Annotated in this window: 53 protein-coding genes (2 of these 53 only partly in view); 29 read left to right on the top strand and 24 right to left on the bottom strand. The window is 68.2% G+C overall.

Annotated features, from left to right (window positions below; all coding sequences use genetic code 11):
* Positions 1 to 471: the 5' portion of a class I SAM-dependent DNA methyltransferase gene (locus tag AC07U0_RS05995; RefSeq protein WP_494719099.1), read on the bottom strand. The gene continues 156 nt to the left of window position 1, outside the view; only the first 471 of its 627 coding nucleotides appear in the window; it begins with the start codon at positions 469 to 471; the stop codon falls past the left edge of the window.
* 16 nt (positions 472 to 487) lie between these two features.
* Positions 488 to 1,429, bottom strand: a complete 942-nt coding sequence (locus tag AC07U0_RS05990) for an alpha/beta fold hydrolase (RefSeq protein WP_494719098.1) — start codon at positions 1,427 to 1,429, stop codon at positions 488 to 490.
* Positions 1,430 to 1,572: 143 nt separating this feature from the next.
* On the opposite strand from AC07U0_RS05990, the gene AC07U0_RS05985 reads away from it, so the two are divergent.
* Positions 1,573 to 2,694: a Rieske 2Fe-2S domain-containing protein gene (locus tag AC07U0_RS05985; protein WP_494719097.1), complete on the top strand. Its 1,122-nt coding sequence runs from the start codon at positions 1,573 to 1,575 to the stop codon at positions 2,692 to 2,694.
* A 19-nt stretch (positions 2,695 to 2,713) separates the two neighbouring features.
* On the opposite strand, the gene AC07U0_RS05980 is transcribed toward AC07U0_RS05985, so the two are convergent.
* Together AC07U0_RS05980 and AC07U0_RS05975 are read right to left on the bottom strand one after the other, a co-directional pair.
* Positions 2,714 to 3,379: a TetR/AcrR family transcriptional regulator gene (locus AC07U0_RS05980; RefSeq protein WP_494719096.1), complete on the bottom strand. Its 666-nt coding sequence runs from the start codon at positions 3,377 to 3,379 to the stop codon at positions 2,714 to 2,716.
* 242 nt (positions 3,380 to 3,621) lie between these two features.
* Positions 3,622 to 5,481, bottom strand: coding sequence for a cation:proton antiporter domain-containing protein (locus tag AC07U0_RS05975; protein ID WP_494719095.1), 1,860 nt, complete (start codon positions 5,479 to 5,481; stop codon positions 3,622 to 3,624).
* Positions 5,482 to 5,691: 210 nt separating this feature from the next.
* Between AC07U0_RS05975 and AC07U0_RS05970 the strand changes: the two genes are divergently transcribed.
* Positions 5,692 to 7,836, top strand: coding sequence for a M13 family metallopeptidase (locus tag AC07U0_RS05970; protein ID WP_494719094.1), 2,145 nt, complete (start codon positions 5,692 to 5,694; stop codon positions 7,834 to 7,836).
* 67 nt (positions 7,837 to 7,903) lie between these two features.
* Here AC07U0_RS05970 and AC07U0_RS05965 read toward each other — a convergent pair whose 3' ends face one another.
* Genes AC07U0_RS05965 through AC07U0_RS05955 form a run of 3 tightly spaced genes read right to left on the bottom strand, consistent with a single transcriptional unit; the run spans position 7,904 to position 9,391 of the window.
* Positions 7,904 to 8,500 carry a Smr/MutS family protein gene (locus AC07U0_RS05965; protein WP_494719093.1) on the bottom strand — a complete coding sequence of 199 codons (597 nt, stop codon included), beginning with the start codon at positions 8,498 to 8,500 and terminating at the stop codon, positions 7,904 to 7,906.
* Positions 8,501 to 8,503: 3 nt separating this feature from the next.
* Positions 8,504 to 8,746: a helix-turn-helix domain-containing protein gene (locus tag AC07U0_RS05960; protein WP_494719092.1), complete on the bottom strand. Its 243-nt coding sequence runs from the start codon at positions 8,744 to 8,746 to the stop codon at positions 8,504 to 8,506.
* Positions 8,747 to 8,764: 18 nt separating this feature from the next.
* On the bottom strand, positions 8,765 to 9,391 hold the full coding sequence (locus AC07U0_RS05955; RefSeq protein ID WP_494719091.1) for a DUF2975 domain-containing protein: 627 nt from the start codon (positions 9,389 to 9,391) through the stop codon (positions 8,765 to 8,767).
* Positions 9,392 to 9,913: 522 nt separating this feature from the next.
* Between AC07U0_RS05955 and rdgB the strand changes: the two genes are divergently transcribed.
* From rdgB to AC07U0_RS05905, 10 genes are all read left to right on the top strand, one after another.
* Positions 9,914 to 10,516 carry an RdgB/HAM1 family non-canonical purine NTP pyrophosphatase gene (gene rdgB, locus AC07U0_RS05950; RefSeq protein WP_494719090.1) on the top strand — a complete coding sequence of 201 codons (603 nt, stop codon included), beginning with the start codon at positions 9,914 to 9,916 and terminating at the stop codon, positions 10,514 to 10,516.
* Complete coding sequence (gene hemW, locus AC07U0_RS05945) at positions 10,509 to 11,657, top strand: radical SAM family heme chaperone HemW (protein WP_494719089.1); 1,149 nt, start codon at positions 10,509 to 10,511, stop codon at positions 11,655 to 11,657. The genes rdgB and hemW overlap by 8 nt, the downstream gene beginning before the upstream one ends.
* Before the next feature lie 42 nt (positions 11,658 to 11,699).
* Positions 11,700 to 12,575, top strand: coding sequence for a 16S rRNA (cytidine(1402)-2'-O)-methyltransferase (gene rsmI, locus AC07U0_RS05940; RefSeq protein WP_494719088.1), 876 nt, complete (start codon positions 11,700 to 11,702; stop codon positions 12,573 to 12,575).
* Positions 12,572 to 12,994, top strand: coding sequence for a YraN family protein (locus tag AC07U0_RS05935; protein WP_494719087.1), 423 nt, complete (start codon positions 12,572 to 12,574; stop codon positions 12,992 to 12,994). Before rsmI ends, AC07U0_RS05935 begins: the two co-directional genes overlap by 4 nt.
* Before the next feature lie 50 nt (positions 12,995 to 13,044).
* Positions 13,045 to 13,860: a SirB1 family protein gene (locus tag AC07U0_RS05930; protein ID WP_494719086.1), complete on the top strand. Its 816-nt coding sequence runs from the start codon at positions 13,045 to 13,047 to the stop codon at positions 13,858 to 13,860.
* Positions 13,861 to 14,061: 201 nt separating this feature from the next.
* Positions 14,062 to 15,198, top strand: a complete 1,137-nt coding sequence (locus tag AC07U0_RS05925) for an FAD-dependent oxidoreductase (RefSeq protein WP_494719085.1) — start codon at positions 14,062 to 14,064, stop codon at positions 15,196 to 15,198.
* Positions 15,199 to 15,290: 92 nt separating this feature from the next.
* Complete coding sequence (gshB, locus tag AC07U0_RS05920) at positions 15,291 to 16,235, top strand: glutathione synthase (protein WP_494719084.1); 945 nt, start codon at positions 15,291 to 15,293, stop codon at positions 16,233 to 16,235.
* Positions 16,236 to 16,299: 64 nt separating this feature from the next.
* Positions 16,300 to 17,910 (top strand): YifB family Mg chelatase-like AAA ATPase, encoded by a 1,611-nt coding sequence (locus AC07U0_RS05915; RefSeq protein ID WP_494719083.1) that lies wholly within the window; start codon positions 16,300 to 16,302, stop codon positions 17,908 to 17,910.
* Between the two features lie 129 nt (positions 17,911 to 18,039).
* Complete coding sequence (locus AC07U0_RS05910) at positions 18,040 to 19,647, top strand: response regulator (RefSeq protein WP_494719082.1); 1,608 nt, start codon at positions 18,040 to 18,042, stop codon at positions 19,645 to 19,647.
* 31 nt (positions 19,648 to 19,678) lie between these two features.
* Entirely contained in the window at positions 19,679 to 21,430 is a 1,752-nt protein-coding gene (locus AC07U0_RS05905; protein ID WP_494719081.1) for an AmpG family muropeptide MFS transporter, read from the top strand.
* Positions 21,431 to 21,462: 32 nt separating this feature from the next.
* On the opposite strand, the gene AC07U0_RS05900 is transcribed toward AC07U0_RS05905, so the two are convergent.
* From AC07U0_RS05900 to AC07U0_RS05890, 3 genes are all read right to left on the bottom strand, one after another.
* Positions 21,463 to 23,742 (bottom strand): NADP-dependent malic enzyme, encoded by a 2,280-nt coding sequence (locus AC07U0_RS05900; protein ID WP_494719080.1) that lies wholly within the window; start codon positions 23,740 to 23,742, stop codon positions 21,463 to 21,465.
* Positions 23,743 to 23,850: 108 nt separating this feature from the next.
* On the bottom strand, positions 23,851 to 24,735 hold the full coding sequence (locus AC07U0_RS05895; protein WP_494719079.1) for an alpha/beta fold hydrolase: 885 nt from the start codon (positions 24,733 to 24,735) through the stop codon (positions 23,851 to 23,853).
* A gap of 143 nt (positions 24,736 to 24,878) precedes the next feature.
* On the bottom strand, positions 24,879 to 25,436 hold the full coding sequence (locus AC07U0_RS05890) for a D-glycero-alpha-D-manno-heptose-1,7-bisphosphate 7-phosphatase (RefSeq protein WP_494719078.1): 558 nt from the start codon (positions 25,434 to 25,436) through the stop codon (positions 24,879 to 24,881).
* Positions 25,437 to 25,647: 211 nt separating this feature from the next.
* Between AC07U0_RS05890 and AC07U0_RS05885 the strand changes: the two genes are divergently transcribed.
* From AC07U0_RS05885 to AC07U0_RS05875, 3 genes are all read left to right on the top strand, one after another.
* On the top strand, positions 25,648 to 26,805 hold the full coding sequence (locus tag AC07U0_RS05885) for a DegT/DnrJ/EryC1/StrS family aminotransferase (protein WP_494719077.1): 1,158 nt from the start codon (positions 25,648 to 25,650) through the stop codon (positions 26,803 to 26,805).
* Between the two features lie 8 nt (positions 26,806 to 26,813).
* Positions 26,814 to 27,752 (top strand): Gfo/Idh/MocA family protein, encoded by a 939-nt coding sequence (locus AC07U0_RS05880; RefSeq protein WP_494719076.1) that lies wholly within the window; start codon positions 26,814 to 26,816, stop codon positions 27,750 to 27,752.
* 68 nt (positions 27,753 to 27,820) lie between these two features.
* Positions 27,821 to 28,276, top strand: a complete 456-nt coding sequence (locus AC07U0_RS05875) for a hypothetical protein (RefSeq protein ID WP_494719075.1) — start codon at positions 27,821 to 27,823, stop codon at positions 28,274 to 28,276.
* 9 nt (positions 28,277 to 28,285) lie between these two features.
* Here the strand turns inward: AC07U0_RS05875 and AC07U0_RS05870 are convergent, their stop codons facing one another.
* The 3 genes from AC07U0_RS05870 to AC07U0_RS05860 form a co-directional block, all read right to left on the bottom strand.
* Positions 28,286 to 29,962, bottom strand: a complete 1,677-nt coding sequence (locus AC07U0_RS05870) for a sensor histidine kinase (protein WP_494719074.1) — start codon at positions 29,960 to 29,962, stop codon at positions 28,286 to 28,288.
* Positions 29,963 to 30,072: 110 nt separating this feature from the next.
* Entirely contained in the window at positions 30,073 to 30,540 is a 468-nt protein-coding gene (locus tag AC07U0_RS05865) for a MaoC family dehydratase (protein WP_494719073.1), read from the bottom strand.
* Between the two features lie 63 nt (positions 30,541 to 30,603).
* Positions 30,604 to 31,608, bottom strand: coding sequence for a threonine ammonia-lyase (locus tag AC07U0_RS05860; protein WP_494719072.1), 1,005 nt, complete (start codon positions 31,606 to 31,608; stop codon positions 30,604 to 30,606).
* A gap of 94 nt (positions 31,609 to 31,702) precedes the next feature.
* Between AC07U0_RS05860 and glpK the strand changes: the two genes are divergently transcribed.
* Positions 31,703 to 33,196 carry a glycerol kinase GlpK gene (gene glpK, locus AC07U0_RS05855; protein ID WP_494719071.1) on the top strand — a complete coding sequence of 498 codons (1,494 nt, stop codon included), beginning with the start codon at positions 31,703 to 31,705 and terminating at the stop codon, positions 33,194 to 33,196.
* Positions 33,197 to 33,235: 39 nt separating this feature from the next.
* Entirely contained in the window at positions 33,236 to 34,324 is a 1,089-nt protein-coding gene (locus tag AC07U0_RS05850) for a phosphotransferase family protein (RefSeq protein WP_494719070.1), read from the top strand.
* A gap of 90 nt (positions 34,325 to 34,414) precedes the next feature.
* Here the strand turns inward: AC07U0_RS05850 and AC07U0_RS05845 are convergent, their stop codons facing one another.
* The 5 genes from AC07U0_RS05845 to timA all read right to left on the bottom strand — a co-directional run bounded on the left by AC07U0_RS05845 (position 34,415) and on the right by timA (position 39,627).
* Positions 34,415 to 36,148, bottom strand: a complete 1,734-nt coding sequence (locus tag AC07U0_RS05845) for a CHAT domain-containing protein (protein WP_494719069.1) — start codon at positions 36,146 to 36,148, stop codon at positions 34,415 to 34,417.
* An 8-nt stretch (positions 36,149 to 36,156) separates the two neighbouring features.
* Positions 36,157 to 36,846, bottom strand: coding sequence for a hypothetical protein (locus AC07U0_RS05840; RefSeq protein ID WP_494719068.1), 690 nt, complete (start codon positions 36,844 to 36,846; stop codon positions 36,157 to 36,159).
* A gap of 120 nt (positions 36,847 to 36,966) precedes the next feature.
* Entirely contained in the window at positions 36,967 to 37,743 is a 777-nt protein-coding gene (locus tag AC07U0_RS05835) for a DUF1223 domain-containing protein (protein ID WP_494719067.1), read from the bottom strand.
* A gap of 67 nt (positions 37,744 to 37,810) precedes the next feature.
* Positions 37,811 to 38,992: an MltA domain-containing protein gene (locus tag AC07U0_RS05830; RefSeq protein ID WP_494719066.1), complete on the bottom strand. Its 1,182-nt coding sequence runs from the start codon at positions 38,990 to 38,992 to the stop codon at positions 37,811 to 37,813.
* Positions 38,992 to 39,627, bottom strand: a complete 636-nt coding sequence (gene timA, locus AC07U0_RS05825; RefSeq protein ID WP_494719065.1) for a TIM44-related membrane protein TimA — start codon at positions 39,625 to 39,627, stop codon at positions 38,992 to 38,994. Before timA ends, AC07U0_RS05830 begins: the two co-directional genes overlap by 1 nt.
* A gap of 230 nt (positions 39,628 to 39,857) precedes the next feature.
* On the opposite strand from timA, the gene secB reads away from it, so the two are divergent.
* Positions 39,858 to 40,367, top strand: coding sequence for a protein-export chaperone SecB (secB, locus tag AC07U0_RS05820; RefSeq protein WP_494719064.1), 510 nt, complete (start codon positions 39,858 to 39,860; stop codon positions 40,365 to 40,367).
* Between the two features lie 33 nt (positions 40,368 to 40,400).
* Here secB and dnaQ read toward each other — a convergent pair whose 3' ends face one another.
* The 5 genes from dnaQ to AC07U0_RS05795 form a co-directional block, all read right to left on the bottom strand.
* Positions 40,401 to 41,138: a DNA polymerase III subunit epsilon gene (dnaQ, locus tag AC07U0_RS05815; RefSeq protein ID WP_494719063.1), complete on the bottom strand. Its 738-nt coding sequence runs from the start codon at positions 41,136 to 41,138 to the stop codon at positions 40,401 to 40,403.
* A gap of 102 nt (positions 41,139 to 41,240) precedes the next feature.
* A complete protein-coding gene (gene coaE / locus AC07U0_RS05810) occupies positions 41,241 to 41,852 on the bottom strand; it encodes a dephospho-CoA kinase (protein ID WP_494719062.1) in 612 nt (203 codons plus the stop codon).
* On the bottom strand, positions 41,849 to 42,676 hold the full coding sequence (locus AC07U0_RS05805; RefSeq protein WP_494719061.1) for a shikimate dehydrogenase family protein: 828 nt from the start codon (positions 42,674 to 42,676) through the stop codon (positions 41,849 to 41,851). Before AC07U0_RS05805 ends, coaE begins: the two co-directional genes overlap by 4 nt.
* Positions 42,673 to 43,269 (bottom strand): Maf family protein, encoded by a 597-nt coding sequence (locus AC07U0_RS05800; RefSeq protein WP_494719060.1) that lies wholly within the window; start codon positions 43,267 to 43,269, stop codon positions 42,673 to 42,675. The genes AC07U0_RS05805 and AC07U0_RS05800 overlap by 4 nt, the downstream gene beginning before the upstream one ends.
* Positions 43,269 to 44,150 carry a pyruvate, water dikinase regulatory protein gene (locus AC07U0_RS05795; protein ID WP_494719059.1) on the bottom strand — a complete coding sequence of 294 codons (882 nt, stop codon included), beginning with the start codon at positions 44,148 to 44,150 and terminating at the stop codon, positions 43,269 to 43,271. Before AC07U0_RS05795 ends, AC07U0_RS05800 begins: the two co-directional genes overlap by 1 nt.
* Before the next feature lie 508 nt (positions 44,151 to 44,658).
* Between AC07U0_RS05795 and hemE the strand changes: the two genes are divergently transcribed.
* The 11 genes from hemE to AC07U0_RS05740 all read left to right on the top strand — a co-directional run bounded on the left by hemE (position 44,659) and on the right by AC07U0_RS05740 (position 55,187).
* The gene (gene hemE / locus AC07U0_RS05790; RefSeq protein ID WP_494719058.1) at positions 44,659 to 45,705 is read left to right on the top strand and encodes a uroporphyrinogen decarboxylase; all 1,047 of its coding nucleotides are present in this window, start codon (positions 44,659 to 44,661) and stop codon (positions 45,703 to 45,705) included.
* On the top strand, positions 45,705 to 46,775 hold the full coding sequence (hemH, locus tag AC07U0_RS05785) for a ferrochelatase (RefSeq protein WP_494719057.1): 1,071 nt from the start codon (positions 45,705 to 45,707) through the stop codon (positions 46,773 to 46,775). The genes hemE and hemH overlap by 1 nt, the downstream gene beginning before the upstream one ends.
* A complete protein-coding gene (locus tag AC07U0_RS05780) occupies positions 46,772 to 47,239 on the top strand; it encodes a CopD family protein (RefSeq protein WP_494719056.1) in 468 nt (155 codons plus the stop codon). The genes hemH and AC07U0_RS05780 overlap by 4 nt, the downstream gene beginning before the upstream one ends.
* 270 nt (positions 47,240 to 47,509) lie before the next feature.
* On the top strand, positions 47,510 to 48,946 hold the full coding sequence (gene rho, locus AC07U0_RS05775; RefSeq protein WP_494719055.1) for a transcription termination factor Rho: 1,437 nt from the start codon (positions 47,510 to 47,512) through the stop codon (positions 48,944 to 48,946).
* Positions 48,947 to 49,034: 88 nt separating this feature from the next.
* Positions 49,035 to 49,271, top strand: coding sequence for a DUF6489 family protein (locus AC07U0_RS05770; protein ID WP_494719054.1), 237 nt, complete (start codon positions 49,035 to 49,037; stop codon positions 49,269 to 49,271).
* A gap of 82 nt (positions 49,272 to 49,353) precedes the next feature.
* A complete protein-coding gene (gene mnmE / locus AC07U0_RS05765; protein ID WP_494719053.1) occupies positions 49,354 to 50,661 on the top strand; it encodes a tRNA uridine-5-carboxymethylaminomethyl(34) synthesis GTPase MnmE in 1,308 nt (435 codons plus the stop codon).
* A gap of 70 nt (positions 50,662 to 50,731) precedes the next feature.
* Positions 50,732 to 52,606 (top strand): tRNA uridine-5-carboxymethylaminomethyl(34) synthesis enzyme MnmG, encoded by a 1,875-nt coding sequence (gene mnmG / locus AC07U0_RS05760; protein WP_494719052.1) that lies wholly within the window; start codon positions 50,732 to 50,734, stop codon positions 52,604 to 52,606.
* A gap of 1 nt (position 52,607) precedes the next feature.
* Positions 52,608 to 53,240 carry a 16S rRNA (guanine(527)-N(7))-methyltransferase RsmG gene (gene rsmG, locus AC07U0_RS05755; RefSeq protein WP_494719051.1) on the top strand — a complete coding sequence of 211 codons (633 nt, stop codon included), beginning with the start codon at positions 52,608 to 52,610 and terminating at the stop codon, positions 53,238 to 53,240.
* Positions 53,233 to 54,066 (top strand): ParA family protein, encoded by an 834-nt coding sequence (locus AC07U0_RS05750; protein ID WP_494719050.1) that lies wholly within the window; start codon positions 53,233 to 53,235, stop codon positions 54,064 to 54,066. Before rsmG ends, AC07U0_RS05750 begins: the two co-directional genes overlap by 8 nt.
* 27 nt (positions 54,067 to 54,093) lie before the next feature.
* Complete coding sequence (locus tag AC07U0_RS05745) at positions 54,094 to 54,978, top strand: ParB/RepB/Spo0J family partition protein (protein WP_494719049.1); 885 nt, start codon at positions 54,094 to 54,096, stop codon at positions 54,976 to 54,978.
* Positions 54,979 to 55,004: 26 nt separating this feature from the next.
* A complete protein-coding gene (locus AC07U0_RS05740) occupies positions 55,005 to 55,187 on the top strand; it encodes a hypothetical protein (RefSeq protein ID WP_494719048.1) in 183 nt (60 codons plus the stop codon).
* 173 nt (positions 55,188 to 55,360) lie between these two features.
* Here AC07U0_RS05740 and AC07U0_RS05735 read toward each other — a convergent pair whose 3' ends face one another.
* Positions 55,361 to 55,881, bottom strand: the final stretch of a protein-coding gene (locus AC07U0_RS05735; RefSeq protein WP_494719047.1) for a UbiH/UbiF/VisC/COQ6 family ubiquinone biosynthesis hydroxylase. It continues 733 nt past the right edge of the window; the window shows 521 of its 1,254 coding nt (coding positions 734-1,254); its start codon lies off the right edge, out of view — the gene reads right to left on this strand; it ends in the stop codon at positions 55,361 to 55,363.

The raw sequence follows: 55,881 nt of genomic DNA, 5'->3' as shown, positions 1-55,881 counted from the left end.
CTCGCCCTCGTGCGGGCCGCTGGAGGTCATGAAGACGCAGGTCTCCGCCGCGTGGGACAGGATGCGCGGCAGGGCGATCCTCTGGTCGTCGGGGCTGAGGTGGAACAGGCTGTGCCAGGCCAGAAGGCCGTCGAAGCGCCGCATCCCCAGGTCGAGAGTGCGCATGTCGCCGGCCAGCCATTCGCCTGACGGCAGGGTCTCGGCTGCATGGGCCAGCAGGCCCGGGGCCGGATCGACGCCGGTGACCCTGAACCCCCGCTCGATCAGGGTCGCCGCCACCGGCCAGCCGGCGCCGCAGCCGACGTCCAGCACCATCCCGCCGGGCGGGAGCGCGGCCATGAACCGCTCGAACCAGCCGGCCTCGGTCAGGCCCGGACCGCCGGTCCCCAACGTCCGACGCCGGTCGGCGATCCAGTCCCCGGCCTTGTCGGAATAGAGGCCGATGATCCTGTCCGCGGACGGGTGGGTCATCGGCCTGCTGATCCGCCTACTGCGCGACGAAGGCGTCCAGCGCCGAATAGAAGACCTCGGGCTGGTCCAGCATGATGAAGTGGGCGCTGTCGTCGATGCGTTGCAGCTTCGCGCCCGGCAGGTTGGCGAACGAGGCGCGGTAGATGCCGTCGGTAATCTCCGGCGTCATGCGGGCATCGTTGAACTTCACATACAGGACCTCGGTCGGGGCCGTGATCTTCGACAGTTCCGGGCGCAGGTCGGTGGCGATCAGTTCGCGCATCGAATGGGCCGAGACCTGCTGGTCGCTGGTCGCGGTGTCGTGCAGCGGCCCGGCTCGCTTCGATTCCGTATTGATCATGCCGGTGACAGAGGCGGCGGCCCGGGCCTGATAGTCGGCGGGGCTGGCCGTGGCCATGCCGTTCCCGACCATGTCGGCGGTGGCGGCGACGCTCTCGGCCGTGGTTCCGGGGGGGCCGAACATCGCCCCCATGAAGGGCACCATGTCCACGACCATCAGCTTGCCGACCAGATCGGGATGACGGGCGGCCAGCATCATGCCGATGGTTCCGCCCATGGAATGGCCGACGATCACCGGATGATCCAGATGGTTTTCGGTGATGTAGCGGGCGATCTCCTCGGCGACCGGGGCCGCGACCGGGCCCTCGCCATTGCCCTCGACCGGCGCGCCGGCGAAGCCCTGGATATGGATGCGGTGGACGCGCCAGCCGGCGCCGAGATGCTCGACCGTGCCGTCCCAGACCTCAGGCGAGGAGCTCAGGCCCGGGATCAGGATGATGTCGCGCCCGCCGGCCTCACCGTCGATGCGGACATGCAGCCGGTCCGAGGCGAAGTCGGCATGGCGGTGGTGTTCGGCATGTTCCGTATGGCCGTCCTGGGCGGAGGCCAGGCCGACCGCGCCGAAATTGATCATCAGGCCGACGGCGGCGACCAGTCCGGTCAACAGCTGGGTGTTCATCTGGGTTTCCCTCCGGAGCGGGCCGTTCACCCGCGTTCTCATCCCTCGTCGTCACTGTGGGGACGATTGGATGCGGGCGGAAGCGGGCCGTGGAAAAAATCCTGCGTGATGACGTCACGAACGCGGACGCCTAGAATGCCGGAATGCCCTCCGCCGACTCCGCTCCCGTCTCGTCCAGCGCCCCCGAGGCCAAGGCTCCGCCGACCGCCTTCGGCAAGGGGTTCGTGCTGGACGCCTGGTATTTCGTGGCCCTGTCGCGCGATGTCGCGAAAGCCTCGCTGAAACGATACGAGATCATGGGCGAGCCGGTCCTGATCGGGCGAACGAACGCCGGCGCCGTCTACGGCATGCGCGACATCTGCCCGCACCGGGCCGCGCCCCTGTCGGCCGGACGGCTGGTCGACAAGCCCGGCGAGGGCGAGACCATCGAATGCCCCTATCACGGCTGGCGCTTCCGCACCGACGGGGTCTGCGCCGCCATTCCGTCGCTGGTCGAGGAACAGGCCTTCGAGGCCAGCCGCATCCGCGTCCGCTCCTATCCTGTGGTCGAGAGCCAGGGTCTGGTCTTCGTCTTCATGCGCTCGGACCCGCGCTCCGAGGAAGCGCCCGACCATGCGCCACCGGTCTTCCCCGGGGTGGTCGGCGGCGAGGCCAAACTGGTCGAATGGATGGATTTCGACAGCCATATCGACCACGCCGTCGTCGGCCTGATGGACCCGGCCCACGGGCCCTTCGTGCATCAGCAGTGGTGGTGGCGGTCCGAGCATTCGATGCATGAGAAGGCCAAGGCCTTCGAACCGCGCGAGTTCGGCTTCGCCATGGTGCGCCACGCCCCCTCGTCAAACTCGAGGGCCTACAAGATCCTCGGCGGCGCGCCGGCGACCGAGATCACCTTCCGTCTGCCCGGCTATCGCTGGGAGCACATCCAGGTCGGTGAGAAACAGGTCCTGGCCCTGACCTGCCTGACGCCGGTGACCGAGACGAAGACCCGGATCACCCAGATCTTCTGGTCCGACCACTGGGTGTTCAATATCGCCAAACCCTTCCTGCGGATGGGCGTGGTCGCCTTCCTGAAACAGGACGGCGGGATGGTGAACCTGCAGAACGAAGGGCTGCGCTACGACCCGGCCCTGATCTGGATCGATGACGCCGACAAACAGGCGAAGTGGTACCAGCAGCTCAAGCGCGAATGGACGAAAAGCCGCGTCGAGGGACGCGGCTTCGTGAACCCGGTCAAGGCCGGGGTGCTGAGGTGGAAGAGCTAGGCTCTCCCACCTTCAACGCCTAGCGGGTGAGAGCGCCCGCGAGGATCACGTCGATCTGCTTGGCGACATGGGCCGACAGCTGCTCTTCGGTCCAGCTGTCGTAGGCCGCGCGGCGGTAGTTCGACAGATAGGCGTCCCACAGCAGGTCGGTCAGCAGCGGCACGTCGGCGTCCTGCGACAGCTCGCCTTTGCCGACGCCGTCACGCAGGATCTGGGTGATCACGGCCAGCAGTTGCTTTGTCACAGCGCGGGCGCGCGTCTCGGCGGCCAGCGGCTGGAACCACGAGCGGGCGACGATGGCCTGGAACAGCGGCAGCTGGTCCAGCGAGCCGTGGTAACCGGCGGTCAGGGCGGCGGCCAGACGCGCCTTGACCGAACCCTCGCCGGCGCCGGCCTTCACCGTGTCGGCCAGTTTGGTCATGTCTTCGGTCAGGACGGCTTCGAACAGCTCGGCCTTGTCCTGGAAGTTGGCGAAGACGGCGCCGGTGGACATACCCGCGCCCTTGGCGATGTCGCGGATGGTGGCGGGCTCATAGCCCCGCTCGGCGAAGAGGCCACGGGCGGCGTCCAGCACCTTCTGACGGGTGCGGACCTTGGCGGCCTGACGGCGGTTCATGCGGGGAGCTTCGGATCCGGCGACGTCTTCGGGGGACTGGGCGTCGGCGATCGCGGCGGTTTGGGACATGGAGATGCTTTACTCAAACCCGACGGCGGGGGGACCGCCGGGACGATGGGGAGAAGGGGGGCGACCGAGAGCCCCGGAATTTACCGGTTTTCAAAAGACGCTACCCCGAGAACGGGGGTCTTCATCACGGAACGATGACGAAAATGGGGTCCAAATATTAACGGCGCGGTTCCACGCGGCCTGACGTCAGGGGAGGTTTGACATGGATAAACGATGTTATCCCGACATTCCGTCGCGAACGGTCAAGCTTTATTTTCCAAAGGTTTCCGAAGGGTAGAGCCGCGCAGGGCCCGGGTCGCGCGCCCGCGACGGTCCTCAGGGATCGCCGCCTGGAAGACGGCGCGGAAAACGTCGCGCTTTTCGTGGATAGACGCCAGGACCAGACCCATCGGCACGCCGACGTCGACCAGGGTGTTCTCCGCCAGCTGCAGACTGGCCTCGGTGGTCTCGGGCACGGCGTCGGTGACGCCGAGGCCATAGAGCCGCGCCGCATGACGGTCGTCGCGGGCACGGGCGATCACGGTCATATCGTCGCGTAGGCGCCGGGCGGCGATCACCACCTCGTCCACCTTGGACGGCGCGTCCATGGTCACGACCAGGGCCCGGGCGCTGTCGATGCCGCAGGCCGTCAGCATCTCGGCGCGTCCGGCGTCGCCGTAATAGATGTCGAAGCCCTCGCGCCGGGCCTCGCTGACCGCAGCCGGATCGGTGTCCACGGCGATGAAGGGCACCTTGTGTTCGGCCAGCATCTCGCCGACCAGCCGCCCGACCCGGCCGAAGCCGACGATGAGGACGGCGCCTTCGCGCACCACCGGGTTCAGCGCCTCGGCCGGCACGGGCGGCGCCTCGACGTCCTTCGGCTCAAGCCGGCGCGCCAGTTTCAGCCCCAGCCAGCCCATCAGGGGCACGGTGAACATCGACAGGGTCGCCGAGACCAGGACGGCCTGGGTGAAGGCCGGGGCGGCCAGACCCTCGCCCATGCCGGTATTGAGAACGACGAAGGCGAACTCCCCTGCGGGCCCCAGGATCAGGGCGGTCTCGATGGCGGTGCGGGCGCCCAGCTTCCACAGCCGCGCCAGCCCGAAGATGACGGCGGCCTTGATGGCGGTGATGGCGACGGCCAGGCTGAAGACGAAGACCGGATCGGCGGCGAGGACGTTCAGATCCAGCCCGATGCCGACCCCGACGAAGAAAACGCCCAGCAGCAGGCCCTTGAACGGCTCGATATTGATCTCGACCTCGCGGCGGTACTCGGTCTCGGCGATCAGCAGGCCGGCGATCAGGGCGCCGATACTCATCGACAGACCGGCGGCCTGGGCCGCGACGCCCGTCCCGACGACCACCAGCAAACACAGGGCGACGAACAGCTCCTGACCGCCATGCGTCCGTTTGCGGCTGCGCGCGACCGAGCGGAACAGGGGGCGCAGCACCACCCGGCCCAACACCACGATCAGGGCCAGGCCGATGGCGGCTGGCGCGAGAGTAAAGAGAGTGCGGCCGATCTGGTCAGGCTGCAGCAGGCCGCCGGGATGGGAGGCGGCGGCGAGGAAGGAGACGGTGATCAGGATCGGGGCGACGGCCAGGTCCTGGGCCAGCAGGACCGCAAAGGTCGACCGGCCGGTCGATCCCTTCATCCGTCCGCTCTCGGCCATGACCGGCATGACCACCGCGGTCGAGGACAGGGCCAGCCCCATGCCGAGCACGGCAGCTGCGGCCAGCGACTGGCCCAGCAGCAGGAAGCCGCCGCCCAGCACCAGCGCGCAGACCAGCACCTGAAGCAGGCCGAAGCCGAAGACGAGGCGACGCATCGCCTTGAGTCGCTCCCAGGACAGCTCCAGCCCGATCATGAAGAGAAGGAAGGCGACGCCGAGCTCGCTGAGCTGGGCGATCTGGGCCGGGTCGCTGATGGTGAACCACGACAGCCAAGGCAGGGTATCGGTCAGCTGACCCAAGCCGTGCGGGCCGAGAACGACCCCGGCGGCCAGAAAGCCGAGCACCGGACTGATCTTCAGACGGCTGAACAGGGGCACCACGACCCCCGCGGCCGCCAGGAAGACGACCAGATCCTTGTATTCGCCGCCGCCGCCGTGTCCGCCCGCCATTCGTCCCCCAATTCGCTGTGGGGACAATCTTGTCTCAACGCAGCTCCGGCGCCATCCCGTCGCGGAGATTCATGAATCTTTTTTAAGGCGACACCCCACCTGTCCGGCGTAGGTTCGCCGCCGAACCGCCATATTGGCTTCGGCCGCGCGTGGCCTCATTCGCCGCCTTTTTCGACGACTATCGCCGCCCTTTCAGGACTGTTTTCCTACATGAAGAAGCTTCTCCTCGGCGCCGCCCTCGGCGCCCTGCTCGTGCCTGCTGCGTCCTTCGCCCAGACCGCCGACACGGGTCTGTTCAGCGCCCAGGGCGACGAGCACGAGTGCATCGACGACGCCTGCACCATGGTCGCCTTGTTCCAGTCGGGTCCGACCGGCTCGGGCTATCAGGGCACGGTCGCGCCCAAATACGGAACCTGGGGCTTCGACCTCGCCGGCCGCGACACCACGGTGAACCCGGGCGATGACTTCATGGAATACGCCAACGGGACGGCGCTGAAGTCGCTGGTCATCCCGTCGGACCGCACCTCCTACGGCTCGTTCGCCCTGCTGCGCGAACTGTCGGACAACCGGATGAAGGAACTGGTCCTGGGTCTGGCTGCCCGCACCGACCTGACGCCGGGCACGGACGAGGCCAAGATCGCCGACGCCTATCGCGCCTATATGGACGAGGCCCGCATCGAGGCGCTCGACGCCCAGCCGCTGCAGCCCTATCTGGCCGCCATCCGCGCCGCCGACAGCCGTGACAAGATGGCCGTCCTGATGGGCGGCACCCAGGGCCGCCTCGGCACGTCCTTCTTCCGCACCGGCATCACCATCGACGCCAAGGCGCCCGACCGCTACGTCGTCGCCGCCGGCCAGGGCGGCATCGGCCTGCCGAACCGCGACTACTATCTGTCGCCGCTCTACGCCGACAAGAAGGTCAAGTATCAGGCCTATGTCGAGCGCATGCTGACCATGATCGGCTGGGACAAGCCCGCCGAGAACGCGGCCGCCATCGTCGCCCTGGAAACCTCGATCGCCGAGGCCCACTGGACCCCGATCGAGAACCGCAACCGCGACAAGACCTATAACGAATACACCATCGCCAAACTGGCCGAAGAAGCGCCGGGCTTCCCCTGGCAGGCCTATTTCGACGCCGCCCAGCTGGGTTCGGCGCCGCGCCTGATCGTGTCGCAGAACACGGCCATGCCCAAGATCGCGGCCATCTACGCCCAGACCCCGGTCGAGCTGCTGCAGGCGTGGGAAGCCTTCCACACCGCCGACGACGCCGCGCCGCGCCTGTCGCGTCGCTTCGCCGACGCCCAGTGGGAGTTCCGCTCGCGCGACCTGTCGGGCCAGCCCGAGCAGCGCAGCCGTGAGAAGCGCGGCATCTCCTTCGCCGAGGGCACCCTGGGCGAGGCCACGGGCCGTCTCTATGTCGCCCAATACTTCCCGGCCGAATCCAAGGCCAAGATGGAGCAGCTGGTCTCGAACATCCGTTCGGCCCTGTCGGACCGGATCGCTCACCTCACCTGGATGGGCGACGAGACCAAGGCCCAGGCCCAGGACAAGCTGTCGAAGATCACCGTCAAGATCGGCTATCCGAACAAGTGGCGTGACTATTCGGGCCTGGAAATCCGCCCCGACGACCTGTTCGGCAACGCCGAGCGCACCGGCATCTTCCAGTGGAACTACCAGCTGGAGCGCCTGAACAAGCCGGTCGACAAGACCGAGTGGGGCATGACGCCCCAGACGGTGAACGCCTACTACAACTCGTCCAACAACGAGATCGTCTTCCCGGCCGCCATCCTGCAGCCGCCCTTCTTCGACCCGGACGCGGACCCGGCCGTCAACTACGGCGGCATCGGCGGCGTGATCGGTCACGAAATCGGCCACGGCTTCGACGACCAGGGCTCCAAGTCGGACGGCAACGGCGTGCTGCGTGACTGGTGGACCCCGGCTGACAAGGCCAATTTCCAGGCCCTGACCACCCGTCTGGGCGCCCAGTACGACGCCTTCGAACCCATCCCCGGCTATCACGTCCAGGGCGGGCTCACGATGGGCGAGAACATCGGCGACGCCTCGGGCGTGGCCGTGGGTCTGGAGGCCTACCACATCTCCCTGAACGGCCAGGCCGCCCCGGTTCTGGACGGCACCACCGGCGACCAGCGCTTCTTCTACGGCTGGGCCCAGGTGTGGCAGTCGAAGATGCGCGACGAAGCCGCCAAGCAGCAGGTCGCCACCGACCCGCACAGCCCGGCGATGTTCCGCGTCATCGGCCCGCTGCGCAACTCGGACGCCTGGTATGAGGCGTTCAACGTCCAGCCCGGCGCCAAATACTACCTGACCCCGGCCGACCGGGTTCACATCTGGTAAGACGGATTTCCATCCCCGACGGCGAGGGCCGGAGCAGCGATGCTCCGGCCCTTTTCGTTTTGCCAGCTCAGCTCTTGCGCAGGGTGACGTAGATGGCGCCCTCGCCGCCGTGGCGGCGGTGGGCCGAGGCGAAGCCGGAGACGAGGGGACGCAGGGCCGGGGACTGCAACCATTCGTGGATGGAGGCGCGGATGACGCCGCCGCCGCGCCGTCCCTGACCCGTGATGACCAGCACCGACTTCAGGCCTCGCGCCTGGCAACCCATGAGGAAGGCCTTCAGCTGGTCCTCGGCCTCGAACCGGCCAAAGCCGTGCAGGTCGATACGGTCCTCGATCGGATCACGCTCGCGCGACAGCCGGCGCTGGCGGCGCGGCTCCAGCTCTTCCGGGGCGCCACGGGGGGCGGGATGGGGCGCAGCCGTTCGGGCTCCGGATGATCCGGGTTTCGCGGCGGCCTTGTGGGAAGGTGTTTTTTTCGCCGGGAGGCCGGCCACGGCGATACTGGCAGGCGGATCAGCGGGAAGCGGGCCGCCGGGGATGACGAGGGCGGCCTTGCGCGCTTTGGGCGGGGTGACCGAGCCCGAGACCCGGGCCCAGATGCGGCGGTCCTCGGACGTCAGATCTCCTGAGGCCTTCGCAGACTTTTTCGGAGGCCCCTTGGCCACGGGTCAGTCGTCGCTATCGCCGTCGGAGCCCATCTCCTGCGGCCCCGGCTCGTGGCTGAGCAGATCGCCCGGCTGGCAGTTCAGTTCGCGGCACAGGGCGTCCAGGGTCGTGAAGCGGATCGCCCGCGCCTTGCCGGTCTTGAGGATCGACAGATTGGCCAGGGTCACGCCCACGCGGTCGGCGAGCTCGGTCAGCGACATGCGCCGTTCAAGCAGGATGCGGTCGAGCTGGATTCGAATGGCCATGGGAAGATGTGCGCTCGATCAGATCGTCAGTTCGCTCTCGCGTCGAAGCCGGGCGCCCTCGCGGAACACCTCGGCGAGGACGAAGACGACCAGGACGGAGAAGATGGGGGTCAATAGCTCACCGAACCCCTGCGGGTCCATCTGTCCGGGCACGAGGCCGGCGGCGACCATGCCCTGGGCCACCCAGACGCCGGCGGTCACCGTGGCCAAGGTCAGGCCGATAGCGCGCAGACGGCGCACATTCTCGGGCCGGAAGGGATCGCCTGCGGTCAGGGTGCGGAAGATGAGGCGCAGGTTGCGCAGGATCAGCAGGAAGCCGCCAACCCAGGCCGTCAGGGCCCCGAGGCCGAACAAAAGCAGCGGCTGGGTCAGGGGCTGTTGCAGCCCGCCATCATGGGCGGTGACGGTGACGTTGTAGTTGGAGATGGGGATGAAGATGGCGGCGACGAAGGCGATGAGCAGGCCGGCGGTCAGCAGCATCAGCAGCACATAGGCCACGTCGAGGGCGATCTTCAGAAGACTGGCGACCGAGCCGGGACCCAGGGTCCTCAGGGGGCCGCGAAGAAGGAAGGAGAGACCGAACCGGGGCCTGAAGCCCCTGGCGGGAAGCCGACCTTTCAGATTCTCGAGGGTCGGAAGACGCATCGGCCGTGTCGCTCAGGCCGGAAGGAAGGAGGCGAATGCCGCGCGGGGTCCGGCGAACCCCGTCGCGGTCTTATTCATCGCGATCTTCATGGGTCTCGTCAAAGCCTCACAGGACGTCTTTACCGTGAACCGGGGGTCATCGCTGACCCCCATGGTCAAATCCGTGCACCGGTGACGGTGCAAAGCGCGGTAGACGGTCTCAGAAGGCCTGGACGAGGATGGCGACCAGAGCGGTCGGCAGGGCGGCGAGCAGGGCGGCGTTGACCAGCACGTTGCCGACCTTGTCCATGAAAAGCGAAGCGTTCATCGTGTTCATCGTGGTTCTCCTGATTGAGGGGGTCGTTTATTGCCCACTCGGTTATGACTGCTAGGTAAAGATTGTGCGTTTCCGCTAATCTCTGGAACGGCGCAGCCCCCGTTCGTGAGAACATAGATAGGCCTTGCTACGGGGAAGGTCACGTTACATATCGTTTAACGATATTAAACTTTGGCAATGGATTGTAACGCGGTGCGTGAACAGCGATGAAACTCAAGCTTATCAAAGGGATGCGCCTCGTCGCGGCCACACATAACCCCGGCAAGGTCCCCGAAATCGCGGCCCTGCTGGATGGAAATTACGAGATTGTCACGGCGGGAGAGCTGAATCTGCCCGAGCCGGACGAGACCGAGACCACTTTTGGCGGCAACGCCATGCTCAAGGCGCGCCACGCGGCCCGGCTCTCGGGCGAGGTTTCGCTGGCCGACGACTCGGGAATGTCCGTTCTGGCGCTGGACGGGGCGCCGGGTATTTTTTCCGCGCGCTGGGCCGGACCGGGCAAGGATTTCGCCCTGGCCATGAAGAAGGTGGAGGACCGGCTGGAGGAGATCGGCTCGACCGACCGCCGCGCCTGGTTCACCTCGGCCCTCGCGGTGGCCTGGCCTGACGGACCCTGTGTCGTCGTCGAAGGAGAGGTCCACGGCGAGCTGACCTTCCCGCCGCGTGGCGCGCGCGGCTTCGGCTACGACCCCATCTTCATCCCCGAGGGCTTCGACCAGACCTTCGGCGAGATGGAGCCGGCGGCCAAGGACGCCATGAGCCACCGCGCCCGCGCCTTCGCCAAGCTCAAGGCCGCCCTGATTGACTGATCTGGATCCGGGCTCGGACGTCGCCGTCTATGTCCACTGGCCCTACTGCGCCCGCATTTGCCCCTACTGCGACTTCAACGTCGTGCGCGACCGGGGGAAGACGGAGGAACAGGCCGGGCTGGTTTCGGCGATCCTGAGCGATCTGGAGGCGCAGGCGGGGCTGGTCGGCGAGCGGAAGCTGGCCTCCATCTTCTTCGGCGGTGGCACCCCGTCCCTGATGCCGCCCGAGGTCGTGGCGGCGGTGATCGCGGCGATCCATGCCCGTTTCCCGGCGAGCCGCCCCGTCGAGGTCACGCTGGAGGCCAATCCGACCGACGCCGAGGCCGCCCATTTCAGTGCCCTGGCCGAGGCGGGGATCAACCGGCTGTCGCTGGGCGTCCAGTCGCTGGATGACGCGGCTCTGAGGTTCCTCGGTCGCAACCATTCGGCGGGCGAGGCGCGGCGGGCCATCGAAGTCGCCAGCAAGGCCTTCGACCGGCTGTCGATCGACCTGATCTACGCCCGGCCCGATCAGTCGGTCGCCGACTGGACCGCCGAACTGACCACCGCCGTCCACCTCGGCTTCGAGCACATCTCTCCCTATCAGCTGACCATCGAGCCCACGACCGCCTTCGGCCGGGCCTTCGCGCGCGGCGACTGGACCCCGCCCGACGAGGACCTGTCCGCCGCCCTCTATGAGACGACCCAGACCATGCTCGGCGCCGCCGGCTTCGAGGCCTATGAGGTGTCCAACCATGCGCGCGGCGTCGCGGCCCGGTCGACGCACAATCTGCATGTCTGGCGCGGCGGCGACTATCTGGGCCTCGGCCCCGGCGCCCACGGGCGGCTGACGCTGGACGGCATTCGCACCGCCACCATCGCCCACCGCCGTATCGGGGACTATGTCGCCGGCGTCGCGGAAGGAAAGCCGTGGGCCGAGCGCGACGCCCTGGACGCCGAAGGCGCCGCCGAGGAGCGGATCCTGCTGGGCCTCAGAACCGTCGAAGGCGCCGAAGCCTCGACCTTCGGGACGCTCGGAATCGCCGACCGCGTCGCGGGCCTGGCCGAGGACGGCTTCCTGACGGTTTCGAACGGACGGGTCGTCGCGACCGAAACCGGTCGGCCGTTGCTCGACGCGGTGTTGAAGGTCTTGCTGACATAGAAGACTTGGCCTGAGGTCGTCAGGCTGGCACGGTCCCGCGCCATGAGTGAACCTTCGCCTTTCCCCCCTTCCGCCCCGCCGTCGCGTCTCGTTTCGCCCGGCCTCTATCTGGTGGCGACGCCGATCGGGAACCTGCGCGACATCACCCTGAGGGCGCTGGACGTCCTCGCCGCCGCCGATCTGGTCCTGGCCGAGGACACGCGCGTCACCGCAAAGCTGCTGTCCGCCTATGGGCTGAAGGCGAAGCTGGAGCGCTGCGACGATCACGCCTCGGCTCGCGCCGCCGAAATCGCCATCGAGCGGGTGCGCGAAGGCAAGGTCGTGGCGCTGGTGTCCGACGCCGGAACGCCGGTGATCTCCGACCCCGGCTTCGTCGTGGCCCGCGCCTTCATCGCCGCCGGTCTGCCCGTCCATCCGATCCCCGGCGCCTCCAGCCTGCTGGCGGCCCTGTGCATCGCCGGCCAGCCCAGTGACCGCTTCCTGTTCGCCGGCTTCCTGCCGCCCAAGTCGGGGGCGCGGAAGACCATGCTGGCCGAGCTGAAGCAGGGTCGTCAAACGCTCGTCTTCTTCGAAAGCGGCCCCCGTCTCGCCGCCAGTCTCGCCGACATGGCCGAGGTGCTGGGCGACCGCCCCGCTGCCGTCACCCGCGAACTGACCAAACTCTATGAGGAGGCGGTGCGGGGCAGCTTGGCCGAACTGGCCACGGATCCGCGCTGCGATTCGCCCAAGGGGGAGATCGTCATCGTCATCGGGCCCGGCGCGGTCGAGGTCGCCTCGGCCGCCGACGCCGATGCGGCCCTGATCGAGGCCCTGGCCCGGTTGCCCACCGGCGAGGCGGCGTCGGAGGTGGCCCAGGCCCTCGATCTGCCGAGAAAGGCCCTCTATCGCCGGGCCCTGGAGCTTCAGGGCAAGGGATGAGGCCGGAACGCCTGAAAGCCCCGAAGCCGGCCCCCCGCCCCAAGGCGGCGTGGCGGCAGGCGCTGGGCGGCAAGGCGTTTCGACAGGGCCACGCCTCGGAATGGACCGCCGCCGTCTGGCTGATGCTCAAGGGCTATCAGATACTCGGCTTCCGGCTGAAGGGGCGCGGCGGGGAAATCGACATCCTCGCCCGCCGGGGCCGGATACTCGCCGTCGTCGAGGTCAAACGGCGCGCAACGATGGAGGCCGCTCTGACCGCCCTGACTCCGGAACAGCATCAAAGGCTGGTCGCAGCGGGCAAGGCAGTGTTGCACGGACGACCCAGCTTGGCCGGACATGAATTGAGAATCGATATGGTGGCGCTGGCTCCCGGACGATTTCCGCGCCATGTTTCAGCCATAAGTTTTCCCGGGCCCTGAATTTCAGGAAGAAATCCCGGCTGGTTGGGGCAAGACTCCGGGGAGTGGGCGTGACGCGCGAGGAAGCGGAAGCGATCCTGGTCGAGGCCGGTCGGGCCGACGACGACGACTTCCCCCTGCTGGAAGCCGCGATCGCCTGCGCCATCCACGACTATCCGTTCCGCGACACCGAGCCGGTGCGCACCCTGGCCCGCAACGCTGCCGAGCGGCTGGGCGAGCGGATGGACCGCGAAAGCCCCGACGACGCCCTGGCCGAGACCATGGCCGCCGACCTGAGGCTGAACGGCGACCTGCTGCACTATGACGACCCGGCCAATACGGATGTGATCGACGTCGCCGAACGCCGGCGCGGCCTGTCGGCGGCCCTCGCCGTCTTCTACCTCGACGCCGCCAAGCGGGTGGGACTGGAGGCGCAGGGGGTCGACTTCCCCAACCACTTCCTGCTGCGGGTCGAAACCCCGGCCGGGCCGGTGGCGCTGGATCCGTTCAGCCAGGGCCGGATCGTCCTGCCCTCGGAGCTGAGCCGCCGGGCCCTGCGCGCCGGGCTGACGCCGCACATCGCCGACCGGCTGGACCTGCTGATGGCCCCGGTCACCGACCGTCAGGCCCTCATCCGGCTGCAGAACGTCCTGTTCAGCCGGGCCATCAAGGCCGAGGACTATCAGGGCGCCGAACGCTCGGCCATGCGCCGCGCCCTGCTCGATCCCGAGGACCACCGGCCCTGGCTGGACGTCGCCTCGGCGCGTGAGAAACAGGGCGCCCTGAACGGCGCCCTCGACGCCCTGAACCGCGCCCGCGTGATCGGCGGGCAGGATATGGTCGTCCAGACCGCCAGCTTCGACCGGCTGAGGATGCGGCTGAACTAGCCCACGAACGGCTCCGCTTGCGTCGCTCGCGGACCGGCAATATCTCTACTCCTGTCGCGAAAAACGACGGCCTTGGTCGTCGCGCATACGCCGCCCGCATTCCGAACGCGGCTGGCCAGCGTCTCCTGAAATCCCGGCCTGACCTGATCAGGCGTTGCGCGGTGGTCGCTTGTGGCGCCGCGCCTCAAATGGAGCGCGCCCATGCCTGCCCTCACTGCCGCCCCCGTCACCATCATCGGCGCCGGACCCGGCGGCCTCGTCCTCGCCCGGATCCTGTCGCTGCATGGCGTTCCGGTCGCCGTCTATGAGGCGGAGGCCTCGCCCGACGCCCGCCCCCAGGGCGGACTGCTGGATCTGCACGAAGACAGCGGTCAGATCGCCATGAAGGCCGCCGGCCTGTTCGAGGAATTCACCGCCCTCGTCCGCCCCGGCGAGGACGCCAAACGCATCGCCGACCGGACCGGCCACATCCTGTTCGACGACCCCGGCGGCCGAGACGGCCGGCCCGAGATCGACCGCGGCGACCTCAGGCGTTTGCTCATCGGCGCCCTGCCTGCAGGGACGATCCGGTGGGGCCGCAAGCTCGCCTCCGTTCGGCCCTTGGGCGAGGGACAGCACGGGGTGACCTTCACCGACGGCTCGACGATCGAGACCATGCTTCTGATCGGGGCCGACGGCGCCTGGTCGAAGGTGCGGCCCCTGCTGTCCGACGCCCGCCCCGCCTATGAGGGCCTGTCCTTCGTCGAGACCGGCCTTTCAGACGGCGCCGTCCGCCTGCCCGCCACGGCCGATCTGATCGGGACCGGCACCCTGATGGCGCTGGAGCCGGGACGCGGCATCCTCGCCCATCGCTATGCCGACGGCCGGCTGCACGCCTATGCCGCCCTGAAGCGGCCGGAGGAGTGGTTCGCCAGGATCGACGTCGCCGATCACAAGGCCGCCCTGACCCGGTTCGCCGCCGAATTCGAAGGCTGGTCCCCAGACCTGACGGCCCTGATCACCCAAAGCGACGTCCCGATCGTGCTGCGGCCCATCCACGCCTTGCCGGTCGGCCATCGCTGGGGCCGGACACCGGCCGTGACCCTGCTGGGCGACGCGGCCCACCTGATGTCGCCCTTCACCGGGGTGGGGGCGAACCTCGCCCTTCTGGACGGCGCCGAACTGGCCCGGACCCTGCTGGCGTCTCCGGACGACGTCGAGGCGGCGCTGGCGGCCTATGAGGCCGACCTCTTTCCGCGCAGTGAAGCAGCAGCGGCGGAAAGCGCGGCCAACCTGCGGCGCTTCTTCGAAGACGGGACGCCGGGCAGTGTGGTCGATCTGTTCAGCCGTCGGAGTTGAAGCGAGCCCCGGACGCGTGAGGACATGCTCCGGCCCTTGCGCGTCCGGCGTCGGGCGCCCATACCCCAAGCCTCGCCGTTCAGAGGTTTCCCATGCTCAAGGTCGCGATCCAGATGGACCCCATCGAAGGGGTCGATATCGAGGTCGACACGACCTGGCTGATGATGATGACGGCGCAGGAGCGGGGTCATCAGCAGTGGGTCTATGACTTCCGCACCCTGGCGCTGGAAGAGGGCCGCCTCTATTGCCGCGCCCGTCCGGTGACCCTGCAGCATGTCGCGGGCAACCACGTGGCTTTCGGCGACTGGGTGAAGCTGGACCTGGCCGAGGACGTCGACGTCATCCTGATGCGTCAGGACCCGCCGTTCGACATGGCCTATGTGACCGCCACCTATATGCTGGAGACGGTCCATCCGAAGACCCTGGTGGTCAACGACCCGGCCGAGGTGCGTTCGGCGCCCGAGAAGCTGATGGTCACGGCCTTCCCGGGCCTGCAGCCCCCGACCCTGATCACCTCCGATCCGGTCACCCTGACCGAATTCCATAAAAAGCACGGCGACGTGGTGCTCAAGCCCCTGCATGGCAACGGCGGTTCGGGCGTGATCAAGCTGCGCGCCGACGACCCCAACCTCGACGCCCTGATCGAAATCCATCAGGGCGCTTCGCGCGACCCGCTGGTGATCCAGAAATTCATCCCGGCCGTGTCGAAAGGCGACAAGCGCATCCTGCTGATCGACGGCGAGCCCGTCGGGGCCATCAACCGGGTGCCCGCGGCAGGCGCGGTGCGCTCCAACCTGCACGTGGGCGGCACGGCCATGCCGGTCGAACTGACACCGCGTGATCTGGAAATCTGCAAGGCCATCGGCCCGACCCTGAAGGCGAAGGGTCTGATCTTCGTCGGCATCGATGTGATCGGCGACTATCTGACCGAGATCAATGTCACCTCCCCCACCGGCGCCCAGCAGCTGAAGCGGTTCACCGGCATCGACGCCACCGCCCTGATGTGGGACGTCATCGAGGCGAAACGCGCGGCCTAAACCACGCGGGGTTGCATTCCGTTCAGGTTCATGGTTTGTTCTCTTCCGAAGCGGGAGGACGTCCATGCTGGCCAGTATCGCCACAGTCGCGTTCGAAGGGGTGGAGGCGCGGCGCGTCGACGTCCAGGTGCAGCAGATCGGGGCTGCCGAGGGCTCTTTCGCCATTGTCGGCCTGCCGGACAAGGCGGTCGCCGAGAGCCGTGAGCGGGTCAGGGGGGCCTTCGCCGGCATCGGTCTGTCCCTGCCGTCCCGGCGGATCATCGCCAATCTGGCCCCCGCGGACCTGCCCAAGGAAGGCAGCCATTTCGACCTGCCCATCGCCCTGGCCCTGCTGGCCTCCATGGGGGTGATCACGCCCGACGCTCTGGAGGGCTGGGCGGCGATCGGCGAGCTGGGGCTGGACGGACGGATCGCGGCGGTCGGCGGCAGTCTGTCGGCGGCCATGGCGGCCAACGCCATGGGACTGGGGCTGATCTGCCCCGAGGCCAACGGGCCCGAGGCCGCCTGGGCCGGGGACGTGGCCCTGCTGGCGCCCCGCTCCCTGATCGGGCTGGTCAATCATTTCAAGGGGACCCAGGTGCTGCGCGCGCCCGAACGCGGGCCGGTGGTTTCCGGGACCCGCGTCCCGGACCTGCGCGAGGTCAAGGGTCAGGAGAGCGCCAAGCGGGCGCTGGAGGTCGCCGCCGCCGGGGGGCACAACCTGCTCTTCATCGGGCCGCCCGGTTCGGGCAAGTCGATGATGGCGGCGCGGATGCCGGGTCTTTTACCGCCACTGACCTCGCAGGAACTGCTGGAAACCTCGCGAATCTGGTCGGTGGCCGGGATGATCGAACGCGGCGCCCTGACCCATGAGCGGCCGTTCCGGGCGCCCCATCACTCGGCCTCGATGGCGGCCCTGACCGGCGGCGGGCTGAGGGCCAAGCCGGGCGAAGCGTCCCTGGCCCACAACGGCGTCCTCTTCCTCGACGAACTGCCCGAATATTCGGCCCAGGCGCTCGACAGCCTGCGTCAGCCGCTGGAGACCGGCGAGATCGTCGTCGCCCGCGCCAACCACCATGTGAAATATCCGGCGCGGTTCCAGCTGGTGGCGGCCATGAACCCCTGCCGCTGCGGCGTCGGCGGCTTTGGCAAGGGCGCCTGCGGCAAGGCCCCGCGTTGCCAGCGCGACTATCAGAACCGCATCTCCGGCCCGATGTTCGACCGCATCGACCTGACGGTGGAGACCCCGCCGGTGACCGCGGCCGACATGGCCCTGCCGCCGCCGTCGGAAGGCACGGCGGAAGCGGCCGCCCGCGTCGCTGTCGCCCGCGCCCTGCAGGCCGAACGGGTGGCGACCCTCGGGCTCGATCCGGTTCACGCCCGGGATCAGGCGATCAATGCCCGCTGCTCCGGGGAGGTGCTCGATCGCTTCGCCACCCCCGACGAGGCCGGCCGGGCCCTGCTGATGCGGGCCGGGGAGGCGGGGGGACTGACCGCGCGCGGCTGGACCCGGACCCTGCGGCTGGCCCGCACCATCGCCGATCTGGAGGGCTCCACAGGGGTCTTGCGCCGCCATATCGCCGAAGCCCTGATCTACCGCCGCGCCTCGTCCGGGGCGCAGGAAGATTTCGACCGCCAGCGCGCCCGCCACGACCCGGACCTGTCCGACGCCCGTCCCGGCCTTCCGGCCTGGTGACCCCGGCAGGGAGACTGGCAGGTGGCGACGGGCCCCTCTCGGGCAGCGACATTTCTCTGGACGCTTGAGCCGGCCTTAACCCTTGGTAGTGCAGGGTGAGGGTCACGAAGGCGATCCACGGACGCGACCATGGCCCGAAGGGCGAAGACCGGCGAAGACTCTCTCAAGGCCCCGGTGGCCGTCCCGGCTCCGTCTTCGGCCCCTGCCCCGACCGTTTCCGGCACGGACGGCAGCGACCAGTTCCTGCGCCTGATGAGCCATGAGATGCGTACGCCCCTGAACGGGGTGATCGGCATGCTGGGCCTTCTGACCCGCACCCGTCTGGACGGCGCCCAGCGCGCCTATGCCGAGGCGGCCCAGTCCTCGGCCGAACATCTGCTGGGTCTGGTCAACGATCTTCTGGACTATGCGCGGCTCGAGGCCGGGCGGCTGGAGTTCGATCCGGCTCCGGTCGAGGTCGAGGCCCTGGTGCGCGGCGTCGCCGAACTGCTGAGCCCGCGCGCCCACGACAAGGGGCTGGAGATCGTCTGGTCGGTCTCCGGCGACGTGTCCGACATCATGGCCGACGAGGGCCGGCTGCGGCAGGTGCTGTTCAACCTCGCCGGCAATGCGGTCAAGTTCACCGACGCGGGCGGCGTGCGCATCGCCGTCGAGCGGATCGGGGGCAGCCGCGCCCGGCCGCGTCTGGCCTTCATCGTCGACGACACCGGCCCCGGCGTCCCGTCCGAGGCCCGCGAACGCATCTTCGAGGAGTTCGGCCACGTCGACGCCTCGGACGCCACCCGCTTCGGCGGCGCCGGCCTGGGTCTGGCCGTGGTCCGCCGTCTGGCCGGGGCCATGGGCGGGACGGTCGCCGTCACCGACCGGCCGCGTCAGGACAATTCGGACGTTTCCACCGGGTCGCGCTTCCGCTTCGAGGCCGTGTTCGACGCCGTCGCCGGCGCCCCGGCCCGCAGCAAACCCCTGACTGGCATCGCGGTCGCCGTGCGCTCGCCCGATCCCTTCGTCGCCCGGGCCGCCACGGACCAGATCGTCGCCAGCGGCGGCGAGGCCAGCGACGACGCGGCCATCGTCCTGGTCGATCACGCCGGCGCCGTGCAGGAATTCGGTCCGGGCGCCGTCGCCCCCCTGCCCGCCTCGGGCCGCGGCGTGATCCTGCTCAAGCCCTCCGAACGCGAGCTCATCCCCCGCTACCGCGCCATCGGCTTCAACGGCTATCTGATCAAGCCCCTGCGCCGCGCCTCCCTGGCCGAGCGGGTGCTTGCCGCGGTCCAGGCCGCCGAACCCGTCAATGACGCGGCGCCGCGCAAGGCCCTGGCCGAGGACGACCGCGTCGTTCCCGTCCGCTTCGCCGGCATCCGCGTCCTTCTGGCCGAGGACAATCCGGTCGGCGCCCTGCTGGCCAAGACCCTGCTGCGTCGCGAGGGCTGTGTGGTCGAAACCGCCGCTACCGGGGCCGAAGCCGTCGCCGCCATGAAGCGCGCCCGCTACGACATGGTCTTCATGGACATGCGCATGCCCGGGATGGACGGGCCGGACGCGACGCGGGCCATCCGCGCGGTCGGGGACACCACCCCCATCGTCGCCCTGACCGCCAACGCCTTCGCCGAGGACCGCAAGGCGTGTCTGGAGGCCGGGATGGACGACCATCTGGTCAAGCCGCTGGAGCCCGACGCCCTCCGCGCCGCCCTGACCCGCTGGACGAACCGCGACAACCGCTTCAAGGTCGCCGTCTGACGCCGGGGGGCGTCGCCCCCGGAGCCTGCCCATGACCGACGCCGTGACCACCAAGCCCGCCGGCCGCCTCGGCGGTCTGGCCGTCTATTGTGAGCGGCGCGTCATGGCCCAGCTGCTGCTGGGCTTCTCGGCCGGCCTGCCGAACCTGCTGATCTACGACACCCTGACCGCCTGGCTGCGCGATTCCGGGGTGACGCTGGAGCTGATCACCTTCTTCGGCCTGGCCACCCTCACCTATGCGCTGAAATTCGTCTGGGCTCCCCTGCTGGACCGGACCAATATCCCCTTCCTGACCAAATGGCTGGGCCATCGCCGGTCGTGGATGCTGGCCACCCAGGCGATGATCGTCCTGGGCCTGTGGATGCTGGCGGGGCAGAATCCACAGACCAATCTGGTGGGCGTGGCCCTGTTCGCCCTGATGGTCGGCTTCTTCGGCGCGACGCAGGACATCGCCATCGACGCCTGGCGGATCGAGGTCTCCGACGACGCCCGTCAGGGCGCCATGGCCGCCGCCTATCAGCTGGGCTACCGGGTCGCCGTCATCGTCGCGGGCGCCGCGCCTCTGGTGCTGGCCGAGCTCTACAACTGGAACTTCTCCTACGCCGTCATGGCGGCCCTGATGGCCATCGGCGTGGTCGGGGTCCTGCTGGCGCCGCGCGAGAAGGCCCACACCATCCGCGAAATCCCCGTCGGCGACATCCCGGCCCGGCCGGTGCTTCAGGTCGTCGAGTGGATCGTGCGGCTGGGCCTGATCTTCATCGCCGCCCTGGTCATCGGCACCGGCCTGACGGACAAGCCTGACGCCCTGCTCTGGGCCTTCGGCGGTGTGCTCGGCGCGGGGGCGGAGACGATCAAGGCCGGGCTGGAGGACAATACCGCGACCGGCGTCCTGATCCAGTTCGCCTATGTCATCGGTGGCTTCATCCTGATGGCCGTGGCCTGCTGGCCCATCCCCGGCGTGAAGACCCGGCCCGGCGCCTATCTGGCCGGTTCGTTTGGTCAGCCGCTGGCCGACTTCTTCGTGCGCTTCGCCAAACTGGCCCTGCCGATCCTGGCCCTGATCTGCCTCTACCGGCTGGCCGACTTCGTGCTCAACATGATGAACCCCTTCTATCAGGACCTGGGTTTCACCAAGATCGAGATCGCCGAGGTGCGAAAGGTCTTCGGGGTGGTCATGCTGTCGCTCGGCGTCTTCATCGGCGGCTGGTCGGTGGCCAAGCTGGGCCTGATCCGCACCATGGTCATCGGCGCCTTCATGAGCCCGGTGTCGAATCTGGTCTTCGGCTGGCTGGCGACCCAGGGGCATGACCTCGGCGCCCTGTTCGTGGCCATCGGGGTCGACAATATCGCCACCGGCTACGCAGGCACGGCCCTGATCGCCTATATGTCCAGCCTGACCTCGATCGGCTTCACCGCGACCCAGTACGCCCTGTTCAGCTCGCTCTACGCCCTGCCCGGCAAGATCATCGCCTCCCAGTCGGGCAAGATCATCGAGGCCTCGGCGCGGGCGGCGGACGCGGGCGGGCCGCTGGCCCTGTTCAAGCCGATGTTCAACCGGCTTCCCGAAGGTTCGCTGGTCGAGGGCGCAGCCAAGAGCGGCGTGACCGTTCAGGGTCTGGGCGCCGGCTATTTCACCTTCTTCCTCTATTCGGCGGCGATCGGCATCTTCGCCATCGTGCTGGCTTTCTACGTCGCCAAACGCCAGCCGGCGGTCATGGCCGAGGCCAAGGCGCGCGAGGAGGCAGCGCTGGCCGAGGCCGCGACAGAAGCCCAGCCTTCCTGATCGGGCTTACCTGGGAACGCTGACGCCGGAGCCTAGAGCTCCGGCGCTCCGCCTTCATAGGCGGCGAAGGTGGCGGCGGTGATGATCTCGGAAACCGAGGCGCCCAGGCTGACGATCTGAACCGACTTCTCCAATCCGACCAGCAGCGGTCCGATCACGGTCGCTCCGCCCAGCGACTGGACCAGACGCGTCGAGATCGAGGCCGACTGGATCGCCGGCATGACCAGCACATTGGCGTCGGCCGACAGCCGCATGAAGGGATAGTTGGCGCGGGCCGACGGGTCGAGCGCCAGTTCGGGCGGCATCTCGCCTTCGTATTCGAAGTCGACATCCATGCTGTCGAGAATGCGGATCGCTTCACGCACCTTCTCGCCGCGTTCTCCCGGCGGGTCGCCGAAGGTCGAGTGGCTGAGGAAGGCGACGCGCGGAGTGCGGCCCAGCTTGCGTACGGCGGAGGCCGCCTGGACGGCGATCTCGGCCAGTTCCTGGGCGTCGGGCAGTTCGTGGATGGAGGTGTCGGCGACGAAGAGGGTCCGGCCCTTGGCCAGCACGATCGACAGGCCAATCAGCCGGTCCTTGACGTCGATGACCCGGCGCACCTCGCGCAGGACCATGTTGAAGTTCCGGGTCGTGCCCGAGACCACCGCGTCGGCGTCGCCCAGGGCGACCATGGCGGCGGCGAAATAGTTGCGGTCCTGATTGATCATCCGCTGGACGTCGCGGCGCAGATAGCCGCGGCGCTGCAGCTTGGCGTAGAGCCAATCGGTGTATTCGACGTTCTTGTGGCTGACGCGGGCGTTGACGATCTCGATGCCGAGGGCGTCGAAGTCGAGGCCGGCCTCGATGGCGTTCTTGCGGATCAGGTCCTCGCGGCCCAGCAGGACCGGGGTTCCCAGTTCGGACTGTTTGAAGGCCCAGGCGGCGCGGATGACCGGGGTCTCCTCGCCCTCGGCGAAGACCACCCGCTTGTTCGGAGCGGCGCGCACGGCGGAGGAAATCTTCTGCATCAGGGCCGCCGAAGGATCGACGCGCTCGCGCAGCGAGTTGCGATAGGCCTCCATGTCCTCGATCGGACGGCGGGCCACGCCCGTGTCCATCGCCGCCTGGGCGATGAAGGGCGGGATGTACCAGATCAGGCGCGGATCGAAGGGCGTCGGGATGATGTAGTCGGGGCCGAACTTCAGCTTGCGGCCCGAATAGGCGGCGGCGACCTCATCCGGCACGTCCTCGCGCGCCAGGGCGGCGATGGCCTGGGCGCAGGCGATCTTCATCTCGTGATTGACGCGGCGGGCGCGGACGTCGAGCGCGCCGCGGAACAGATAGGGGAAGGCCAGGACGTTGTTGACCTGGTTCACATAGTCCGAGCGGCCGGTGGCGATGATGGCGTCGGTGCGCACCGACATCACATCCTCGGGCGTGATCTCCGGATCAGGATTGGCCATGGCGAAGATGATCGGATTGGGGGCCATGGAGGCCACCATCTCCTTGGTGATCGCGCCCTTGGCTGCCAGGCCCAGCACGACGTCGGCGCCGACCATGGCTTCGGCGAGGGTGCGGTGGGGCGTGTCGGTGGCGTGGGCGGCCTTCCACTGGTCCATGCCCGTCGGGCGGCCCTTGTAGACGACGCCGTCGCGGTCGACGATCACGGTGTTCTCGGCCTTCACGCCCGCCGCCTTCATCAGGGCGATGGACGACAGGCCCGCGGCCCCGGCGCCGGCCAGGACCACCTTGAGGTCCTCCAGCTTCTTGCCGACGATATGGGCGGCATTGATCAGGCCCGCGGTCGAGATGATGGCCGTGCCGTGCTGGTCGTCATGGAAGACCGGGATGTCGAGCAGGTCCTGCAGCTCGGATTCGATCACGAAGCATTCCGGGGACTTGATGTCCTCCAGATTGATGCCGCCCCAAGTGTCGCCGATGTTCTTGACGACAGTGATGAACTCGTCCGGGTCGGTGGTCTTCACCTCGACATCGAAGCTGTCGACGTCGGCGAAGCGTTTGAACAGGACCGACTTGCCCTCCATCACCGGCTTGGAGGCCATGTGACCGAGGTTGCCGAGGCCCAGGATCGCCGTGCCGTTGGAGATCACCGCGACCAGATTGCCCTTGGAGGTGTAGTCGTAGGCGAGGTCCGCATCCTTGGCGATCGCCAGCACCGGAATGGCCACGCCGGGGGAATAGGCCAGCGAGAGGTCGCGCTGGGTCGCCATGGGCTTGGTCGGCGCCATGGAGATCTTGCCCGGCGTCGGGACCTTGTGGAAATCCAGCGCGTCCTGATCGGAGAAGGTCTGTTTGTCAGTCAGGTCGGGCATGGGGGCCTTTTCGCGCGCGTCTGCGGATCGTGTCGGAACCCGACTGTTCCTAGAGCGACGCTGGCGAGGGGACAACCCGGGCCGAACTTGACCCGGGGTAATCCTTGTCTAGTCGACCCCGGCGAGGAACTCGAAGATCGCCGCCTTGGCCTCCGGCTCGTCCAGCATTGGGGCGTGGCCGATCCCGGGAACCTCGACATGGTCCATGGCGGGTGCGGCCTTCTTCATCTTCGCGGCGATCCCGGCGCTCAGAAGGTCCGAGTTTCCGCCACGAACGAGCAGGGTTGGGCGGTTTTTCGCCAGTTTACGGAACCATGGCCAGAGATTCGGGACCAGGGCCTTGGCCCCGGCCGCCCGGATCGGCACGGCGATGTCGGGGTCATAGTCGAGCACCGGCGTCCCCTCCGTGCCGTCGCGGAAGATGCGGCGGGCGAAGGCTTCCCAGTCGGCGTCGCCATAGTGGGGGAAGGCGACCTCATTGATGCGCTTCGCATAGTCGACGGCGGCGGCCCAGGTCGGGGTGTCCACCGGCTGGCCGGAATAGGCGGCGATCCGGGCCAGACCCTCGGGCGCGACCTCGGGCCCGATGTCGTTGAGGATGGCGGCTGTGACGGCCCTGGGCTTGATCGCCGTCAGGGCCATGGTGATCAGTCCGCCCATGGAGGTGCCCATGAAGACGGCGCGCTCGATCCCGGCCTGTTCCATCAGGGCGACGACGTCGCGGGCATAGACGTCCGGCGTATAGGTCATCGGATCGGGCGCCCGGTCAGACCGGCCCCGGCCGCGCACGTCCAGCGCCAGTACCCGGCGTCCGCTCTGGGCCACCAGCGGGGCGATGCCGTCGAAGTCGGCGCTGTTGCGGGTCAGGCCATGGATGGCGATCAGCGGCAGCTTCGCCGGCCCAGACCCCGGCGCATAGTCGCGGGCGAACAGGCTGAGCCCGTCGGGCGAGGTCCAGCGACGCTCGGTGAAGGCGATATTTGGCGCGGCCATGATCTCAGTACCCCGTAACCCACGATGCGCCCCCGCCCGGACAGCGTATTTCAACGTCGGGCGAATTGCGATTCCGCCGCCGGGGGCAACTCTCCGAACAGGCGAGCTCTGTGGCTCCCGGGACGCTTAACGCGCGAGCGTGGTCAGAGGCCCAGAACGTCGTGCACGAAGTCGGCGAGATCAGGGCCGTGGAACAGGAAGCCCTTCACCCCGGCGCGACGAGCGGCTTCCATGTCTGACTCACGATCGCCGATCATGAAGGACTTGGCCGGGTCGATATTGTGGTCGGCTATGGCCCGCAGAAGCATGCCCGGATTGGGTTTGCGGTCGGGGTGATCCTCGTGGAACCAGGCCGGGTCCCGCGCCTCATGGTGCCAGGGGCAGGCATAGACCGCGCCGATCAGCGCGCCCCTGGCGCCCAGTCGCCGCACGATCAGGGCGTTGAAGGCGTTCATCGTGGCCTCGTCGAACAGCCCCCGGGCCACGCCCGACTGGTTGGTGACGATGACGACCAGATAGCCCTGCTGGTTGAGCAGCTGGATGGCCTCGGCCGCGCCCGGAATGAACTCCAGATCCTGTTCACGATGCGGATAGCCGACGTCGACGTTGATCACCCCGTCGCGGTCCAGGAAGACAGCCGGGACGCCGGTCGGATTGGCGATGGGGGCGGAAGTCGGGGAGGAGGCGGATTCTGTCGTCATGCCCTTCGGGTCTATCGCCCAACGTTGCAAGTCGCAACGCGAAGTGACCCTGTCGTGTTTGGCGTCAGGAACCGTCATTTGCTAGACCGCCCCACCATCGTCGCCTCCGAGCTGATTTGCGGAGGCTTTTCCCGGGCGGACGCCATTGCGTCGCTCCGGCCGTGTTCTCCTGAAGCGGGACGCGCCGGACAAGAGATGAAACGATAACCCCATGATCCCCTTCATCGACCTTCAGGCCCAGCGCCTTCGCCTCGGCGGCAAGATCGAGGCCGCCGTTCAGGACGCCGTCGTCGGCGGCGCCTGGGTCATGGGTCCGCAGGTGCGCCAGTTCGAGGCCGACCTCGCCGCCTTCGGCAAGGCGAAGCACGCTCTCGGCTGCGCCAACGGCACTGACGCCCTGGCCCTGCCGCTGATGGCCTGGGGCGTGGGCCGCGGCGACGCCGTCTTCGTGCCCTCCTTCACCTTCGCCGCCACCGCCGAGGTGGTGCCGTGGTTCGACGCCGAGCCGGTCTTCATCGACGTCGATGAGAAGACCTACAACATGGACCCGGGCCATCTGGCGGCCGCCGTCGAGGCGACGATCGAGGAAGGCCGACTGACGCCGAAGGTCGTCATCGCCGTCGACCTGTTCGGCCAGCCCGCCGACTACGCCGCCATCAAGGCGGTCTGCGACAAGCACGGCCTGAAGCTGATCTCGGACTCGGCCCAGGGCTTCGGCTGCACCATCGACGGCGACCACCCGTTGAAATGGGCCGACGTCACCACCACCAGCTTCTTCCCGGCCAAGCCGCTGGGCTGCTACGGCGACGGCGGCGCGGTCCTGACCGACGACGACGAACTGGCCCAGCTGATGGATTCCATCCGGGTGCACGGCAAGGCCGTGGCGGTGGACCTGAAGGATCGCACCTTCGACCACGACCCCAAATATCTGAACATGCGCGTCGGCCTGAACAGTCGTCTGGACACCATCCAGGCCGCCGTCCTGATCGAGAAGCTGAAGGTCTTCGGCGAGGAGATCGAATGGCGCAACCGTATCGCCAAACGCTACAACGAAGCGCTGGCGCCCCACGTCGCCGCAGTGCCGGAGGTGCCCGAGGGCAATATCTCCAACTGGGCCCAGTATACGATCGAACACCCGAACCGCGATGCGCTGGCAGCTCATCTGAAGGAACAGGGCGTGCCGACGGCGGTCTATTATCCGATCCCGCTGCACCTCCAGCCGGCCTATGAGCACTATCCGCGCGGTCCCCAGGGCCTGCCGGTCACCGAGCGTCTGAAGGAGGTCGTCATCAGCCTGCCGATGCACGCCGACCTGGACGAGGCGACCCAGGACAAGGTCATCGCCGCCGTCGCCAGCTTCAAGGCCTGAGGACCGACATGAACCCCACCGTTCTGCACACCACCCTGCGCGCCGGCGTCGCCGGCGTCGGCGTCATGGGCCGCAACCACGCCCGCGTCATGTCCGAGATGCGCGAGTTCGAACTCGCCGTGGTCTTCGACCCCGACAGCGCCACGGCCGGCAATGTCGCCACAGCCTTCGACGCCCAGCCCCTGACCACCGCCGCCGACTTCGTCGCGGCCGGTCTGGAAGCCGCCGTCGTCGCCACCCCGAACCGCCACCACGCCGAGCTGGGCGTCGCCCTGCTGGAAGCGGGCGTCCACGTCCTGGTCGAAAAGCCCATCGCCGCCACCGTCGCCGACGCCCAGCGGATGATCGACGCCGCCAAGGCCAACGACCGCGTCCTGATGGTCGGTCAGGTCGAGCGCTTCAACCCGGCGGTCGAGGCGGTCAAACGCGCCATCGCCGGCGAGGAAGTCATCTCCATCCAGATCACCCGCGTCGGCCCCTTCCCGCCGCGCATGGGCGAGGTCGGGGTGGTCATCGACCTGGCGGTGCACGACATCGACATCATCCGCCACCTCACCGGTTCGGAGATCGCCGAAGTCCAGCCGCAGCTGGCCCGCACCCGCGCCGACCGCGAGGACACGGCCCTGCTGCAGTTCCGCCTCGAGAACGGGGTGATCGCCCACATCACCACCAACTGGGTCACGCCCTACAAGACCCGCACCCTGCAGGTCGCGACCCACAACAAATTCGTCGTCGCCGATCTGATGACGCGTCAGGTCACCGAATATTTCGGCCAGCAGCCGGACGGCTCCTACTCCACGCGCGGCGTGATGAGCTGGCCGAACGAACCGCTCAAGAAGGAGCTGGAAGCCTTCGCCCACGCCATCCGCACTGGTGAAACCCCCGCCGTCACCGGCGAGGACGGCCTGCGCAACCTCGAGGTCGCCCTGAGGTGCCTGGGACAGTGATCAGAGTGAACCAATATGCGGCCTCGCGCCGCATATTGGTTTCTGCCCGACAAGCGTAGCTGTTCCCTGTGGCCCAGCCGCTCACCAGTGATCGTTGGATGTTTTTCGCCGGCGGCTTTGCGGCGAAGGGCCCGCTGTTTGGCTGGCTGATCATCTGGGTCGAGCTTCTGGGCATCCTCGTCTACCGATCAGGTCTTCCTGCGATCACGAGCGGGCAGGCCCTTCTGACGGGGCTCGGCCAGATGATCGGCCTTTCAATCTTCTCGCTGGTCTTCGCCTACGGTCTGGCCATCGTACCGGCCCTCTTCACTGGGTTCGTCTGCTTCCCGGTGTCCCGGATCTCCATGCCGGTCTGGTTCTGGGTCATCGCTTGTGCGGTGGTGGGAGCGGCGATGTCCGGCCTTGTCGGACTTCTGTTCTCCCCGCACTTCGGGATCATGCTGTTCATGGTCGCCATCCTGCCGGGCGGGGTCGCAGCCGGCGTTTGCGGGTGGCAGGCCCGAGGAAAACGGCTTTCGCTTTGAAGGCCCGCGTCAGACCGCGGCTGCAGTCGCCCGCTGCGGCGCCGGCTTGAAGGTCAGGCGGGCGCGGAAACCTTCGGGAGCGTAGTCCAGCTCGGCCGCGCCGCCGAGGTCGCCCTTCAGACTGGTGGCGATCAGGCGTGAGCCGAAGCCGGAGCGTTCGGGTTTGGATCTGGCCACCTTCGGCCCGCCCGTCTCGATCCAGTCCAGCGCGACCCGACCTTGCGCGTCCGGCGCGGTCCAGCGCACAGAGACCCGGCCGCCGGGGCGGCTCAGGGCGCCGTGTTTGGCGGCGTTGGTGGCCAGTTCGTGGATGATCATCCCCATGGCCAGGGCCTGGGGCGGAGCGAACAGGACATCAGGCCCGTCGAGCGCGAACTGTTCGGGCGAATAGGGCCGCATCTCGCGCCCCAGCATGTCGCGCAACATCGCCTGCTCCCAGCCGGTGGCGGTCAGCAGATTGTGGGTGTCCGACAGGGCCATCAGCCGCGCCTCGAACTGGGCAGAGAATTCGGGCACCGATTCCGTGCGTCGCGCGGTCAGCATGGCGATCGACTGGATGGTGGCCAGTGTGTTCTTCACCCGGTGATTGAGCTCGTTGATCAGCAGCTTCTGGCGGCGCTCGCTGGTCTCCAGATCCTCGAAGGCGCGCCTCCGGTCGGTGATGTCCGACACCACCCCCGCCAGCTTCAGAGGTCGGCCCGAGCGGGCGCGAACCAGACTGCCCTTCGACTGGACCCAGCGGCCGGTGGTCCCGATCGGATATTCGACGTCATAGTCGGCCTCGCCCGCGATGGCCTTCTCCAGCGCCTCGGCGCGGGCGGCCAGATGGTCGTCGTTCATCCAGACGGGGTGTTCGATCGCGCCGGTCGGATCGTCATCGGCCAGGCCGACCAGTTCGCGCGCCCGGGCCGAGAGGGTGAAGGTGCGGTCCCTGAGATTGAGCTCCCAGTATCCGACGTCGGCGGCGGCCAGGACCGAGACCAGCCGGGCACGGTCGTCGGCCATGGAAGCGGCCAGGGCGATGAAGAGGATGACGGCGGTGACGGCGGCCACGCTGACGGCGATGGCGAGGGGCGGGGCGCCGGCGTCGTCCATGACGTCAGCGACGGGTCTCAGATCCAGCGCCGCCATGCCGGTGTAGTGCATGCCCACCACCGCCAGGCCGAGAATGGCGGCGGCGGCGGCGCGCCAGCCGATGGAGGTTTCGCGCCGCGCAGCCCACAGGGCGGTGATCGAGGCGCCGATGGCGATGATGATGGAAAAGGCGATCAGGTCCGCACGCCAGCCGACGGTGGCGGCCGTGCGCATGGCCGCCATCCCGACATAGTGCATCAGGGCGATGGCCGTCCCCATGGCGGCGCCGGCGAAGGGGATGCGTTTGGCCCCGAGCCCGTCCCGCGAGGCGGTGAAGAAGGCGCCGGCCGTGCCCAGCACCGCCAGCAGGAAGGACAGGACCGTCAGGGCGGGATCGTAGCGGACCGGAGCGCCGGGATCGAAACCCAGCATGGCGATGAAATGCATCGCCCAGATGCCGCCACCCATGGCCACGGCCGCGGCCGCCAGCCAGGGCGTCTGGTCGCGGCCCTCGCGGCCCCGGATGCGCTGGAACAGGTCGAGCGCGGTCCATCCCGCCAGAACCGCGACGGCATAGGCCAGAAGAAGAAAGACGCCGCCGTGGTGGTGCAAGGTTGATCCCTTACAAAGACCCTTTGGTACGGTCCGTAGCAGAAACAGGTTAAGAGGCCACCCACCACCACCTGAGCGAGTGCTTCAGACTCAAGGGCTCCCGTTTTGCGTCAGTCGGTCACCATCTGCATGCCCAGCCATTCGGCGATCAGGGCAGGCTTGGAGCCGCCTTCGATCTCAACGGTGACCTCATGCTTGATCAGCCAGCGGGTGACGCCGCCGTCCGAGCCCTTGTTCTCGGCCGAGAGCAGTTTGAAGCGGCCGCGCACCCTGGAGCCCGAGGCGACCGGGCTGATGAAGCGCAATTTATCGAAGCCGTAGTTGACGCCCATGACGACGTTCTCGAGCTTCGGCACGCCGTCATAGCTCATGGCCGACATCAGGCTGAGGGTCAGGAAGCCGTGTGCGATCGTGCCGCCGAACGGAGTCCTGGCCGCCGCTTCGGGATCGATGTGGATGAACTGCCAGTCTTCGGTGCAGTCGGCGAAGGCGTCGATGCGCTTCTGGTCGATCTCGATCCATTTCGAGACCCCGACCTCCGTGCCGATCAGTCCTTCGAGTTCGGTGGCCTTGGTCATGACATCGCTCCCTTGATTTTGGGTGAGGCTATCCGCCTTCCCCTGGGGTAGGCCAGCGCGTTTTCAGCCCCCGAAGCGATCCTCGAAGCGATCCTCGATGATGGCCGAGAACAGGGCCGGATCGACATTGCCGCCCGACAGGACGATGGCGGTCGTCTTGTCCGTCGTCGAAACCTTGCCGGTCAGCAGGGCTGCCAGAGACACCGCCCCGCCCGGCTCGACCACCAGCTTCAGGGTCCGGAAGGCGTAGCGCACGGCCTCGGCGACCTCGGCGTCGGTGACGGTCAGGATTCCGGCCAGCCGACGGTTGACGGAGAAGGTCAGCTCGCCCGGCCGGTCGGTCATCAGGGCGTCGCAGATGGTGCCCCTGGCCGGGGCATGGGTCAGACGTTCGCCCGCCGCCAGTGAAATCTGGGTGTCGTTGTAGTCGGCGGGCTCGACGCCCCAGCAGGTCGTCGTCGGCGACAGGGCGGCCATCGACAGATTGATCCCGGCCATCAGACCGCCGCCGGACGTGCCGCACAACAGTTGATCCAGAGCGCCGACACCGATTTCAGCGGCCTGTTCGACGATCTCCAGCCCGGCTGTGCCCTGGCCCTCGATGATGAAGGGGTCATCGAAGGGGCGGACAAGGATCGAACCCTTCGAGGCCGCGATCTCCTCACCGATGTCCTCGCGGCTCTCGGTGTAGCGGTCGTACATCCGCACCTCGCCGCCGAAGCCGATGACGCCCTCGACCTTCACCTTGGGGCTGTCGGCGGGCATGACGATGATGGCCGAGGTTCCGACCATCTTCGCGGCGGCCGCGACCGCCTGGGCATGGTTGCCCGACGAATAGGCCACGACCCCCCTCGCCTTCTCCGCATCCGTCAGCCGGCTGATCCGGTTATAGGCGCCGCGGAATTTGAAGGCCCCTGCGTGCTGCAGGGTCTCGGCCTTCATCAGCACCCGTCCGCCCAGACGTTCGTTCAGCGCCCGGCTCTCGATCAGGGGGGTGCGCACGGCGACGCCGGCGATCTGGCGGGCGGCGTCGCGGACGCCATCAAACGAGGGGGTGTGCAAGGTCATGTCCCGCTGCTTAAACCAAAGCCGAAGTCATGCGTAAGGGCCAGTTCAAGAGTTCCTGCCCTGACTTTCCGCCAAGCCGTTCCGGGAGACGTCCTTGTCCAATCTGATCCTCGCCATCGACCAGGGCACGACCTCCAGCCGGGCCATCGCCTTCGAGGTCGCGGAGGATCAGTCGCTCAGGGCCGTCGCCATCAGCCAGATCGAGCTGGCCCAGCATTTCCCCCACTCCGGCTGGGTCGAGCACGACGCCGCCGAGATCTGGACCGCGACCCTGCAGACCTGCCGCGAGGTCATCCGCAAAGCCGGCGGTGTGTCGCGTTTCGCCGCCATCGGCATCACCAACCAGCGCGAGACCTCGGTCATCTGGGACGCCGCCACCGGCGAGCCCCTGCACAGGGCCATCGTCTGGCAGGACCGGCGCACCGCCGACGTCTCCGCCCGCCTCGCCGCCGAAGGTCATGAGACCATGGTCCAGGCGGCGACCGGCCTGATCCTCGATCCTTATTTCTCGGCGACCAAATTCGCCTGGCTGCTCGACAAGGTCCCCGGCGCGCGGGAGCGAGCAAAAAAGGGCGAGGTGAAACTCGGCACCATCGACGCCTGGCTGGTGTGGAAGCTGACCAACGGCCAGAGCCACGCCACCGACGCCACCAACGCCAGCCGCACCTCCCTGATGGACCTTCGCACCCGGGAATGGCGCGACGACCTGTGCGACCTGTTCAACGTGCCCAAGGCCGCCCTGCCCCGCATCGTCGGCTGCGCGGAGATCAGCGGCGAGAGCGACCCCAGCCTGTTCGGCCGCCCCCTGCCCATTGCCGGGTCGGCGGGCGACCAGCAAGCGGCGCTGGTGGGCCACGGCGCCCTGAACCCCGGCGACGCCAAGATCACCTATGGCACCGGCGCCTTCCTCGTCGCCAATGTCGGGGACCAGCCGGTCGCCTCGACCCGTCGGTTGCTGGGCACCCTCGGCTATCAGGTCGGTGAGACCGCGGCCTATGCGCTGGAAGGCTCCATCTTCTCGGCCGGGTCGGCGATCCAGTGGCTGAGGGACGGGGTCGGGATGATCTCGGAAAGCCGCCACTCGGAAGCGATGGCCCAAGGGCTGAAGGACAATGGCGGGGTGTATCTGGTCCCCGGCTTCACCGGTCTGGGCGCACCCTGGTGGGAGCCCGACGCGCGCGGCGCCGTCATCGGCCTGACCCGGGATTCGAAGCCCGCGCACTTCGTCCGGGCCGGGCTGGAGGCCCTGGCCTATCAGACGCGCGACCTGCTCGACGCCCTCGCCGCCGACGGGGCGCCCCGGCTGGCCGTGCTCAAGGTCGACGGCGGGGTGACGGCCAATTCGTTCGCCATGCAGTTCGTCGCCGACATCTGCGAGGTCACGGTCGAACGGCCCGCCTTCCAGGAGATGACGGCTCTGGGCGCGGCCAAGCTGGCGGCGCTGGGCGTCGGCCTGATCGCGGATCTCGAGGTCCACACCACCGAGGCGCCCGCCGTCTGGACTCCACGCATGGAGGCCGCCGAGCGCGACCGGCTGCTCAAGGGCTGGCGCAAGGCCGTCAAGGCCGCCATCATCGCCGCGAACTGAACGACAGAGCGTCTTCAAGACGCCGACCGAGGAAGATCCATGACCGACGCCGCCTCCCCCAATCTCGACGCCCAGGCAGCCTTCTCCGGCACGCGCGAGGTCGACCCCCGCTACGCCCTCGACGAAGGCAAACTCGGCGAATGGCTGGCGGCGAACGTCGAAGGCTATGAGGGTCCGCTGACCGTCCGCCAGTTCAAGGGCGGCCAGTCCAACCCGACCTATGAGCTGATCACCCCGGGCCGGTCCTATGTCCTGCGCCGCAAGCCGCCCGGGACCCTGCTGCCCTCGGCCCACGCCGTGGACCGCGAGTTCACCGTCATCTCGGCCCTGTGGAAACAGAACTATCCGGTCGCCCGCCCCTATGCTCTGTGTACGGATGATGCCGTCATCGGCTCGATGTTCTACGTCATGGACAAGGTCGAGGGCCGGGTTCTGTGGGACCTGAAACTGCCGGGGATGGAGCCCGCCGAGCGCCGCGCCATCTATGAGGCCCAGACGGATGCGCTGGCCGCCCTGCACGCCTTCGACCCCGCCGCGATCGGCCTGGGCGACTACGGCAAGCCGGGCAACTATTTCGAGCGGCAGGTCGGGCGCTGGACCAAACAGTACCGGGCCTCGGAGATCGACCCGATCCCGGCCATGGACCGGCTGATCGACTACCTGCCCTCGACCCTGCCGCCCGAGGGGCCGGCGCGGATCGTCCACGGCGACTTCCGCCTCGACAATCTGATCATGGCCGCCGAGGCCTCGGAGGTCCGGGCCGTGCTGGACTGGGAGCTGTCGACGCTCGGCGATCCGATGGCGGACTTTTCCTACATGCTGATCGGCTGGGTCCTCCCGGCCAGCCAGAGGAACGGCATCAACGGAGTCGACCTCAAGGCGCTGGGCATTCCCTCGATCGAGGAAACGGTGGCGCGCTATGCGGAGAAGACCGGGGCGGGCGCCCCGGCCAATCTCGACTGGCTGATGGCCTATAATCTGTTCCGGTTGGGCGCCATCTGTCAGGGCATCGCCGGGCGCGTCCGCGACGGCACCGCCTCCAGCGCCCACGCCCGCACCATGGCCGCCCAGGTCGGCCCCCTCTCCGACGCCGCCTGGGGCTTCGCCAAGAAGGCGGGGGCCAACTAACCGAAGGCCCTCAAGCAGTGAGCCAGAGCCTGTCCTCCGGCCGATCGAAGATCGGACCGGGGGGCGCGGCGAATGATGGGGCCGCCGGGCTCAGCCCGGCTCACCCACCAAGGTAAAAGCCGCCCAATAGGCCGGGTGGGTCCAGCGGCGGTCGGCGCGGACACTGCGCATGGCGCTCTGCAGGGCCCGGGCGCGGTCGCCGACGTCGGCGCCGGGTCGGTCGAGCGCCGCGAAGGTGTCGGAGATCAGTTCGGTGGTCGCCGTGTCCGAGACCTCCCAGTGGGACACCAGAACCGACCGGGCTCCGGCGTAGAAGAAGGCGCGGGCCAGCCCCGACAGCCCCTCCCCGCCCGGCCGCCCGTCGGATGCGGCGGTATTGCAGGCCGACAGGACCACGAACTCTGCGTGCAGTCTCAGCTGGGCCGCCTCGGAGGCGCTCAGATAACCGTCGTCAGCCTCGGTGGCCTCGGCGGGGGGGGTCAGGACCAGACCCGGCTCCCCCGCCGTCGATCCGGCCATCAACCCATGGGTGGAAAAGACCACGAACCGCGCCTGCGACAGGGGCGTCGCATCGCCCTGACGCACGGCCGTTTCGGTCGCCGCACTGCCCGTGCGAACGAGGGCGCGGGGATAGCGGGTCTTGAGCGCGTCCAGCTCGGCCTTGGAGCCGGGCAGATAGGGAAGCGCCCTCAGCTTGGCGACGTCTGCCAGACGGCCCTCGCCAAGGATCCCGTCAGCAGGCGGGGCGCCGCGCGATCCGTCCTGGGGCGCGCCCTGAAGGATCGGCGCGCCGAACGCCGCCAGCGAGAAGCCGGGCGCCGTAGACGGAATGGCCGCCGTCTGGACCGGCGACGCCGCCATCGTCGGGCACCCCGAGCTGCGCTCGGCCGGATCCGCGACGAGGTAGCAGCGCAGGGCCTTGAGGCTGGACACCGACGGCAGGGTCGCCAGCGCGTAACGATCGATCAGCCAGCTTGTCGTCGACAGGGCCTCGGGCGCCGTGTCCGGTCCGGTCGGGGGCTCGGTCGCCAGCACCGCCAGAGGCAGGGTGGTCAGGGCGCCGGTGACCACGGTGATCAGTGTGGTCTTGCCCTCGAACACCTCTTCCACCGGCTTCACCAGCTCCGAATAGAGGCGATACGCCTGAGCCCGATCGAAGGCCGCGACGGGACGCCCGGCGAAGATCGAGGGATCCAGCGTCGGATCGCCACGCGAGGCGCCGGTGGTCAGGGCGCCGCGCAGATCATTGATCGCCCTGGTCATTTCGACGTCGCCCAGATCGGCGGCCCGGGCCCATGCGATCCGGTCGCGTGACACGCCCCAGACATAGGTGGCTTCCGGATTCACGAGGACCAGCAGCAGGGCCTCATTGTCCTTGAGCAGCCCCTGCGCCTCCGAAACGCTGAGCGCCCGGGGGCTGGTCAGTTCGGAATAGGCGGGGAAGCGGGTCTCGATATCGGCGTCGACGGTCTTCAGCCGGGCCAGCACCGCCTCATAGTCGGTTCGGGTCGCAGCGCGGCGCGCCTGGGCCTCCGGCGCATCGGCGGCGTAGAGCTGTTCCAGCGTCCGCTCCAGCCCGTCGCGGCGGGTGATCAGGGTCTCGCGTTCCTCGGCCAGACGCCCGAGCGCATCGTCGCCCTGGGCGAACCGGGCCGAAACCTTCGCCAGGGCGTCGGCGGCGTCCGAGGCGATGGCCCACTGCGCCGCCTCGAAGGCCTCGGCGCGCAGGGCCTCAGGGGTGTCCGTTGCAGGCGTCTGGGCGAAGGCGGGCGTGGAGAGGCCCAGAACCACCGCCGCCAGAACGCCCCCTGCCCTCTTCAGCATGCGCGGCCTCAGTTGCTCAGGATCTGGACCTTGGTCCAGACCGCGCCGCGGTTGACGATGTCGACGCGCATCTTGCCCGACCGGGCCCGGGCCACGGTGCAGACCGGATAATGGTCGCCGAAGCCGTCCTGACACAGCAGGGCTCCGTCGGCGTCGCGCACGGACATGTCGATATTGGTGTCGCCATCCCCGATGGCGGCGACGCGCAGCACCTCCCCGCCCCGCGCCTCCAGGTCGAAGCCATAGGTCTCACGCGCACGGATCTGGCGGACCAGATAGATGGGCCCGCGGCCGAAGGGCGAGGACTGGACCCCGCGCGTGCCCTCACGCAGGCGTTCGATAGCGTCCAGCACCCCCTGTCGTCCGGCCGCCAGCGCCGCGGCCTCGTCCAGCAGGGCGTCGGGGGTCAGGGAGGGGGTCAGGCCGGTGTCGCTGTCGGCGCCCGGCCGCACCGGCACCTCGGCCAGCAGACGGGCGGCCATGATCAGGGCGCCGGGGTCCGAATTGCGCCGCCCCCAGGCCGCGACCTCGGCGGCGGTGACCATCTGGCGAACCCCGTCGGCCTCTGGCGTGATCCGGGCCGCCCCGGACGCGGGAGCCTCTGCGGTTTGGGACACGGCGGCGCAGGCGGCCGAGATCCCGGCCAGCAGGACCCCGAAAACCAGTCCAGTTCGCCCACAGACCCTGCGCGTGTTCATGACATCCCCCGTTACCGTCAGCTTCAGACGAGCCGATCGGACAACAGGCTGGACGGTAAACGGTTTTTTCGAAACTGCCAGAACCTGACTAGGCGAACGCCAGTCGTTTCCGACGCATCTCTAGAGGGTGGCGGCGGTCAGGATGCGGCGGTCGCCCTTGGCCTGAACCATGACGGCGACGGATTCACCCGCATCGCGCTGCGCCGGAAGAGCATAGAGAACCGGACGGCCATTCCAGTCGCCCAGTTTGCGCAGGTCGCGCACCACATTGACGTGGCGCACCACCCGACCGCGGTTGTCGCCGCCGCTGACCGTCACGGTCTGGGCGCCGGGCTTGTAGATCACGGCCCAGACCTCGGCGCCGCCGACGGGGGCCCGGCCCGAGCCGACGCCGACGCGGTCGCCGCTCTCGCGGAACTCGACCTGGGGCGGGAAGATCCGGCGCGTCGCCTCCTCGTCCACCGCCGCCTGAACGGCCGGGGCCTCGGCGCCCGAGACCTGACGGCGGCCGTCGATGATGACCTGGGGCGTATAAACGCCGCGCAGCCGCATCGCCGTCTGATAGGCGCGCTGGCGCTGGGCGAACTCGGGCCGGGCGAAGGTGTCGGGCCAGCCCATATAGTCCCAGTAGCCAACGGCATAGGTCAGGGCGATTACGCCCGGCTCGTCGGCGATGGTCTCGACCACCTGATTGGCGTCCGGACAGCCGGGGCAGCCCTGGGCGGTGAACAGCTCGACCACCACGGGCTCGGACGGCGGACGGCGGTTGGCGGGGGCATGATTGCGCGAGGGCGCCGGCTGGGCCCACGACGCCATGGCCGACCCAAGGGCCGTCCCCATGGTCGCGGTCCCGGCGACCGCCATCGCCGCCCCGATCATCCATCCCCTGAGTGTCATGCCGCGAACCGTAGCGGGCGGCGGCGGGGACCGCCCCTCATATCTGCGTGAGGGACGAGTGATGGGTTCAAGGTTTCGGGACCAGACGCCACATCCGCAGGGGATGCCTGACCGTCCCGGCCTCGGCGCCCGCCGACTGGCCCCGGCCCATGTAGAAGTCGGCCCGGACCGGGCCGCGAATGGCCGAACCGGTGTCCAGCGCCATGACCAGTCCGCGATAGGAGGCGTGGGCGCCGTTCAGATTGCCGCCGTCGGCGTCGATCCAGACGAGGTCGCCGTAGGTCCAGCTGGCCGGATCGACCGCGATCGCCCGGCGCGCGGGCAGGGGCACGCCCGCCGCTCCAGCCGGATTGCCGCCGTCGTCGGGCTGGAGGTCGAAGAAGATATAGCGGGGATTGAGGGCCGTGATCTCCCGGGCTTCCCGGCCGCGATGGGCGGCCAGCCAGGCGCGGATGGCCTCGCCCGAGGTTCCGTTGCGGGGCAGCAGGCCCTGTTGCTCCATCGGCCGGGCGATGCCGACGAAGGGGCGGCCGTTGTCGGCGGCATAGGCGGCGCGGCCCGTAGTTCCATCCTCGAAGGTCAGATAGCCCGAGCCCTGGATCTGCAGGAAGAACAGGTCCTCGGCCCGCATCCAGGCCAGAACCGGCGCCGAGGGCGAACCCGCGGCGGCCGCGGCCTCGATGGCGGCCCGGTCGGCATAGGGGCCGGTCGAACCGTCCGGGCGGCGCTGGACCACCCCGCCGGAAGCGCGTTCCAGATCCAGAGGCTTCGCCAGCACCGGCATGTCGAACTCGGGCGTCTGGCGATGGCTCGCCGAATATTCGGGCGCGAAATAGCTGGTCAGCAGGCCGTCGCGGCCGTCGGCAGTGCGGGCCTGAACCACCCGGAAGCCGGTCTCGAAGAAGGCGCGGGCGAGGGCGGGGGTCACGGGGCGCGAAGTGCGCTGCAGATCCATGGCCCGCGCGCACTGGCGGGCGCCGGCCGGATCGCGGGCCACGCCGCAGGTCTTCAGATAGGCGTCGAAGGCGGCGACGAAATCCTCATTGTCCCAGCCGGCTAACCGCGCGGGGCTGTCGGCCCCGGCCGGACCGGGGACGAGCGGCGGAACCGGGGTCGGAACCGGCGAGACCACCGGCGGCCGGTTCGGCACGGCGGGCGCGGTCGAGGCGCAGGCGGCGAGAAGGGCGGTTACCGCCAGGCCGAGGCCGGTCGCGGCCGACCGCAGACCCTTCACGCTCACGGACCGCATCAGGCGTTGGCCGGCTCGACCCGGGCCAGGACCCAGTTGGGATCGGCGGCGCCGAGGGTGCGCTCGAACGTCCAGTGTTCGGCCGTGCGGCGTTCCTCGATCCGGGGCTCGCCCGGAGCGCCCGGGGTGGCTTCGCCTTCCGGCGGGATGATCTTGCTGCGCAGCTCGGACAGGAAGCGGACCTTGGCGATGGCCTTGTCGCCCTCGGCGGTGGCGCTTTCCAGATCGGCGCGCGGCGCGTGAAGGAACTCGATCTGTTCGGTTTCGCCGCGGGTCTCGCGCGCGACGATGCCGTGCTCGAAGGATTCCATCACGGCGGGGGCCAGCAGCGGCTTCAGCGCAGCCCGGTCGCCCGAGGCGTAGCCGCGCACGATGGTCTCATAGGCCTGGCGCGAACCGTCGAGGAATTTCTGCGGATCGAACTGGGGGTCGCGGGCGCGCAGGCCCGAGATGGCGGCCAGGGTGATCGCGTCCAGCGCCGGACGGACAGGAACGGCTTCGGAGGTCGGAAGGACCGGGGCGCGGGCGTCGTCCTGCGGCTGACGCCCGACCTTCTTGCCCAGCACATTGTACAGCTGGAACAGGACGAAGACGGCGATGCCCGCGAAGAGCAAGATCTGGAACTGGACCGGCAAGACTCTATCCTGAATGACGTCGGGCCCGACGGCCCCAAATCAGGGCCAAACCGGAACGCGCGACGGACGATTAGGGTCTCATATAGGGCGGCGCAAGGCGAGACGCACCCGCCGACATGCCCCGACAGGCGCGCGCCGTTGCCGCACGCCCATCCGCCGTGGTAGTCGCCGCGCCTTCACCCGGTCGCGTGAGACGCAACCGGTCCACTCCATTCACGGCCCCTTCGCCCATGACCGACGTTTCGCCCACCGCCGCCGACGCCCCGCAAAACCAGGACGGCGCCCCGCCCAACGGCGGCTTCCGCATCCTGGCCCAGTATGTCCGCGACCTGTCGTTCGAGAACCCCAAGGCCCCGGACAGCCTGCGCATCGAGGGCAAGCCCGGCATCGACATGGGCGTCGAACTGAACGCCCAGGGCCGTCCCGACGGCCTGTTCGAGGTCGACCTGAAGCTGTCGATCAAGGCCTCGACCGACGCCATGACCGTGTTCAACGTCGAACTGCTGTATGGCGGCCTGTTCCAGCTGAACAATGTCGCCCCGGCCGACATCGAGCCCCTGCTGCTGATCGAATGCCCGCGCTACCTGTTCCCGTTCGCCCGCGAGATCGTCGCCCGCGCCACGGCGGACGGCGGCTTCTACCCGCCCTTCATGATGGACCCGATCGACTTCGTGGCCATCTATATGGCTCGCCAGCAGCAGATGGCCGCCAACGCCGACGCGGGCGCCGGCCAGGCGTAAGCCTCTGAAATCAGACGACCGGAAAGGCGTCCGTCAGCCGGCGGACGCCTTTTCCATGTCCGCTTCCACCGTCACGCCGTAACCCTGCCACAGGGAGCGGTCCTTCAGGGTCGCGGTCAGGAAGGCCAGGTGCGCCTCATGCTCGGCCGGGGTCGAGCGCGGGGCGAGGGGACGCGGCCGGGCGCCGTGACCGCCGGCGGCGGCGAAGGCGGCGGCCTGTTCGGCGCCCTTGCGGCTGGTCAGGTCCAGCACCCGCTCCTTGCCGCCCCTCAGCTCCAGATAGACCTCGGCCAGAAGGCGGGCGTCGATCAGGGCGCCGTGGAACGAGCGGTCGGCCAGCGAGACCTTGTAGCGTTTGCACAGGGCGTCCAGCGAGTTGGGCATCCCCGGCCAGCGCTTCTGGGCCAGTTGCAGGGTGTCGATCCATCGATCCGCCGGCAGCAGAGGCGAGCCGCAGCGGCCGTACTCATGGTCGATGAAGTTGCGGTCGAACTGGGCGTTGTGGGCGATGACCGGGGCGTCGCCGATGAATTCGATCAGGTCGGCGACGATCTCGGCGAATTTCGGCGCGTCCTTCACCTTCTCGTCGGTGATGCCGTGCACCCGGATAGCGTCTTCCGGGATCAGCCGCTCGGGATTGCAGTAGCGGTGGAAGGTCCTGCCCGTCGGCAAGAGGTCCATGATCTCGATACAGCCGACCTCGATCAGCCGGTCGCCCGTGCGCGGGTCGAAGCCGGTGGTTTCAGTATCGAGGACGATTTCGCGGGACATCGGCGGGGTTCCGAAAAGTGTGAGCGGTTTTCGGATCAAACCCCGCTCACTGGAATGCCCTTTAATGGTGTGCTTTGGGCTCGTGCGAAAGACTGACAAAGGTCACGACCGGGGAGAAACCCAGTCCGGATCGAGCACCGTCGCCACGATGGCCTTCACCTGTTCTCTCGCCGCCCCCAGACCCCGGTCCGTGTCGACGATGAAGTCGGCCAGACGGCGCTTTTCGGCGTCGGGAACCTGCCGCTCCAGAATGGCTTCGAAGCGCTCGCTGGTCATGCCGGGACGGGCGAGGACCCGTTCAGCCTGAACCTGCGGGCTCGCCGTAACCACCACCACCGCATGGAAGGCCTTCTGGCCACCGCCCTCGAACAGCAGGGGGATGTCCAGCACCGCCAGTTTCACCCCCCGTTCGGCCGCCTCGGCCAGTTCGCCGGCGCGACCGGCGGCGACCAGCGGATGGACGATGGCCTCCAGACGTTTGAAGGCGGCGTCGTCCCGGCCCAGAGCCTCGGCCAGCCGGGTCCGGTCCACCGCGCCCTCGACGATCACGCCGGGGAAGGCCTCGCCGACCGGCCCGACCGCCGCCCCGCCCGGTGAATAGAGCCTGTGCACGGCCTCGTCGGCGTTCCAGACCACGGCGCCCTCGTCGGCGAACATCTCAGCCGTCGTCGACTTCCCCATTCCGATGGAGCCGGTGAGGCCCAGCAGGATCACTTCTGCGCCTCGATCGCCGCCAGCAGCAGGGGCCGAAGCGGCAGGGCAGGGGGTTCGACCCCGAAGATGGCCCGGAACGACGGCCCCGCCTGACCGATCAGCATGCCCAGACCATCGACGGTCCTGAGACCCCGTTCGCGCGCGGCCAAAAGGAATTCGGTGTCCACAGGGCGATAGGTCATGTCCATCACCGCCGTCTCCGCCTCCAGCCGCGCCAGATCCAGCGTCGGCCGCACGCTCAGGGCGTTGATGACCAGCACCGCGCCCTCGAAGACCGTCTCTTCATCCACGACGGTGACCGACGGCCCGAGATCGGCGGCCAGGGCCTCGGCCCGGTCCCGCGAGCGGTTCAGGATGCGCACCTGGGCTCCCTCGGCGATCAGGGTCCCTGCCGCCGCCCGGGCGGCGCCGCCCGCGCCGAGGATGACCACAGGCTGGCCCTTCACGCTCAGACCCGGCGCCTGATCGGAAATCGCCCACATCATGCCCAAGCCGTCGGTGCTGTCGCAGGCGATCTGGCCGTCGCGGAACACGAGGACATTGGCCGAGCCGGAACCCTTGGCGGCGTCGCTGGCGCTGTCGGCCAGGGCGAAGGCCTGTTCCTTGAACGGGGCGGTGACGTTGATCCCCATCAGCAGACCCGCGCGACCGGCGGCGACCAGGGCCGCAAACCCGGCCTCATCGCCGGGGGCGAAGGGGACATAGGCAGCGTCCATGCCGGCGGCGGCGATCCAGGCGTTGTGGATGACCGGGCTGAGCGAATGGCCGATCGGATTGCCGGCGATGCCGCCGACCTTGGCGGCTCCGGAGATGACGTGCTTCACGAGGCGATCACTCCGGCGCGGCGCAGTTCGGCCAGGACCGGCCACAGCGGCAGGCCTAGGACGGTGAAATAGTCGCCCTCCACCGCTTCGAACAGCTGCGAACCCAGCCCCTCCAGCCGGTAGGAGCCGACGCAGGCCAGCAGCTCATTCCCTTCGGCGGCCAGATAGGCGTCGAGGAAGGCGTCGGAGAAGTCGCGCATCTTCATCTGGACGGTATCCACACCCGACCAGACGACCTGCCCCTTCGTCGCGATGGCTGCGCCCGAATGCAGCTGGTGCGATTTGCCACGCATGGATTTCAGCCGCGCCTTCGCCTCGTCGAGCGACTTCGCCTTGGAAATCAGGCCCCCGTCAAAGGCCAGGGTCTGGTCGGCGCCCAGAACCCAGACGTCGGGATCACGCCGCGACACCGCCAGCGCCTTGGCGCAGGCCAGTTCGACGGCGAGTTCATCGGCGCCCGCGCCCTTCATGGCGACCTTGATCGCGTCCTCGTCGACCCCGGCGTCCTCCAGTCCGAAGGTCACGCCGGCATCCGTCAGCATGGCCCGGCGCGCGGCGCTGCGGGAGGCGAGGATCAGTCTTTCGCCAGTCATTACCAGGCCGCTCCGATCCGACGGGTGCGTTTCTCGCTCAACAGATTGACGATGGCTGCCGCCGTTTCCTCGACCGAACGGCGGGTCACGTCGATGGTCGGCCAGCCACGCCGTTCGAAGGCCCGGCGCGCCTTGACCGTCTCCTCGCGCACCATGTCATGATCGACATAGGCCGAGGTGTGGTCGGCGTTCAGCCCGTCCAGTCGGTTGCGGCGGATCTGGACCAGACGATCGGGCGAGACGGTCAGGCCGATGACCAGCGGGTTCTTCAGCCCCACCAGACGCTCCCCGTCCTCCTGACCGGGGACGAGGGGCACATTGGCCGCCCGGATGCCGCGGTGGGCCAGATAGATGCAGGTCGGGGTCTTGGAGGTCCGGCTGACACCGCACAGGACGACGTCGGCGCCCTCCAGCTGCTCGGCCGTGCCCTGACCGTCGTCATGGGCCATGGCGTAGTCCAGGGCGCTGATCCGGTTGAAATATTCATGGTCCAGTGCGTGCTGGGCGCCGACCCGCGTCGACAGGGCCGCGCCCAGATAGCGGGACAGGGCCCCGACCAGAGGATCCAGCGCCCCGATCTGCGGCATGTCCGCCTGACGGCAGCCTTCCTCCAGTTGGGCACGCAGATCGCGGTCGACCAGGGTGTGCAGCACCACCCCCGGCGCCATGGTGATCTCCTCCAGCACCCGCTCCATCTGCTTCTCTGAACGGACCAGGGCGTAGATGTGCTCGATCGGGATGACGCCCTCGAACCGGGCGGTCACCGCCTTGGCCATGGCGTTCAGGGTCTCGCCGGTCGAGTCCGAGACCAGATGGACGTGGAAATAGGTCGCCAGCCGCACGGGACCGGCCGGTTTGCCGACGGGAGAGTTGGGCGTCATGCGGTGGGACTCATCAACGGATTCCTGTGGAAACCCCGGTTCGCTTTCTGGGCGCCGAAATCCCCGGACTGGGCGCCGATCTCTATAGCCGCGCCCGTCAGCGGGGGCGAGCGGGGACAGCGGGGAGGATTCATCCCTCCGAACCCTGAGATTTCCAAAGGCAGACGGGTCTCCACCGCGCTGCCGTGGATAAGGTTAACAGGAGGTAAACGGCGCCCGTCAGTCATGCCCAGATGCGGCGGCGCTCAAACCCCCGTCCGTTAAGGCTTCGTTAAGGATTATCCCCGGTTTCTACAGCCTCATCCCGGGGTCTGGATTGGTCCCGGACGACCGGTGAAGGTTCGCTTTCCGTTCACGGCGCCACCTGAAAATCATCCCCGCCGTCCCGGTCCCCTACCGCTTTCCTCCAATCTTTTTAAATTCTTGATCAGAGTAAGGGGAGGGCCTGTGACCCCTTGGACAAACCGGGCACTTGAGCGAAGGCCGGGCTCCCCGTAGGACCAAGCTCATGACAACGCCTTCGGTCCAGCCTCTCCTCCTTCAGGTCCTTTCGGGCCAGAAGACCAGCCGTCCTCCCGTCTGGTTCATGCGTCAGGCCGGGCGGTATCTGCCGGAATACCGGGCCCTGCGCGCCGAGGCCCCGGACTTCATCGCCTTCTGCATGAACCCGGAGATGGCGGCCGAGGCGACGCTGCAGCCGATGAAGCGGTTCGGCTTCGATGCGGCCATCGTCTTCGCCGACATTCTCCTGATCCCGCAGGCGCTGGGCCAGGACGTCTGGTTCGAGACCGGCGAGGGACCCCGGCTCGGCGAGATGCCGCCGGTGGGGCGAATGGCCGAGCTTGCCGAGGGCGCGGGCGAACACCTGGCCTCGATCGGCCGGACCCTGTCTCTCGTCCGCGAAGAGCTTCCGCCCGAGCGCGCCCTGATCGGTTTCGCCGGCGCCCCCTGGACCGTCGCCACCTATATGCTGGACGGCCATCACAATAAGATTGGCAAGGGCGAACGGGCCACGGCGCGCAAATACGCCTACGAGGATCCCGAGACGGTCGACGCCCTGCTTGAGGTTCTCGTCGAGGCCACGGCCCGCTATTTCGTCATGCAGGCCAATGCGGGCGCCCAGGTCCTGAAGATCTTCGAGAGCTGGGCCGAAGGGCTCCCCGACGACCTGTTCGAACGTCTGGTGCTCAATCCTCACAAGGCCCTGGTCGCCCGGACGCGCGAGCTGGGGGTGACCATCCCCCTGATCGGCTTCCCGCGCGGGTCTGCCATCCACGCCGAACGCTATGCGAGCGAAGTAGACGTCCAGGCCGTGGCGCTCGACACCGCTTGTCCGCTCGCGGTCGGTCAACGGGTCCAGAAGATCAAGCCGATCCAGGGGGCGCTCGATCCCCTGCTGCTGCGCGCCGGCGGCAAGGCTCTGGACGCCCGCGTCGATCAGCTGCTCGAGGCCTGGGGGGACGGGCCGTGGATCTTCAACCTCGGCCACGGGATCCTGCCCGACGTGCCGATCGCCCATGTCGAACAGGTCCTGAAACGGATCGGCGCCCAGTAATGGCGACCGGGGAGGGCAGGGGCGGTCGCCGCATCGCAGTGGTGCTGTTCAATCTGGGCGGGCCGGATGACGCCGCCTCGGTGAAGCCCTTCCTGTTCAACCTGTTCAACGATCCGGCCATCATCGGCCTGCCCGGCTTTCTACGGACGGGGGTGGCGAAGCTGATCTCCTCGCGGCGCGAGACCTCGGCCCAGGCCAACTATGCGATGATGGATGCGGGCGGCGGGTCCCCCTTGCTCGGCGAGACCCGGCGCCAGGCCTCGGCTCTGGAGACGGTGCTCGGTTCCGCCCTGCCCGGCGACGAGGTCCGGGTCTTCATCGCCATGCGTTACTGGCATCCGTTGACCGAAGAGACAGCCGTCGACGTCGCCGCCTTCGGTCCCGATGAGGTGGTCCTTCTGCCGCTCTATCCCCAGTTCTCGACCACCACGACCCAGTCCTCGCTCAAGGCGTGGAATGAAACCTACGCCGGGTCGGGCCGGTCGCGCGCCATCTGCTGCTATCCGCAAGGCGACGGCTGGATCGAGTCCCAGGCCGACAGCGTCCGCTCCGCCCTGACCGAAGCCGGCGATAAACCCGTGCGCCTCCTCTTCTCCGCCCACGGCATCCCCGAGAAACTGGTGGCTAGGGGCGATCCCTATCAGGAGCAGGTCGAGGCCACGGTCGCCGCCATCGTTTCCCGGCTGGGAGGTGTGGATCACCAGATCTGCTACCAGAGCCGGGTCGGGCCGATGAAATGGCTGGGCCCCTCGACGCCCGAGGCCATCACCGAGGCCGGCCGTGACGGGGTCGGCGCCGTGGTCGTCCCGGTCGCCTTCGTCTCCGAGCACATCGAGACCCTGGTCGAGCTCGACATCGAATACCGCCATCTGGCGGAGCAGACGGGAGTCGCTCCCTATCTGCGGACCCCGACGGTCAGCCTGTCCGAACCCTTCATCGGCATGTTGTCCGACGCGGTCGTGGGTTCGCTGGGCCGCACGGGCGTCGCCCCCTATGGTCCGGGGTGTCGGGCGGCGTGGAAGGCCTGTCCGTTCCAGCAGTCTGGTCAACATCAGGAGAGAGCCGCGTGAACCAGTACGATCTCGCCCGCGGCCTTCATATCCTGGCGGTCATCGCCTGGATGGCCGGCCTGCTCTTCCTGCCGCGCCTGTTCGCCTATGACGCCGAGCAGAACGCGAAACCCGAGCCGCTGAAGTCGGAGATGCAGACCCTGCTGCGCACCTGGCAGGCGCGGCTGATGAAGATCATCATCAACCCGGCCTCCATCCTCGTCTTCATCTTCGGCGCCTGGCTGATCCATCTCGACATCCAGATGCGCGGCGCCGGCTTCCTCGCCCAGCCGTGGATGATCACCAAACTGGTCGGGGTCGTCCTGCTCTACGGCTGGCACGGTTATCTCTCGGCCGAGCGCAAGCGGATCGCCGCCGGGACCTCGGTCCGCACCAGCAAATTCTGGCGCATGACCAATGAAATCCCATTCGTCCTGGCCATCATCATGGTGCTGTCGGTGACGACGGAGTGGACATTTTCCTAGGGCGCTATCGTTCGCCGCGCGGCGGCTCACTGCTTGAGCGCGGTTGGTCTCGTTCTGCTTCAGCTTGACCTCGGCCCCCGATCCGTGGTTTCGCTGGCGCGAACCGCGAGGCGAGATCCGCCCACGGTCCCTCTCTCTTCGCGACGCCGGCCGGGTTGACCCCGCTGGAGCCCGTCGCAAATCCCTTGGGCCGCAAGGCCAGACTTTTCCAACGCCTCTTCGTCCCGCGCCCTTACGGCGTCCGGGCGCGAGGCCGGGTGCTATCCTGACATGACCGACGTACGCGACACCGACCCCACCGCCCCCGAAGCCGAAGCGCTCGAAGGGCTGACTCCCGAGAATTCGGCCCCCGAAAACACTGCGGAAGAGATCGCCGCCGCCGAGAGCGCCATCGCGGCCGCCGAGGCGGAAGACGAGGAGGAGGGCGAAGCCGTCGTCCCTTCCGGCCGCATCACCCTGCAAGAGCTGAACGACAAGACGCCGGCCGATCTGGTCGCCTTCGCTGAACAGCTCGAGATCGAGAACGCCGGCAACCTGCGCAAACAGGATCTGCTATTCGCCATCCTCAAGGCCCTGGCCGACGAGGAAGTCGAGATCATCGCCGACGGCGTGCTCGAAATCCTGTCGGACGGCTTCGGCTTCCTGCGTAGCCCGGGCGCCAATTACCTTCCGGGTCCGGACGATATCTATGTCTCGCCCTCGCAGATTCGCCGCTTCGGCCTGCGCAACGGCGACACCGTCCACGGCGCCGTCCGCGGTCCGCGCGAAGGCGAACGCTACTTCGCCCTGCTCAAGGTCGACACGATCAATTTCGAGAGCCCGGAAACGGTCTCCACCAAGGTCCTGTTCGACAACCTGACGCCGCTCTATCCCGACGAGCGGCTGCACATGGAAATCCAGGACCCGACCCTGAAGGACCGTTCGGGCCGGGTCATCGACATTGTCGCCCCGCTCGGCAAGGGCCAGCGCTGCCTGATCGTCGCCCCGCCGCGCGTGGGCAAGACGGTCATGCTCCAGAATATCGCCAAGTCGATCGAGAAGAACCATCCCGAGGTCTTCCTCATCGTCCTGCTGATCGACGAACGCCCGGAAGAAGTGACGGACATGCAGCGCACCGTGAAGGGCGAGGTCGTGGCCTCGACCTTCGACGAGCCGGCCAGCCGCCACGTCGCCGTCGCCGAGATGGTGATCGAAAAGGCCAAGCGCCTGGTCGAGCACAAGCGCGACGTCGTCATCCTGCTGGACTCGGTCACCCGTCTGGGCCGCGCCTACAACGCCACTGTCCCCTCGTCGGGCAAGGTCCTGACCGGCGGTGTCGACGCCAACGCCCTGCAGCGGCCCAAGCGCTTCTTCGGCGCGGCGCGCAATGTGGAGCAGGGCGGCTCCCTGACCATCATCGCCACGGCCCTGATCGACACCGGCTCGCGTATGGACGAGGTCATCTTCGAAGAGTTCAAGGGCACCGGTAACTCGGAAATCGTGCTGGACCGCAAGGTCGCCGACAAGCGCATCTTCCCGGCCATCGACGTGCTCAAGTCCGGCACCCGCAAGGAAGAGCTGATCACGCCGAAGGAACAGCTGACCAAGACCTATGTCCTGCGTCGTATCCTGAACCCGATGGGCCCGCAGGACGCCATCGAGTTCCTGCTCGACAAGCTGCGCCAGTCCAAGAACAACGGCGACTTCTTCCAGTCGATGAACACCTGATCGTCGACCGCCATTGGGCGAGCGGCGGTATGACCGGGTACTACGTAGTTTCACGTGAAACATCGGGTTCCGGAATCGGAGTGAAGCCATGAAGGTCACCATCAACATCGAGTGTGAACCCGCCGAGGCCCGGGCCTTTCTGGGTCTTCCCGACGTCACTTCGCTCAATGACCATCTGGTCGAGGAGATGAAGAAGCGAATGGACGCCAACGTCTCGGCCATGCAGCCCGAAGAGCTGATGAAGTCCTGGACCAGCTTCGGCCTGACCGCCCAGGACCAGTTCCGCCGCCTTATGGAAGCCGCGACCACGACTTCGACGAAGTGACGATGGAGGCGACGTCTCCTCCCCACGCAGTGGGGAGGTGGCATGGCGCCACTTCGCGCCATGACAGAGGGGACTCTTCCCTGTGACCACCCACACCATTTTCGCCCTCGCCACTCCGCCGGGTCGCGGGGCCATCGCCATCCTCCGCCTGTCGGGGCCGCAGACCGACGCCGCCCTGACCGCCCTCGGCGCCGGCGGCCTCAAGCCGCGTCTGGCTTCGCTGCGGACCCTGATCCACGACGGCGCTGTCATCGACCAGGCGCTGGTCCTCCGCTTCCCCGGCCCCAACTCTTACACGGGCGAGGACTGTGCTGAGCTCCATCTCCATGGCGGCCGGGCCGTGGTTGAGGCGGCGTCCAACGCCCTGATCGCCTTGGGCCTGCGCCCGGCCGAGCCCGGCGAGTTCACCCGTCGCGCTTTCGAAAACGGCCGTATGGATCTGGCCCAGGCCGAGGCGGTCGCCGATCTGATCGACGCCGAGACCACGGCCCAAGCCGGTCAGGCGCTGGGCCAGCTCGACGGCGCTCTCAGCCAGACCTACGCCGGCTTCCGTCGCGACCTGCTCAGGGCGCTCGCCCTCGTCGAAGCCGAGATCGATTTTCCGGATGAGGACGTCCCCGACAATCTCGCGCGCACCGCCGGGCCGGTGCTCGACGCCTTGGCCGCCGATCTGCGCGCGGCCCTGGCCGACGCCGACCGGGGACGGCGGGTGCGCGAAGGCTATCGCATCGTTCTGATCGGCGAGACCAACGCCGGCAAGTCCTCCCTGTTCAACGCCCTGGTCGAGCGGGAGGCGGCGATCGTTACCCCGATCGCCGGGACGACGCGCGACGTCCTCGACGCCGAGCTGGTCATCGGCGGCTATGCCGTGACCCTGTCCGACACCGCCGGCCTGCGCGACAGTGACGATCTCGTCGAGGCCGAGGGTGTTCGCCGGGCCCGCGCCCGGGCTGCCGAGGCCGACCTCCGCTTGTGGGTCCGCGCGCCCGGTGACCCGGACGGTGTCGCCGCCGACTTCGCAAAGCCGGATGATCTGGTCGTTCTGACCAAGGCCGATCTGGGCGCCGCTTCGGTTGAGGCCGCCGAAGTCCTGACCGTCAGCACGACGACCGGGGAGGGGCTCGGCGCGCTCCACGACTGGATCGCCGCCCGTCTGGCTCGCGATCTGTCGGGCGCTGACTTCCCCGCCGTTACACGTGAAAGACACCGCCGCCGACTGACCGAAGCCCTGTCTGCGGTCGAGGCCGGCCGCACCGCACTGGAGCGTGCGCCCGAGATGGCGGGCGACGATCTCCGCCGCGCCGCCGAGGCCCTGGCCCGGGTCACCGGGGCGATCGGCGTCGAGGATGTTCTCGGTGAGGTGTTTTCGACCTTCTGTATCGGAAAGTGAGGGCGGTCTGTTCCACGTGAAACACCGCCTTCAGTAGCTTTTTCGGCCCATTTCCCCTATGTCCCCCGCCATGCATTCCACCTCATCTTTCGACGTCATCGTCATCGGCGGCGGCCACGCCGGCTGTGAGGCCGCGGCGGCCTCCGCACGCGCCGGCGCCCGGACTCTTCTGCTCACCCAGAAGCTGGAGACGGTCGGTGAAATGTCGTGCAACCCGGCCATCGGCGGCTTGGGCAAGGGCCATCTGGTCCGTGAGATCGATGCCCTGGACGGCCTCATGGGCCGGCTCGGCGATGTCTCCGGCATCCAGTTCCGCCTGCTCAACCGCTCCAAGGGCGCCGCCGTCCAGGGCCCGCGCAGCCAGATCGACCGCCGCCTGTACCGCGAAGCCATGCAGGCCGAGCTGGCGCAGACTCCGAACCTGACCCTGATGGCCGGTACGGCCGAGGGCCTGATCATGGATGGTGACCGCGTCGTCGGCGTCGTGACTCTCGGTGGCGAACAGATCCGCGCCGCCGCCGTCGTCCTGACCACGGGCACCTTCCTCAATGGCGTCATCCATCGCGGCGACGAGCGTATTCCGGCGGGCCGTCACGGCGAGGATCCGTCGACCGGCATGGCCGCCGATCTCTACGGCGCGGGGCTCATGATGGGCCGCCTCAAGACCGGCACTCCAGCCCGGCTCGACGGCCGCACCATCGGCTGGGACCGGCTGGAGATGCAGGCCGCCGATGAAGAGCCTGTGCCGTTCAGCTTCCTGACCGACCGGATCGACGTGCCCCAGATCGCCTGCGGCATCACCTCGACCAATGAAGAGACCCACCGCATCATCGCCGCCAACCTCGGCGAAAGCGCCGTCTATGGCGGCCACCTCACCGGACGCGGCCCGCGTTACTGCCCCTCGATCGAGGACAAGGTGGTCCGGTTCGCCGACAAGACCTCGCATCAGGTCTTCCTCGAGCCCGAGGGCCTGGACGATCCGACCGTCTATCCGAACGGCATCTCGACCTCCGTCTCACCCGAGACCCAGCTGGCCTTCCTGCGCACCATGCCGGGGCTGGAGGCGGTCGAGGTCTTCCGCTTCGGCTATGCCATCGAATATGACTATGTCGATCCGCGCGAGCTGACTCCGGCGCTGGAGGTCAAGCGCCGTCCGGGCCTGTACCTCGCCGGCCAGATCAACGGCACGACCGGATACGAGGAGGCGGGGGCCCAAGGCCTGATCGCCGGTCTCAACGCCGCCCGCGCCGCCGCCGGTTCGGACCCGATCATCCTCGGCCGCGACCAGGCCTATATCGGGGTAATGATCGACGACCTCGTCACCCGGGGCGTCACCGAACCCTATCGGATGTTCACCAGCCGGGCCGAGTACCGCCTGACCCTGCGCGCCGACAATGCCGACCAGCGTCTGACGCCCATCGGCATCGCCGCCAGCGTCGTCGGCTCCGGCCGGGCCGCCCGGTTCAGTGAGAAGGCAGCGGCCTTGGCCGAGGCCATGACCCTTGCACGTGAAATGCGGTACACGCCGAAGGAGGCCCAGGCGCTCGGCATCGCCGTCAACCCCGACGGCCAGCGCCGCTCGATGCGCGACCTGCTGGCCTATCCGGGCGTCGACCTGACCGCCTTCGAGGCCCAGCATCCGGTCATCGCGAGCTGGCCCGCCGCCGTGCGCGAACAGGTCCAGATCGATGCGGGCTATGCCGGCTATCTGGATCGCCAGTCCGCCGACGCCGAGGCCCTGCGCCGCGAGGAGCAGCTGAAGCTGCCGGCCAATCTCGACTACGCCCTGATCGGGGGCCTTTCGAACGAGGTGCGCGAGAAGCTCAGCCTGATCCAGCCGCAAACTCTCGGGCAGGCGGGCCGGATCGAGGGCATGACCCCCGGCGCCCTGACCGCGCTTCTGTCCCACGTCCGCAAGGGCGCGCGCACTGAAGCCGCCGCATAAGATGACCCCGACCGAATTCCAGACCCTGACCGGCGCATCGCCGGAGCGCATGGCCGACCTCGCCGTCTTCCTCGAGCGGCTGACCGAGGCCAACGAAGTCATGAACCTCGTCGGGCCCGACTCCATTCCCGACTTCTGGAACCGCCATGCCTGGGATTCCGCCCAACTTCTGGATCTGGCGCCCGAGGCGAAGACCTGGGCGGATCTGGGGGCAGGGGCCGGTTTCCCCGGCGTGGTCCTCGCCATCCTGTTGAAGGATCGGCCCGGCGCCCACGTCTGGCTGATCGATTCCCTTCAAAAACGCTGCCGGTTCCTGCAGACCGTCGTCGACGAACTGGCCTTGCCGGCGACGGTGATCTGGGGCCGGGCGGAGGAGCAGAACGTCAAGGTGGACGTCGTGACCGCCCGCGCGGTGGCCCCGATGGACAAGCTTCTGGGTTATGCACAGCCCTACCTCTCTCGCGGTGCACAAGCTGTGTTTCTCAAGGGAGAGAAGGCCGAGGCGGAGTTGCAGGAGGCGGCCAAGGTCTGGCATCTGGAGGCTGACCTCTCCGTTTCCCGCAGCGATCCCCGCGGTCGTATCGTCACCGTCAGGACCCTTCGCCGTGGCCCCCAAAAGCGTAAACATGCCTGAAGTCGAGAAGAAGACCCGCGTCCTCGCCGTCTCCAACCAGAAGGGCGGGGTGGGCAAGACCACGACCGCGATCAATCTGGGCACCGCCCTGGCCGCCATCGGCGAAAAGGTGCTGATTGTCGACATGGACCCCCAAGGCAATGCCTCCACGGGTCTGGGTGTTCCACGTGAAACGCGCCGCATCACCATCTATGATGTCATCGTCGACGGTCGCTCGATCCATGACGCGGCCGTACCGACGGCCGTACCGGGACTGCATATCATTCCCGCCGATGCCGACATGTCGGGTGTCGAGATCGAGCTTTCCCAGGCAGACCGGCGTTCCTACCGTCTGCGCGACGCTCTGGAAGCGCAGCAGAATGGCGCTACCGGGTATGACCCGGCGCCTTACGACTATGTCCTGATCGACTGTCCGCCGTCGCTGAACCTGCTGACCCTGAACGCCATGGCAGCGGCTGACGGCGTGCTGGTGCCGCTGCAGTGTGAGTTCTTCGCGCTGGAGGGCCTGACACAGTTGATGAAGACCATCGACATGGTCCGTCAATCATTGAATCCGGCGCTGGAAATCCAGGGTCTGGTCCTGACCATGTATGACCGCCGCAACGCCCTGTCGGCCCAGGTCGCCGCCGACGTGCGCGGCCATTTCGGCGACAAGGTGTATGATGCGGTCATCCCGCGGAACGTCCGGGTGTCGGAGGCGCCGTCCTTCGGCAAGCCCGTGCTGATCTACGATCTGAAATGCACCGGCAGCCAGGCCTATCTGCGCCTCGCCAAGGAGGTGGTCGGCCGCGAACGTCGCCGCCGCGCCGAACCGGCCGCCGCCTGAAAACAATAAAAGAAACGGAACAAAGACTTGTCTGAACGTCAAAGAGGATTGGGCCGCGGCCTGTCGGCCCTGCTGGGCGAGAACGCCGCCGAGGCCGTGCCGGTTTCGGGCGTGCAGGCGGCCGGAATCCAGACCGCCCCGATCGAGAGCCTCAAGCCCAATCCCGATCAGCCGCGCAAGATCTTCACCCAGGAAGATCTCGACGAACTGACCAATTCGATCCGCGACAAGGGTATCCTTCAGCCCATCCTCGTGCGCACCCAGCCGGGTCAGGACGGCATGTGGCAGATCATCGCCGGCGAACGCCGCTGGCGCGCCGCCCAGGCCGCTCGCCTGACCGAGGTGCCGATCGTTGTGCGCGAGATGGACGACGTCGAGGTGTTCGAGGTCGCAATCATTGAAAACGTCCAGCGCGCCGACCTGAATCCTCTGGAAGAGGCCGATGCCTATCGGATGCTGATGGAACGGTTCGGCCGGACCCAGGACACGGTCGCCGGCGTCGTCGGCAAGAGCCGCAGCCATGTGGCCAACACCCTGCGCCTGCTGCAGCTGCCGGAGGAAGTGCTCTGGTACGTCCGCAACGGCAAGCTGACCGCCGGTCACGCCCGCGCCCTGATCACCGCTCCCAACCCGGGCGAACTGGCCGAACAGGTCTTCAAGGAAGGCATGAACGTCCGTCAGGCCGAGGCCTTGGCCCGTCGCGCAGCCGAGGGTCCGAAGCCCGCGTCGTCGAAGCCGGCTGCGGCCTCGGGCGAAGGCTCGGCCGACGTTCAGGCGCTGGAGCAGGATCTGGCCGACGCCCTGGGCCTGAAGGTCCAGCTGGCCGACAAGGGCGGCAAGGGCGAGATCACCATCCGCTACGGCTCGCTGGAGCAGCTGGACGACCTCTGCCGCCGCCTGATGCGCGGCTGATCCGGATTTTGTGCTAGGCTGGGCGAATGACTGAAAAGACCGAAACCGCCGCCGAAGCCCTGAAACGCGTCCTCGCCGCCAAGAAGGCGAACGCCACAGGCGCAGGCGGCCCGGCCTTCAAGCCCGGCCAACATCCCGAAAAGGCCGCCAGCGCCAAAAGCGCGAACATGGCCAAGCCGGCGTTCAAAAAGGCGTCGAAGCGGGGGTAATGGTCCCTTCTCCCCTTGCGGGAGAAGGTGGCAGCCGAAGGCTGACGGATGAGGGGTCACGCCGTCGATGATGGTAAGGCCTTTCATCGCACAGAGCTTCAGCCGCCTGCGCGACCCCTCATCCGACCTCGCTGCGCTCGGCCACCTTCTCCCGCAAGAGGAGAAGGATCAGGTCAGACCACCTCACCCCGCAGCAGTTTCGGCAGATCGCCCGTCGCGCCGCCGGCCTCGCGCATGAAGGCGCGGCGCAGGGGGCCGATGCGGTTGACGGCGGCCATGCCAAGGTCGCGGGCCAGCCGCACGGGCGGCAGGTCGTTGGAGAACAGCCGCACGAAGCCGTCGAAACCGGCAGCCAGGGCCGCATTGTCGAACCGACGCCAGCGGGCGTAGCGGTCCAGAATCATCTCCGAGCCGAAATCCTCGCCCAGACGCACGGCCTCGATCAGGACTTCAGCCAGGGCGGCGGCGTCCTTCAGTCCCATGTTCAGCCCCTGACCCGCTACCGGGTGCACTCCGTGGGCCGCGTCGCCGAGCAGGGCCGTGCGCGGGGCCGTGAGTTTCTCGGCCAGCTCCAGCGACAACGGATAGACGAAGCGTGGGCCCTCGGGCACGGCGCCGTCCAGAAACTCGCCGAAGCGCCGCATCAGATGGCTGTTGAAGGCCTCGTCCGAGGCGGATTTCAGGGCCTCGGCGC

It is taken from the genome of Brevundimonas sp. GW821-FHT02A10 (genome assembly GCF_059422025.1).
The sequence above is the reverse complement of the archived record's forward strand: the minus strand, read 5'-3'. Positions and strand labels throughout refer to the sequence as shown.

What these genes read in the sequence shown, in the direction of transcription:
- AC07U0_RS05845 (WP_494719069.1), bottom strand. Translation starts at nt 36,148, where the DNA reads ATGCTGAAGAGGGCAGGGGGCGTTCTGGCGGCGGTGGTTCTGGGCCTC.
- hemE (WP_494719058.1), top strand. Translation starts at nt 44,659, where the DNA reads ATGACAACGCCTTCGGTCCAGCCTCTCCTCCTTCAGGTCCTTTCGGGC.
- AC07U0_RS05885 (WP_494719077.1), top strand. Translation starts at nt 25,648, where the DNA reads ATGATCCCCTTCATCGACCTTCAGGCCCAGCGCCTTCGCCTCGGCGGC.
- AC07U0_RS05935 (WP_494719087.1), top strand. Translation starts at nt 12,572, where the DNA reads ATGAGGCCGGAACGCCTGAAAGCCCCGAAGCCGGCCCCCCGCCCCAAG.
- rsmI (WP_494719088.1), top strand. Translation starts at nt 11,700, where the DNA reads ATGAGTGAACCTTCGCCTTTCCCCCCTTCCGCCCCGCCGTCGCGTCTC.
- mnmG (WP_494719052.1), top strand. Translation starts at nt 50,732, where the DNA reads ATGCATTCCACCTCATCTTTCGACGTCATCGTCATCGGCGGCGGCCAC.
- AC07U0_RS05925 (WP_494719085.1), top strand. Translation starts at nt 14,062, where the DNA reads ATGCCTGCCCTCACTGCCGCCCCCGTCACCATCATCGGCGCCGGACCC.
- AC07U0_RS05890 (WP_494719078.1), bottom strand. Translation starts at nt 25,436, where the DNA reads ATGACGACAGAATCCGCCTCCTCCCCGACTTCCGCCCCCATCGCCAAT.
- AC07U0_RS05955 (WP_494719091.1), bottom strand. Translation starts at nt 9,391, where the DNA reads ATGCGTCTTCCGACCCTCGAGAATCTGAAAGGTCGGCTTCCCGCCAGG.
- AC07U0_RS05835 (WP_494719067.1), bottom strand. Translation starts at nt 37,743, where the DNA reads ATGACACTCAGGGGATGGATGATCGGGGCGGCGATGGCGGTCGCCGGG.
- dnaQ (WP_494719063.1), bottom strand. Translation starts at nt 41,138, where the DNA reads ATGTCCCGCGAAATCGTCCTCGATACTGAAACCACCGGCTTCGACCCG.
- AC07U0_RS05740 (WP_494719048.1), top strand. Translation starts at nt 55,005, where the DNA reads ATGACTGAAAAGACCGAAACCGCCGCCGAAGCCCTGAAACGCGTCCTC.
- gshB (WP_494719084.1), top strand. Translation starts at nt 15,291, where the DNA reads ATGCTCAAGGTCGCGATCCAGATGGACCCCATCGAAGGGGTCGATATC.
- AC07U0_RS05895 (WP_494719079.1), bottom strand. Translation starts at nt 24,735, where the DNA reads ATGGCCGCGCCAAATATCGCCTTCACCGAGCGTCGCTGGACCTCGCCC.
- AC07U0_RS05850 (WP_494719070.1), top strand. Translation starts at nt 33,236, where the DNA reads ATGACCGACGCCGCCTCCCCCAATCTCGACGCCCAGGCAGCCTTCTCC.
- AC07U0_RS05960 (WP_494719092.1), bottom strand. Translation starts at nt 8,746, where the DNA reads ATGGCCATTCGAATCCAGCTCGACCGCATCCTGCTTGAACGGCGCATG.
- AC07U0_RS05990 (WP_494719098.1), bottom strand. Translation starts at nt 1,429, where the DNA reads ATGAACACCCAGCTGTTGACCGGACTGGTCGCCGCCGTCGGCCTGATG.
- rho (WP_494719055.1), top strand. Translation starts at nt 47,510, where the DNA reads ATGACCGACGTACGCGACACCGACCCCACCGCCCCCGAAGCCGAAGCG.
- AC07U0_RS05830 (WP_494719066.1), bottom strand. Translation starts at nt 38,992, where the DNA reads ATGCGGTCCGTGAGCGTGAAGGGTCTGCGGTCGGCCGCGACCGGCCTC.
- AC07U0_RS05900 (WP_494719080.1), bottom strand. Translation starts at nt 23,742, where the DNA reads ATGCCCGACCTGACTGACAAACAGACCTTCTCCGATCAGGACGCGCTG.
- AC07U0_RS05975 (WP_494719095.1), bottom strand. Translation starts at nt 5,481, where the DNA reads ATGGCGGGCGGACACGGCGGCGGCGGCGAATACAAGGATCTGGTCGTC.
- AC07U0_RS05980 (WP_494719096.1), bottom strand. Translation starts at nt 3,379, where the DNA reads ATGTCCCAAACCGCCGCGATCGCCGACGCCCAGTCCCCCGAAGACGTC.
- AC07U0_RS05800 (WP_494719060.1), bottom strand. Translation starts at nt 43,269, where the DNA reads ATGACTGGCGAAAGACTGATCCTCGCCTCCCGCAGCGCCGCGCGCCGG.
- AC07U0_RS05915 (WP_494719083.1), top strand. Translation starts at nt 16,300, where the DNA reads ATGCTGGCCAGTATCGCCACAGTCGCGTTCGAAGGGGTGGAGGCGCGG.
- AC07U0_RS05880 (WP_494719076.1), top strand. Translation starts at nt 26,814, where the DNA reads ATGAACCCCACCGTTCTGCACACCACCCTGCGCGCCGGCGTCGCCGGC.
- AC07U0_RS05795 (WP_494719059.1), bottom strand. Translation starts at nt 44,150, where the DNA reads ATGACGCCCAACTCTCCCGTCGGCAAACCGGCCGGTCCCGTGCGGCTG.
- rdgB (WP_494719090.1), top strand. Translation starts at nt 9,914, where the DNA reads ATGAAACTCAAGCTTATCAAAGGGATGCGCCTCGTCGCGGCCACACAT.
- rsmG (WP_494719051.1), top strand. Translation starts at nt 52,608, where the DNA reads ATGACCCCGACCGAATTCCAGACCCTGACCGGCGCATCGCCGGAGCGC.
- AC07U0_RS05985 (WP_494719097.1), top strand. Translation starts at nt 1,573, where the DNA reads ATGCCCTCCGCCGACTCCGCTCCCGTCTCGTCCAGCGCCCCCGAGGCC.
- AC07U0_RS05910 (WP_494719082.1), top strand. Translation starts at nt 18,040, where the DNA reads ATGGCCCGAAGGGCGAAGACCGGCGAAGACTCTCTCAAGGCCCCGGTG.
- AC07U0_RS05770 (WP_494719054.1), top strand. Translation starts at nt 49,035, where the DNA reads ATGAAGGTCACCATCAACATCGAGTGTGAACCCGCCGAGGCCCGGGCC.
- AC07U0_RS05840 (WP_494719068.1), bottom strand. Translation starts at nt 36,846, where the DNA reads ATGAACACGCGCAGGGTCTGTGGGCGAACTGGACTGGTTTTCGGGGTC.
- AC07U0_RS05970 (WP_494719094.1), top strand. Translation starts at nt 5,692, where the DNA reads ATGAAGAAGCTTCTCCTCGGCGCCGCCCTCGGCGCCCTGCTCGTGCCT.
- secB (WP_494719064.1), top strand. Translation starts at nt 39,858, where the DNA reads ATGACCGACGTTTCGCCCACCGCCGCCGACGCCCCGCAAAACCAGGAC.
- hemH (WP_494719057.1), top strand. Translation starts at nt 45,705, where the DNA reads ATGGCGACCGGGGAGGGCAGGGGCGGTCGCCGCATCGCAGTGGTGCTG.
- AC07U0_RS05865 (WP_494719073.1), bottom strand. Translation starts at nt 30,540, where the DNA reads ATGACCAAGGCCACCGAACTCGAAGGACTGATCGGCACGGAGGTCGGG.
- AC07U0_RS05905 (WP_494719081.1), top strand. Translation starts at nt 19,679, where the DNA reads ATGACCGACGCCGTGACCACCAAGCCCGCCGGCCGCCTCGGCGGTCTG.
- AC07U0_RS05750 (WP_494719050.1), top strand. Translation starts at nt 53,233, where the DNA reads ATGCCTGAAGTCGAGAAGAAGACCCGCGTCCTCGCCGTCTCCAACCAG.
- AC07U0_RS05860 (WP_494719072.1), bottom strand. Translation starts at nt 31,608, where the DNA reads ATGACCTTGCACACCCCCTCGTTTGATGGCGTCCGCGACGCCGCCCGC.